The 57,360-nt window shown below is 46.5% G+C and carries 38 protein-coding genes and 4 pseudogenes; 31 read left to right on the top strand and 11 right to left on the bottom strand.

What is annotated here, in order from left to right; all coding sequences use genetic code 11:
* Positions 1–73: 73 nt before the first annotated feature.
* Positions 74–1,828, bottom strand: a complete 1,755-nt coding sequence (cobJ, locus tag QUB20_RS12025) for a precorrin-3B C(17)-methyltransferase (protein WP_333250551.1) — start codon at positions 1,826–1,828, stop codon at positions 74–76.
* Between the two features lie 218 nt (positions 1,829–2,046).
* Between cobJ and QUB20_RS12020 the strand changes: the two genes are divergently transcribed.
* Complete coding sequence (locus QUB20_RS12020) at positions 2,047–6,315, top strand: cobaltochelatase subunit CobN (protein WP_333250554.1); 4,269 nt, start codon at positions 2,047–2,049, stop codon at positions 6,313–6,315.
* A 353-nt stretch (positions 6,316–6,668) separates the two neighbouring features.
* Here the strand turns inward: QUB20_RS12020 and QUB20_RS12015 are convergent, their stop codons facing one another.
* Complete coding sequence (locus QUB20_RS12015; protein WP_333250556.1) at positions 6,669–7,283, bottom strand: COP23 domain-containing protein; 615 nt, start codon at positions 7,281–7,283, stop codon at positions 6,669–6,671.
* Positions 7,284–7,653: 370 nt separating this feature from the next.
* Here QUB20_RS12015 and QUB20_RS12010 point away from each other — a divergent pair, with 370 nt between their 5' ends.
* From QUB20_RS12010 to QUB20_RS12000, 3 genes are all read left to right on the top strand, one after another.
* Positions 7,654–9,339 (top strand): NAD-binding protein, encoded by a 1,686-nt coding sequence (locus QUB20_RS12010; protein ID WP_333250557.1) that lies wholly within the window; start codon positions 7,654–7,656, stop codon positions 9,337–9,339.
* 169 nt (positions 9,340–9,508) lie between these two features.
* Positions 9,509–11,302: an N-acetylmuramoyl-L-alanine amidase gene (locus QUB20_RS12005; RefSeq protein ID WP_333250559.1), complete on the top strand. Its 1,794-nt coding sequence runs from the start codon at positions 9,509–9,511 to the stop codon at positions 11,300–11,302.
* Positions 11,303–11,384: 82 nt separating this feature from the next.
* Positions 11,385–11,780 (top strand): SH3 domain-containing protein, encoded by a 396-nt coding sequence (locus QUB20_RS12000; RefSeq protein ID WP_333238543.1) that lies wholly within the window; start codon positions 11,385–11,387, stop codon positions 11,778–11,780.
* A gap of 116 nt (positions 11,781–11,896) precedes the next feature.
* On the opposite strand, the gene QUB20_RS11995 is transcribed toward QUB20_RS12000, so the two are convergent.
* The gene (locus tag QUB20_RS11995) at positions 11,897–12,457 is read right to left on the bottom strand and encodes a Uma2 family endonuclease (RefSeq protein WP_333234107.1); all 561 of its coding nucleotides are present in this window, start codon (positions 12,455–12,457) and stop codon (positions 11,897–11,899) included.
* A gap of 78 nt (positions 12,458–12,535) precedes the next feature.
* The gene (locus QUB20_RS11990; RefSeq protein WP_333238538.1) at positions 12,536–13,513 is read right to left on the bottom strand and encodes a hypothetical protein; all 978 of its coding nucleotides are present in this window, start codon (positions 13,511–13,513) and stop codon (positions 12,536–12,538) included.
* A gap of 170 nt (positions 13,514–13,683) precedes the next feature.
* Between QUB20_RS11990 and QUB20_RS11985 the strand changes: the two genes are divergently transcribed.
* Positions 13,684–14,880 (top strand): CapA family protein, encoded by a 1,197-nt coding sequence (locus QUB20_RS11985; RefSeq protein ID WP_333250562.1) that lies wholly within the window; start codon positions 13,684–13,686, stop codon positions 14,878–14,880.
* A gap of 913 nt (positions 14,881–15,793) precedes the next feature.
* A complete protein-coding gene (locus QUB20_RS11980) occupies positions 15,794–16,414 on the top strand; it encodes a transcriptional regulator (protein ID WP_333291375.1) in 621 nt (206 codons plus the stop codon).
* Positions 16,415–16,969: 555 nt separating this feature from the next.
* On the opposite strand, the gene QUB20_RS11975 is transcribed toward QUB20_RS11980, so the two are convergent.
* Both QUB20_RS11975 and QUB20_RS11970 read right to left on the bottom strand, forming a co-directional pair.
* Positions 16,970–18,898: a penicillin-binding protein 2 gene (locus QUB20_RS11975; protein WP_333211720.1), complete on the bottom strand. Its 1,929-nt coding sequence runs from the start codon at positions 18,896–18,898 to the stop codon at positions 16,970–16,972.
* Positions 18,899–19,193: 295 nt separating this feature from the next.
* Positions 19,194–19,772 (bottom strand): hypothetical protein, encoded by a 579-nt coding sequence (locus tag QUB20_RS11970; protein WP_333250419.1) that lies wholly within the window; start codon positions 19,770–19,772, stop codon positions 19,194–19,196.
* Positions 19,773–20,109: 337 nt separating this feature from the next.
* Between QUB20_RS11970 and QUB20_RS11965 the strand changes: the two genes are divergently transcribed.
* The 4 genes from QUB20_RS11965 (at position 20,110) to glgB (ending at position 25,655) form a co-directional block, all read left to right on the top strand.
* Positions 20,110–20,304, top strand: a complete 195-nt coding sequence (locus tag QUB20_RS11965; RefSeq protein WP_333055767.1) for a serine protease — start codon at positions 20,110–20,112, stop codon at positions 20,302–20,304.
* A gap of 388 nt (positions 20,305–20,692) precedes the next feature.
* Positions 20,693–20,989 (top strand): hypothetical protein, encoded by a 297-nt coding sequence (locus tag QUB20_RS11960; RefSeq protein ID WP_333250421.1) that lies wholly within the window; start codon positions 20,693–20,695, stop codon positions 20,987–20,989.
* A 704-nt stretch (positions 20,990–21,693) separates the two neighbouring features.
* Entirely contained in the window at positions 21,694–23,127 is a 1,434-nt protein-coding gene (locus QUB20_RS11955) for a transposase (protein ID WP_333250423.1), read from the top strand.
* A gap of 233 nt (positions 23,128–23,360) precedes the next feature.
* Positions 23,361–25,655 carry a 1,4-alpha-glucan branching enzyme gene (gene glgB, locus QUB20_RS11950; RefSeq protein WP_333250425.1) on the top strand — a complete coding sequence of 765 codons (2,295 nt, stop codon included), beginning with the start codon at positions 23,361–23,363 and terminating at the stop codon, positions 25,653–25,655.
* Between the two features lie 382 nt (positions 25,656–26,037).
* Here glgB and QUB20_RS11945 read toward each other — a convergent pair whose 3' ends face one another.
* Both QUB20_RS11945 and hpsJ-B read right to left on the bottom strand, forming a co-directional pair.
* Positions 26,038–26,955, bottom strand: coding sequence for a glycosyltransferase family 2 protein (locus QUB20_RS11945; protein WP_333211713.1), 918 nt, complete (start codon positions 26,953–26,955; stop codon positions 26,038–26,040).
* 86 nt (positions 26,956–27,041) lie between these two features.
* Positions 27,042–27,872, bottom strand: a complete 831-nt coding sequence (gene hpsJ-B, locus QUB20_RS11940) for a hormogonium polysaccharide biosynthesis protein HpsJ (RefSeq protein ID WP_333211711.1) — start codon at positions 27,870–27,872, stop codon at positions 27,042–27,044.
* A gap of 797 nt (positions 27,873–28,669) precedes the next feature.
* Between hpsJ-B and rfaE2 the strand changes: the two genes are divergently transcribed.
* The 7 genes from rfaE2 (at position 28,670) to QUB20_RS11905 (ending at position 34,545) form a co-directional block, all read left to right on the top strand.
* Entirely contained in the window at positions 28,670–29,164 is a 495-nt protein-coding gene (rfaE2, locus tag QUB20_RS11935) for a D-glycero-beta-D-manno-heptose 1-phosphate adenylyltransferase (RefSeq protein WP_333056897.1), read from the top strand.
* A gap of 141 nt (positions 29,165–29,305) precedes the next feature.
* Positions 29,306–30,175 (top strand): STAS domain-containing protein, encoded by an 870-nt coding sequence (locus QUB20_RS11930; RefSeq protein ID WP_333056896.1) that lies wholly within the window; start codon positions 29,306–29,308, stop codon positions 30,173–30,175.
* Between the two features lie 55 nt (positions 30,176–30,230).
* Entirely contained in the window at positions 30,231–30,608 is a 378-nt protein-coding gene (locus QUB20_RS11925; RefSeq protein WP_006631553.1) for an STAS domain-containing protein, read from the top strand.
* Between the two features lie 406 nt (positions 30,609–31,014).
* Positions 31,015–31,413 carry an anti-sigma regulatory factor gene (locus tag QUB20_RS11920; RefSeq protein ID WP_333210020.1) on the top strand — a complete coding sequence of 133 codons (399 nt, stop codon included), beginning with the start codon at positions 31,015–31,017 and terminating at the stop codon, positions 31,411–31,413.
* Positions 31,414–31,623: 210 nt separating this feature from the next.
* Positions 31,624–32,643 (top strand): ATP-binding SpoIIE family protein phosphatase, encoded by a 1,020-nt coding sequence (locus QUB20_RS11915; protein WP_333250428.1) that lies wholly within the window; start codon positions 31,624–31,626, stop codon positions 32,641–32,643.
* A complete protein-coding gene (locus tag QUB20_RS11910) occupies positions 32,640–34,199 on the top strand; it encodes an ATP-binding protein (protein WP_333250431.1) in 1,560 nt (519 codons plus the stop codon). Before QUB20_RS11915 ends, QUB20_RS11910 begins: the two co-directional genes overlap by 4 nt.
* Positions 34,200–34,410: 211 nt before the next feature.
* The gene (locus QUB20_RS11905; RefSeq protein WP_333291373.1) at positions 34,411–34,545 is read left to right on the top strand and encodes a hypothetical protein; all 135 of its coding nucleotides are present in this window, start codon (positions 34,411–34,413) and stop codon (positions 34,543–34,545) included.
* A gap of 353 nt (positions 34,546–34,898) precedes the next feature.
* Here QUB20_RS11905 and ctpA read toward each other — a convergent pair whose 3' ends face one another.
* The 3 genes and pseudogenes from ctpA to tnpA form a co-directional block, all read right to left on the bottom strand.
* Complete coding sequence (gene ctpA / locus QUB20_RS11900; RefSeq protein WP_333249233.1) at positions 34,899–36,137, bottom strand: carboxyl-terminal processing protease CtpA; 1,239 nt, start codon at positions 36,135–36,137, stop codon at positions 34,899–34,901.
* 105 nt (positions 36,138–36,242) lie between these two features.
* A pseudogene (locus tag QUB20_RS11895) lies at positions 36,243–36,377 on the bottom strand (transposase); the annotation flags it as partial.
* Between the two features lie 116 nt (positions 36,378–36,493).
* Positions 36,494–36,700: pseudogene (gene tnpA, locus QUB20_RS28685) on the bottom strand (IS200/IS605 family transposase); the annotation flags it as partial.
* A gap of 150 nt (positions 36,701–36,850) precedes the next feature.
* Between tnpA and QUB20_RS11890 the strand changes: the two are divergent.
* The 14 genes and pseudogenes from QUB20_RS11890 to QUB20_RS28675 all read left to right on the top strand — a co-directional run.
* Entirely contained in the window at positions 36,851–38,266 is a 1,416-nt protein-coding gene (locus QUB20_RS11890) for a transposase (RefSeq protein ID WP_333249229.1), read from the top strand.
* Between the two features lie 12 nt (positions 38,267–38,278).
* On the top strand, positions 38,279–38,491 hold the full coding sequence (locus QUB20_RS11885; protein ID WP_333051786.1) for a hypothetical protein: 213 nt from the start codon (positions 38,279–38,281) through the stop codon (positions 38,489–38,491).
* A complete protein-coding gene (locus QUB20_RS11880) occupies positions 38,463–39,359 on the top strand; it encodes an AraC family transcriptional regulator (RefSeq protein ID WP_333249226.1) in 897 nt (298 codons plus the stop codon). The genes QUB20_RS11885 and QUB20_RS11880 overlap by 29 nt, the downstream gene beginning before the upstream one ends.
* Before the next feature lie 339 nt (positions 39,360–39,698).
* The gene (locus tag QUB20_RS11875) at positions 39,699–47,000 is read left to right on the top strand and encodes a DUF4347 domain-containing protein (RefSeq protein ID WP_333249222.1); all 7,302 of its coding nucleotides are present in this window, start codon (positions 39,699–39,701) and stop codon (positions 46,998–47,000) included.
* Positions 47,001–47,349: 349 nt separating this feature from the next.
* Positions 47,350–48,411 (top strand): calcium-binding protein, encoded by a 1,062-nt coding sequence (locus tag QUB20_RS11870; protein WP_333249219.1) that lies wholly within the window; start codon positions 47,350–47,352, stop codon positions 48,409–48,411.
* A gap of 1,078 nt (positions 48,412–49,489) precedes the next feature.
* On the top strand, positions 49,490–50,158 hold the full coding sequence (petB, locus tag QUB20_RS11865) for a cytochrome b6 (RefSeq protein ID WP_172190423.1): 669 nt from the start codon (positions 49,490–49,492) through the stop codon (positions 50,156–50,158).
* 555 nt (positions 50,159–50,713) lie between these two features.
* Entirely contained in the window at positions 50,714–51,196 is a 483-nt protein-coding gene (gene petD, locus QUB20_RS11860; protein ID WP_333205287.1) for a cytochrome b6-f complex subunit IV, read from the top strand.
* Between the two features lie 674 nt (positions 51,197–51,870).
* Complete coding sequence (locus QUB20_RS11855) at positions 51,871–53,232, top strand: cytochrome 450 (protein ID WP_333249217.1); 1,362 nt, start codon at positions 51,871–51,873, stop codon at positions 53,230–53,232.
* A gap of 273 nt (positions 53,233–53,505) precedes the next feature.
* Positions 53,506–54,051 carry a hypothetical protein gene (locus tag QUB20_RS11850; protein WP_333249214.1) on the top strand — a complete coding sequence of 182 codons (546 nt, stop codon included), beginning with the start codon at positions 53,506–53,508 and terminating at the stop codon, positions 54,049–54,051.
* 115 nt (positions 54,052–54,166) lie between these two features.
* A complete protein-coding gene (gene mtnA, locus QUB20_RS11845; RefSeq protein ID WP_333244016.1) occupies positions 54,167–55,228 on the top strand; it encodes an S-methyl-5-thioribose-1-phosphate isomerase in 1,062 nt (353 codons plus the stop codon).
* 37 nt (positions 55,229–55,265) lie between these two features.
* A complete protein-coding gene (locus QUB20_RS11840; protein WP_333244014.1) occupies positions 55,266–55,754 on the top strand; it encodes a type IV pilin-like G/H family protein in 489 nt (162 codons plus the stop codon).
* A gap of 3 nt (positions 55,755–55,757) precedes the next feature.
* Positions 55,758–56,612, top strand: coding sequence for a rhodanese-like domain-containing protein (locus QUB20_RS11835; RefSeq protein WP_333249211.1), 855 nt, complete (start codon positions 55,758–55,760; stop codon positions 56,610–56,612).
* A gap of 297 nt (positions 56,613–56,909) precedes the next feature.
* Positions 56,910–57,080: pseudogene (locus QUB20_RS28680) on the top strand (transposase family protein); the annotation flags it as partial.
* Between the two features lie 79 nt (positions 57,081–57,159).
* Positions 57,160–57,288, top strand: a pseudogene (locus tag QUB20_RS28675) (ISAs1 family transposase); the annotation flags it as partial.
* Between the last annotated feature and the right edge of the window lie 72 nt (positions 57,289–57,360).

Below are 57,360 nucleotides of genomic sequence, written 5' to 3'. Positions count from 1 at the left end.
CGTCCAAAAAGGACGGGCGGGACGCCCATCCCACAATAACAATTAAAATTGTAAGTTATTTAATTCGCGATCCTTATTTTTCGTACCTGCGCGGCGTGTAAACCCAAACATCTCCATATTTGCGGGGAATAATCCGAGTCTGACTGGAACCGACAATCACTAAAGTTCTCATGTCAGCGTCTTGGGGCTGGAATTCGCCGAGGGTGCAAACCCGCACAGATTGACCGGGCCGGCCGAGGTTTCGCCCTAGTACGACGGGGGTTTTAGCATCGCGACTTTGCAACAAAATCTCGATCGCCCTTGCGAGTTGCCAAATCCGCTGTTTCGAGATGGGATTGTAAAATGCGATCGCGAAATCTGCGATCGCAGCAGCAGAAATCCGCTGTTCAATGACCTCCCAAGGCTTGAGAATATCCGAAAGCGAAATCACGCAAAAATCGTGTCCGAGGGGTGCTCCGATCGCAGCAGCGGCCGCCTGCATGGCTGAAATGCCCGGTGCCACCCGAATATCGATGCCTTGCCATTCGGGTTTGGCATCAAAGTCGATCGCCTCAAACACCGCCGCCGCCATCGCAAAAATACCCGGATCTCCCGACGAAACCACGGCGACAGATTTGCCCGATGCTGCTAAATCTAGGGCAAAACGGGCGCGATCAATCTCTTCGCGGTTGTCGGAATCGTGCCGCTTTTGTCCTTCCCGCAGGGTTCCAGCTAAGTCGAGATAGAACTTGTAACCCACCCAATCCGTGGCTTCGCGCAGAATTTCCTTAACCTCCGGGGACATCCAGGGCGCGCCTCCGGGGCCGGTACCGACGATCGCCAGTTTGCCGCGGCTAACTCCGATCGCCCTAGCATCAAAGGGTTGGGCGGCCAGGGCGATCGCGCAATTCAGGGATAAAGTGCGATCGTACTCGATTAAGTGACTGTTTGCACCGGCTGCTGTCAGGGCAATTTGTGCGGCCTGATTTTCGATGAATTCAATTGAGTCTAATTCGACAAGTTCCGATTGATTGAAAAAACGGACTGGGACTTTAAAATATTGTGAAACTGCTTCAAGTGCCCGATTTCCCATCTCATCTTTTAATGCAAAAAATCCCGCAACGGAAGCTGGGGCCAAACCTGCATTTTCCAAGACTTGCTGGACACATGAAACCGCTATTTCTGGCTCAATATTCGATAGCTTTGTGAGTGCAACTGCTGCAATTTGCGGATGGTAAACTAAACAATCTGGCGTTGGCGCAATTGCTTTTTCGGTGACGCGGATCGTCAATTTTGCGTCGGGGGCTATCGGCAAATTGCTCTCAGAAAGCCAGCTTGCAGCCCCTTCTAGGCGTACTTTTGCTCCGGCGAGCAAATTTGAAATAAAAGTCTTCGCGTCCTCTGGATTCGCTAAATAATAGCCTTGGGGAGGACTCAGCAGCGCGGTGCGAAACCGGATATCTCCGGTGGTGGTAATTGCAGGTTGTACGCCCAGGGCTGCTGCAATCTCCCTGGCCAAATCATTAACGCCGTGCAAACCGCCCAGCAGCGGTACGACGGCGCTTCCGTCTTCTGCGACGGCTAAAACTGGCGGTTCGGCGCGTTTGTCTGACAGCAGCGGGGCGAGGGTGCGGATGATTATTCCGGCGGCGCAGATGGCGATGATTGGGGTTTCTGTTGCGAATAATTCCCGCAATGTTTCGCCGAAGTTGCTAAAGTTGATGTCTGTGTTGGAAGTGCGATCGATTAAACCGTAAATCTGGGAACCGGGGAAATGTGCGGAGATTTTTTTGGCGATCGGCAGGCTGTTTTGACCTAAGATAACAATTGCGGGAGGAACTCGAACCATTTTAGATTTTAGATTTTAGATTTTAGATTTTATGAGAGTTGCGACGGAAATTAGGAATTGATAATTGATAATTGGTAATGTAGGGGCGGGTTCGCCAAGGTCTGCAATACAACACCAGAAATCTACTAAACCCGCCCCACCCCCACCGAGGATGCTATCTAATATAATATAACCTAATTAAAACAGGCTACAATCAATAAATATTTCGAGGTTTGGCTGTGAAACGCATTGTCTTAATTGCAGGGTTTGAATCTTTTAATGCTGATTTGTACCGGAAAGCTGCTGAGTTGGCTGTTTCTGGGTGTCAGGGATTGGAAGTACGGGTTTTTAGCGATCGCGCCCTCGCAGACGAACCCGAAGCTGTAGCAGCCGCCCTCTTGAATGCTGATGTGTTTTTCGGGAGTTTGCTGTTTGATTACGATGCGGTAATGTGGCTGCGGGAAAGGGTGCAAAATATTCCGATTCGCCTGGTTTTTGAGTCGGCTTTGGAATTGATGAGTCTTACTCAAATCGGCGCTTTTAAAATTGGCGACAAACCGAAAGGAATGCCGAAGCCGGTTAAGTTTATTCTGGATAAGTTCAGCAACGGGCGAGAAGAAGATAAGCTGGCTGGTTATATCAGCTTTTTGAAGATTGGGCCGAAGTTATTAAAATATGTGCCGGTGCAAAAAGTGCAAGATTTGCGAAACTGGCTGATTATTTATGGTTACTGGAATGCGGGCGGGGCGGATAATGTTGTCTCGATGTTTTGGATTATTGCCGAAAAATATTTGGGGCTGAAAGTTGCAGAAATTCCGCCGCCTGTGGAAACTCCCAATATGGGTTTATTGCATCCTGATTATAATGGTTATTTTGAATCGCCTCGGCAATATTTGGATTGGTATCTCGGTAATCAAATGAGTAGAAGCGGGCAAGATGCCCGTTCCACAAAAGAGGCTAGACATCTTGATAGAAAGGGTTATAACGGGCAAGATGCCCGTTCCACAAAATTTGAGACTAATTTGTCTGAAAATTTAGATCGGGTTTCTAACGGGCAAGATGCCCGTTCCACAAAATTTGAGACCAATTGGTCTCAAAATTCAGACAGAGGAAAATCCCCTGTTGTGGGCATCTTGCTTTACCGCAAACACGTTATCACCAAGCAGCCTTATATTCCTCAATTAATTCGCTATTTTGAAGATGCGGGAATTGTGCCTTTGCCGATTTTTATCAATGGCGTTGAAGGCCATGTGGCGGTGCGGGATTGGATGACGACTGCTGGTGAAACTGCGCGCCGAAAACAAGGCAATATTGAAACTCTTTCGCTTTCTAAAGATGCCGTGGAAGTTGATGCGATTGTTTCTACTATTGGCTTTCCTTTGGTTGGCGGGCCTGCTGGTTCGATGGAGGCGGGGCGTCAGGTGGAAGTTGCTAAACGCATTTTAACTGCTAAAAATGTACCTTATTTTGTGTCCGCACCTCTGCTGATTCAGGATATCCATTCTTGGACTCGTCAGGGGATTGGAGGTTTGCAAAGTGTGGTATTGTATGCTTTGCCGGAGTTGGATGGCGCGATCGATCCTGTTCCCCTGGGCGGTTTGGTGGGTGAGGATATTTATCTGGTGCCCGATCGCGCGAAACGCCTGACAAGTAGAATTAACAATTGGGTGAAACTACGTCAAACTCCGCCATCTGAAAGGAAAATTGCGATTATTCTCTACGGGTTTCCTCCCGGTTACGGGGCGGCGGGTACGGCGGCTTTATTAAATGTACCGAAATCGCTGCTAAATTTCCTGCACAAACTTCAAGCAGCAGGTTATACAGTTGGAGAAATTCCGGCTGACGGTGAGGAGTTAATTCGCAGGGTGAAAGAGGCGGATGAAGCTACTTGTGACGGGCAAGATGCCCGTACCACAAAAGAGACTGTTAATGTCAAAACTTTAGAAAAATGGCTGGGCTATCTGTTAACAAGTCGTATCGAAAAACAGTGGAAATCTTTAACGGGTACGGGCATTAAGACAGACGGCGATGAGTTCCAAATCGGTGGCATTCAACTGGGGAATGTTTGGATAGGTTTGCAGCCGCCGCTGGGAATTTCGGGCGATCCGATGCGCTTAATGTTCGATCGCGATTTGACGCCTCACCCTCAATACGCTGCTTTTTACAAGTGGCTGCAAAATGATTTGCAAGCTGATGCTGTGGTTCACTTCGGAATGCACGGCACTGTTGAATGGTTGCCGGGATCTCCTCTGGGAAATACTGGCTATTCTTGGTCGGATATTCTGCTGGGAAGTTTGCCCAATCTTTATATCTATGCTGCTAACAATCCCTCGGAATCGATGTTGGCAAAACGGCGCGGTTATGGTGTTTTGATTTCTCACAACGTGCCGCCCTACGGCCGCGCGGGCTTGTACAAGGAATTGATGGCTTTGCGGGATTTGATTGCGGAATATCGGGAAGATACGGCTAAGAATTATGTGCTGAAAGAGGCTATTTGTAAGAAAATTTTAGATAGCGGTTTGGAGGCTGATTGTCCGTTTGAGGATGCTCGAAAATTGGGGATTGCTTTTAGTTTTGAAAATGTGGGAATGTTCAGTGCTGATGCTTTTAACCGCTATTTGGTGAAGCTGTACGAGTATTTGCAGGTGGTTGAATCTCGATTGTTTTCTTCGGGTTTACACGTTCTCGGAGAACCACCTAATTCTGAGGAAATGACCTCTTATCTTGAGGCTTATTTTGGGGATAGGTTGTCGGAGGAACAGGTGAAAGCAATTGTTTCACAAACCAGCACAGGCAAGATGCCTGTGCCACAAACAAGCACAGGCAAGATGCCTGTGCCACAAACCAGCACAGGCATCTTGCCTGTGCCACAAACCAGCACAGGCAAGATGCCTGTGCCACAAACAAGCACAGGCAAGATGCCTGTTTCACAAACCAGCACAGGCAAGATGCCTGTTTCACAAACCAGCACAGGCAAGATGCCTGTGCCACAAATCAGCACAGGCAAGATGCCTGTGCCACAAACAAGCACAGGCAAGATGCCTGTTTCACAAACAAGCACAGGCAAGATGCCTGTTTCACAAACAAGCACAGGCAAGATGCCTGTGCCACAAACCAGCACAGGCAAGATGCCTGTGCCACAAACCAGCACAGGCAAGATGCCTGTGCCACAAGAGGGGTTTGATGGGGTTTTTGAGGAGGGTTTGTTGGTGCGGGATTTGTTGTTGCAAACGACGGATGAATTAACTAATCTTTTGCGGGGTTTGAATGGGGAATATATTCTGCCTGCACCCGGTGGGGATTTGTTGCGGGATGGGGCTGGGGTGTTGCCAACTGGCAGGAATATTCACGCTTTAGATCCTTATCGGATGCCTTCTCCTGCTGCTTATGAAAGGGGGCGCGAAATTGCTCGGAAAATTATTGAGAAGCACCTTGAGGAACATGGGAATTATCCTGAGACTGTGGCGGTGATGTTGTGGGGTTTGGATGCGATTAAAACGCGGGGCGAATCTATTGGAATTCTGCTAGAATTGGTGGGGGCTGAACCTCTAAAAGAAGGTACTGGCCGCATTGTTCGCTATGAATTAAAACCGTTAGCTGATGTCGGTCATCCCCGGATTGATGTGTTGGGAAATCTTTCTGGTATTTTCCGAGATAGCTTTGTCAATATTATTGAATTGTTGGATGATTTGTTCGTGCGGGCAGCGGATGCTGATGAACCGGAATCGGAGAATTTTATTCGCAAACACGCTTTGATTTTGCAGGCCAAAGGTGTGCAGAATTATTCGGCAAGGTTGTTTTCTAATCCGGCTGGGGATTTTGGTTCTTTGGTTAACGATAGGGTTGTTGATGGTAGTTGGGAATCGGGGGATGAGTTGGGGAAAACTTGGGAAAGTCGCAATGTTTTTAGTTACGGGAGGAAGGATAAGGGGGAAGCGAGGCCGGAGGTTTTGACTCAGTTGTTGCAAGGGTGCGATCGCATAATTCAAGAAATTGATTCTGTGGAATACGGTTTGACTGATATTCAAGAGTATTATGCGAATACTGGCGGTTTGAAGAAAGCCGCAGAAAAGCAGCGCGGCAAAAAGGTTAACACGAGTTTTGTAGAAAGTTTTTCTCAGGATACAACTCCGCGCAATTTAGAAGATTTGCTGCGCTTGGAATATCGAACTAAGTTGCTAAATCCTAAGTGGGCTAACGCGATGGCAAATCAAGGTTCTGGCGGCGCTTATGAAATTTCGCAGCGCATGACGGCGTTAATTGGTTGGGGCGGAACGGCTGATTTTACTGATAGTTGGGTTTACGATCAGGCGGCTGATACTTATGCTTTGGATGAAGAGATGGCGAAGAAGTTGCGGGAGGCCAATCCTGAAGCTTTTCGCAATATTGTCGGCAGAATGTTGGAGGCTAACGGGCGAGGTTTTTGGCTGCCGGATGCGGATAAGTTGCAGCAGTTGCGCGAGTTGTACGAGTTAACTGATGAGAAGATTGAAGGGGTGACAGTGTAGTTTTTTTAGTTAACTGGTTCCTAGGCTCTGCCTGGGAACGGATATCCAGAGGCTCTGCCTCGCCAGCTTCCAGGAAAATTGGAGGCAGAGCCTCCTGATCTGTGTTACCAGGCAGAGCCTGGTAACGAGTAGAAATTTCTCAGGTGCAAGTTTAACTGGTTCCTAGGCTCTGCCTGGGAACCGATATCCAGAGGCTCTGCCTCGCCAGCTTTAACTGGTTCCTAGGCTCTGCCTGGGAACCGATATCCAGAGGCTCTGCCTCGCCAGCTTCCAGGAAAATTGGAGGCAGAGCCTCCTGATCTGCGTTACCAGGCAGAGCCTGGTAACGAGTAGATAACGAGTAGAATTGGAGATTAAATACCTCGATCGCCCTGCGGTTTTGCTACAGGAACTGACGGTTTTTTATTGGGAGAATTAAAAGCTCGATCGACCATATCTCCAAAGGGAACAAACTGCGGTGCAGACGATGGAGCTCCGGTTCTGAACACTGCCACGGGCCCGCTGCCGTCTTGGGCAAAATTAATCAATTTCGTTAAAGCTTCACCGGGATTTTTAGCATTGCGCTTGTCTAGGGTGAACAGCAGATTTTGAGAGTTGCAGCGCCCCCGTCCGTTCACATAACAAACTACGGGCAAGTTATTAACAATTCCTGTTGTTAACTGCAAGTTGCTCAATCTGCCGCCATTCTGGGCAACAGCTTTGGTCAATCGATTGGAAACAATTTGGCAGCGCTGCCAAGGTGTATATTCGCGGCCGAACTCGGTAGATTTCCACAGAATCATTGGATCTGTCGTGACATTTCCCCGGCGCGCAATTGTGACAAAATTCCGACCGGAAGTAACGCACTGAAATGTTGTTCTAGTGCTATTCCAAGAGTTGCTGGCTGGATCTGCTTGCACTTGGCTTGGCAAGGCGACAGTACCGGCGAAAACTAAAGCGGATGCTAATAAGGGTGCAGTCAATTTCATAATAACTCCTGCCGCTAAGGCAGCTAAATTTATTTAGGAAGTCATAGTTGTAGGGACAGGGCAGTGTCCTGTCCCTACCTATTCAAATTCCGCTGGTTGACTGTCGCACCCGGATATTTTTCAAATATTAAATCAGGTTAGTTGCACCTCATGTCTGTAGGTACATGGCAGTGTGGTGTGTTTATTTCAACACTGGGAAAGGTGGCTTTAGGAACACGGCACAGCCCTTTCTTTGTTTCCAACACTTTGAGACTGTGGCACAAGTTTCCTAGATAGTGTTTTTAGCTACATTCTCCAAAGCCACGACAGTCAACAATGGTAAGTAAAACTACAAAGCACAGCTCCGAAATCGGCTGGCAAATAAATTTTTATGAAACCTCGAATCATTGTTTGCGGGTTGGGCCACACGGGACACAAGATTTTTTGTTTGTTGAGACAGCAAGGAGCGATTGTGGTTGGTATTAGCGATCGCCCAATTCGCGGCGAAACCTCTGATGTGGTTGTCGGCAATTTGCAAGCAGCTTCTACCTTGTTGGCAGCGGGCATTCAAAAGGCTCACACTTTAGTAATTGCAGGAGACGATGATGCTGTAAATTTGGCAATTTTGATGCAAGCGAGGATTCTCAATCCTCAGATTCGCATCATCAATAGATTGTTCAATACTAGCTTGGGCGACAGAATTGACCACACTTTGCCCGATCACACTTCCATGAGCGTTTCATCATTGGCTGCTCCGGTTTTTGCCTTTGCGGCTCTCGGAAATCAGGCGATCGGACAGTTGCGTTTGTTCGATCGCACTTGGCCGATTCACGAAGAATATATCGATGAAACACATCCTTGGAAAAATCGCAAACTCAGCGATTTGTGGGACGATCGATCGCGAATGTTGATTTATTATCTGCCGGCTGCTAACAAAACTGATTTAGTATCGGCGGTGCTTGCCGATCGGCAGTGTCAGCAGGGCGATCGGCTAATTGTTGCCACTCAGCCGACTATCCACAGCCCCCAAAAAACTTTAACTCAAAAACTGCTCAAAACATTAACTAAGCTGCACAGATTTCAGCAGCACAGCCAAGCAGCAGTAATTGTTGTACTGACGCTGCTGGCCATGATTGCCGTTGCTACTGCCACCTATATTTGTGTTGACGAGCATATCTCAATTGTCGATTCTCTTTATTTTTCAGTAGGGATGATTACCGGAGCCGGAGGCTATGAAAAAGTGGCCGAACAAGCTCCTGAAAGCATTAAACTATTTACAGTTGTCATGATGTTAGTTGGAGCCGGCATCATCGGCATCTGCTACGCACTGCTCAACGATTACGTATTGGGAACTCGCTTTACCGAATATTGGGATGTGGCGCGAGTTCCGCAGCGCCATCATTACATTATTTGCGGGCTCGGAGGAATAGGTATCCAAATTGCTAAAGAACTACACACTAACGGTTACGATATTGTGGCGATCGAGCAAGATCCGAACAGTCGATTTCTGAGCACGGCTCGCTCAATGAAAATTCCGCTCATTCAGGGAAGTGCCAGTTTGCCCGCAACTCTGGAAGCTGCTAATGTTAAGCAAGCGGCAGCACTTTTGGCGGTAACTAGCAGCGATATGTCTAATGTTGAAATTGCCTTGAGCGCTAAAGGATTGGCACCCAAACTATCGGTTATTGTCCGCAATCAAGACCCACATTTTGCTTTGATGGTGCAGCAAGTTTTTGAGTTTGAAGGAGTGTTGAACCCGACGGAATTGGCGGCTCCTGCTTTCGCGGCGGCGGCGATTGGAGGCCGAATTTTGGGCAACGGAATGACGGCTGACAGTCTGTGGGTTTGCTTGGCTACATTGATTACGCCAAACCATCCTTTCTGCGGCCAGCGCATTCAAGATGCTGCTAAGTCTGCTGATTTTGTGCCTCTTTATGTGGAAACTAAGTGTCAAACTCTCCACGGCTGGGATTTGCTGAATTGTTGTCTGAGTGCGGGGGATGTTTTGTATTTGACGATGCCGGCGAATCGGTTGGATCAACTGTGGAGAACCACCTCGGAATTAATTAAAACTTAATGGTTTGACGCGGAAATTTATGTTGCCGATCGCTCAATTGCAACTACAAACCTGATAAAATGGGCTCTGTCTAGTAAATAAGACTTACGACTAATCCTCAGAAATCCGGTTTCTTAGGGCAAGTTCTAGTATAAATAACCCACAGAGTGTCAATTAGTTGCGATTGAGAATGAGAAAATTTTTAGGATTAGTTGTGTTTGGGATGATCCTGGCGATCGCCTCTGTAGCTGTCGCCGCTCAACCTTTGTTTGTCGCTTATCCTCCCAGTAACCACAAAACTACAGCCGATCGCATCTTTTTTATCGGCACAGCGCCGGCAACGGGTGAGGTTTTGGTAAATGGCAACCAAATTTCGCGCACCGCAGCCGGTCATTTCGCCCCGACTTTTCCGCTGCAACTCGGCGAAAATGTCTTTACCTTGCGCCACGAAAATCAGGAAGTCAAAATTAAGGTGACGCGCCAGTCGAATCAGCCGGAAGCCCCTGTTGGATTGGCTTTTGCTAAAGATTCCCTGACGCCAAAAGTCGATGTGGCGAGTTTGCCGGGAGAATATATTTGCTTTGGGGCGATCGCACCTGCGAATGCTCAAGTTTCGGTAAAATTGGCGGGCGTTACTATTCCTTTAAAAGCGCGATCGCAAGTGCAACTACCCGACAACAAATCTGTACTTTTAGGTGAAAACTCCCCGATCAAAAAAGGCGGCAGCGAACAGTATCAAGGCTGCGGTAAAACCCCTGAGAACGCCCTCTCATCTAAGGGAGAAACAGTTGATTTAGGCGTGCCATCGTTTGAGCTAACAATGAACGGTCAAACTATCAGCCAACAAGGTACTGGCAAGATTTCTATTCTTTCTCCGGCTGACTTAGAAATAGCCGAAGTAACGGCAGATCCGGGTGTTGCCAGAACCGGGGCGAGTACAGATTTTTCTCGGATGACACCGCTGCCGAAGGGAACGCGAGCAACAATTATCGGGCGGGAAGGAGAATGGCTCAGACTCGATTACGGTGCTTGGATTAAAGCATCGGAAGTGCAAATTGTCAAGGATGCAGTGCCTCCGCGATCGATTATTCGCAGCGCGCGATCGCGTCAAGTTTCCGGCTGGACAGAGGTCTTATTTCCCTTAGAAACACCCGTCCCAGTCACCGTGCAGGAAGGAGAACGTACTTTCACTTTAACCCTGTACAATACCACCGCTCAAACTGACATTATTCGCCTCGACGATGACCCCGTAATTTCGCGTTTGGAATGGCAACAAATCGCGCCGCTGCAAGTACAATACACTTTTAATCTCAAATCTGCCCAGCAGTGGGGCTATAAGTTGAGATACGAGGGCACAACTTTAGTGCTGTCTTTAAAACACCCGCCTGCGAATACAAGCATGATACCTGTATCGCAAGCAAAACCGCTGTCGGGAATTAAGATTCTCATCGATCCGGGACACGGCGGGCCGCAGGATGGAGGTGCTGTGAGTCCAGTGGGAATTAGGGAAAAAACTGTAGCTTTAACAGTGTCGAAATTGGTGCAACAGGAATTGGTAAATCGGGGCGCGAATGTGGTAATGACGCGGGTAGAAGATGTCGATTTGGATTTGCCGCCAAGGGTGGAAATGATTCAAAAAGAAGAACCTGCGATCGCAATTTCAATTCACTACAATGCTTTGCCGGATAACGGCGACGCGATTAAGACTAAAGGAGTCGGCGCTTTCTGGTTTCACCCGCAAGCGCACAGTTTGGCAATGTTTTTGCACAATTATTTAGTTGCCAAGTTGAACCGTCCGAGTTATGGTGTATTCTGGAACAACTTAGCCATGACTCGTCCTGCCGTTACTCCATCTGTTTTAATGGAATTGGGATTTATGATCAATCCCGAAGAGTTTGAATGGATTGTGAATCCGACAGAACAGAAGAAGTTAGCCGAGGCGATCGCCCAAGGTGTTACCGAATGGTTTGCCTCTGTCAAATAACAGTTAGTAGTAAGGACTGAAGTCATTATAAAAAAAAATTATAGTCAGGACTTCAGTTCAGCCAATCCAAGGAAATGAAATAATGCTAATTTTCACTCAATCAAAAGCCTTTTTTATTGCAGCCGTCGTTGCAAGTTTTAGCTTCTCACTTTACAGCTTTCCTGTTTTCGGCAAGCAGCAAACTCTGGCTCCCGCAAAAGCAGAAGCTTTAAAAAAGCAAACTCAATGCTCGTTTATTACTGGTGAAGGTGGCGCTATTAACATTCGCAAAGGCCCAGGCAATCAGTACCCAGTTGTTGCTAAATTGAAAAGGGGAGACGGAGTTAGGGCTGTCAGCAGACAAGGTAAGTGGGTGAAAATTGCGGCCAGGTTTTCAGGTAATCCTCCTAATGAAACTTTGACAATCCTTGACGGTTGGGTGAGCAATCAATTTATTAATGGCTGTTCCGAAGACCAATTTGACAGGTGGCGACAATAGGAAATTTGGTTTTTAGTAAGGACTTCAGTCCTTAGTTGAGATGAAAACTAAAATCTTCACTACAAACCACACCGGGATATTTTTAAAAGTGGTACAAAAAAGACGATCGCCCTGATTCATTCTTGCATTCTCAACCAGCTAAAAACCTGTTCGGCGGTGATATTCAGGGGAATCATTTCGGGCACAGGAAGGACATCGCTACCTTCGCAGAATTGCGGTTGTTGGTTGGGCAAAAACGCTAAAATCGATCGATCGTCTGGATCGATTAGCCACCCCAACTGACAATTATGTTGCAGACAGTGAATGATTTTTTTAGTTACGCGATTTGAGCTTTGTTGTGGCGAGAGAATTTCTATCGCCCAATACGGCGCAATTAGCACATCATCCAATGGTTCACCGCTCTCATCAAATTGAATTTGTTCCCACAATAGTACCGCTATATCTGGAACAATCGATCGACCGCCAAACGTACACCGCAACTCTGGAAACGCATAAGCTATCTTGGGAGTTTCCGTCACCTGATTAATTTCGTTGCAGGCTTTTAATCGCAATAAGCTATGCTTTGTTTTCGGCATAGGTTTTTGGATAATATCCCCCTCAATATATTCGCTAGCAGGTTTGGTTTCTGGCAGTTTCAGAAATTCTTCAAGGGTGAGGCGCTCAGTTGCGATCGTCATAAATAAATTCCTCAATGCTACCTATCTTCAGTGTAAACCAAAAAATAGTTATCTTGCATGAAACTGGTGTAATATCGCCTAATTTTGCAGAACAATCTGCTGTTTAAACTCAAACAAATTAGGATTAGTAGGGTCATAAAAAGCCCGCAACCAATGCACGTTTGGAGAACCAAAAGTTTCAACTCTCGTAAAATTTTTCATTCTCGGTAATTGAGTTTCATCGGTAAAATATGGTAAAGGTTTATCGATGCGGAAATAGTGAGTATCGCCGTGGACGAATACAACCTGCCCTGGGAAATTGCCTGTTTCTGTTTCCAGAGTGGAGATAAAATCGTTGTAGCCACTTCTTCTTTTGTCCGTCGGATCGAGTTCAAATCCCGGATTTGCCTGTGCAACTAACACAATTCCTTTGCTGTTGCTGCGTTTGGCTAAAGCAAAACATTCTTTGATCCAGGCTAAGTTAGCCCAATTGCGATCGGCATATTCTGCATCTGCTTCGGGAGTGCGACCAAAATTGTTATTACTTCCCGGCATATTAATCCCCAAAAACACAACGCCATGATAAATCCAGCGAACATTTTCGCGGAATTTAGCAAACTGCGGGTTTTCGCTTTGACGGGTGAGAATTAAGGTGCGCTTTCCCAAACTTTGATTACCGTTGCTAAATATTTCCCGCAGTTTAGCGAGTCTTTCTACTGGATCGTAACTGCCATTTTTTGAACGGTGGCAATCCGTCCATTCATTGTCACCATAAGCTAGAATAAACGGTATCTCAAAATTGTCAAATAACTGCTTGCGGCTGACAAACGTTGCATCATCGCACACACTAGAACCGTTTTTAATGTCGCCATCGTGGACGACAAACGCTGCGGGCGATCGATTGATATCTGCAATCAAACTCGGAAATTGTGCTTCCTGTTCGGCACTGTAGGGCAAATCGCCAATCAAGGCAAATTCAAAAGGTTTATCGGCCCAACTTTCAGCATAGCTCAAAGTACCTAAACCGATAACAGATGCAAAAATGATAAATCCAATAATCAAATATTTTTTAAACATTCCTTCTCCAGTAGCCAGCAAACCATCGATATCCTAACAAAACTTGTCAACATCTCTGTTTTCTTCTTTTCCTCTGTGTTCTCTGTGCTCTCTGTGGTTCAAAAAAAAAAACTGCATAAATTGCGATTATTAATGATACCATAAACACGATAAATTACTATAGATAAATTATGAAATTTCCCCCGACGCTCTCGGTAATAGCTGCATTGTTAATGGCTAGCTGCAATATCCAAACGCCACAAACCAACACACAGCCTACAGAAAGTCGCTCGCCAATAGCAACCCCTGTTCCCCCCCAACCCAAGTCTGAGATCAAAGAAGCAAAACTAATTGCTGTCGGCGACATCATGATGCACAGTACCCAAACGCGATCGGGCTACGACGCAAAAAATAAAACATACAATTTTGACAATTTCTTCGCACCAGTTAAAAGTATCCTGTCAACAGGCGATTGGGTAATCGGAAATCTCGAAACACCTTTAGCGGGTTCCGATGCGGGCGGATATACGGGATATCCGCTATTTAACGCACCGGCTCAATTAGCGGATGCTGCTAAAAAAGCCGGATTTAATATCTTGACAACTGCGAACAATCATGCTTTAGATCGTGGAGAAAAAGGGGTAATTAGGACGATCGCCAATCTGAGCGATCGCAAAATTGCTGCCATAGGAACAGCCACATCAGCCGCCGCAGCCGATCGCACTTTTATCAGCACCAAAAACAACATTTCACTAGCCAAGCTAGCCTACACCTACGGCACAAACGGCATTCCCATACCCAAAGGCAAAGATTACTTAGTTTCCCTAATCGACGAAAAAAAGATAGTCAAAGACATAGCCAAAGCCCGCAAACAAGGAGCAGATATTATCGCAATTTCCCTGCATTTTGGCGACGAATATCAGCGACAGCCAAACCCCCAACAAAAACAATTAGTTGAAAACCTATTAAAAGCCGGTGCAGACATCATTCTCGGCAGCCATCCCCACGTCGTCCAACCTTACAAAATTTTTAATTTTCCCGGCAAAAATGGCAAAACCCGCAAAGCTGTAGCCATTTATTCAATGGGAAACTTCATTTCCGGTCAGAATAAAAAATATACAGACTTAGGCGTGATTTTGCAAGTAAATATTCGCAAAAAATTTCCCGAAAAAACCACAGAAATTACCGATGTAAAAACACATCCTACTTGGGTACACCGCTATACTCAGAACAATAAAACTAACTATCGCGTTTTGCCCTTAGAAACAACAGTCAGCCAGAAAAAAGATGCACTGCTAGCAACTTCACAGTATCCTGTTTTAGCAAAATATTTGCAGGATATGAACAATCATCTTAATTCTTTAAATAAACCTCAAGATAACAAGTAATCCCTCCCTCAAGCAGGGCAGGGCGGTTTCATTCTCGCGAAAATCCCGATTTTGACTCTTGTAGTGCCAAGAATGCCTACCCCTAGAGACGACTTCACAGGCGTTTGAGACATGGGGGCTGCCACGGGGGGCAGCCCCTACAAGAGAATGAAACAGCCCTGATATCTGCGGTGAAAAAAAGAGAATGTATTAACCGCCCCGGACAAGGGATTGACGCCCATTTACCCAGAGGTCGAGAATAGATAGATGAATAATTTCGATGCTAACAGATTTGATATTACCCGAAATTAGGACACCGCAGTGCCGTTTCCCTACAATCAACCGGGCAATGATTATATCCGATCGCGATCGCCCACAACTGTGCACGATTCTGATGGAGTTCTTCCGTATAATTCTCGCAGTGATAGCCAACTATTCCTGATGCTAAAACACGAGGATCGAAAGTAAACTTGTCCCTCTATTTGAGTACAAGTTTTCACCTTGACTCCAGCCAAGTCTAATAGATAGTCTAAGGATCGCGAATTAAATAACTTATAATTTTAATTGTTATTGTGGGATGGGCGGGACGCCCATCCCACTTTCAAGAGTGGAAGTTATTTAATTCTCATTCCTAAATAAAAATTCATCCCTCTCACTGTATTGATTGCTATATTTTACGCCATAAACTCAGGAGAGCTTTTTCTTCTCCCTCCTGCCTCAAAACTCCAATTCCTAGCTTGGCTGCTTTCATTTAGATTCTCCCTACATATCTTCGGGATCTGGTGCGATCGGGCGCAGTTTTTTTAAAGTCGCATAAATTTTCAGTAAATACCGATCTACACACTCGCCAAACCCAAAGTTAAAATATACCCAATAAAAAATAGCTCCTCCTAGCTGTTTTTTTGTCCAGCTAAATATCAGGGAGTGCATCTACGTGTCAATAAATAAAACGCTCAAAGGCAGAGCCACTACACCTGCCCCAGGTTTTACCATGATTGAGCTATTGATAATTATTTTAATCATAGGAATATTTTGTGCGATCGTCGCCCCCTCTTGGCTAATGTTTATCAACAACCACCGTTTAAAGCTATCGCTCGATCGAGCTTATTGGGCAATGGAACTTGCCCGCAGCAACGCCAAACGCGACAAAACCTCATGGCAAGCCAGCTTCAAACAAGTAGGAGAAAACGTACAAATAGCCGTTCACCCAGCCGACATTCCCCCAGCCCAAATACCAGACAGTCAATGGAAAAACCTAGAACCGCAAATTCAAATAGATCCAGATGAAACAACAGTGCTCCAAGTAAATGACAGCAACGAACAAAAAACAAACGGCACAATCCGGCGCGTCATGTTCAACCACAGAGGTTGCCCCGTATCTCGAAGCGACCACGACTGCACGCTAACGAGTATAAGAGCCAAAGGAACCCTAACACTATATCATCCCAATTTAAGAAACAGCCAACGCTGCATCATCATCTCCACTCTCCTAGGACATAAACGCACCTCCCAAAGACAATCAAAACCCAACGACAACAAAAGATATTGTTACTGACAGGGCGATGAGAGGAATTATTGTGGAGTAGGGAAACGGCATTACCGCGTCGTCAATAGCCTTGTTGTCGATGCTTATATTCGATGTCAATTCTTGACGCAATATCTCCGATCTAACTCACGCCCAGAGTACCATTCTCGCTTAACAGGCTTTTCGCCCTGTTCCGCAAAGAGTGAATTTTCTTGTGGAACAGGCAGAAAAGCCTGTTCATAAAAGGCTTATTGAGAATGGTGCAACATCTCAGATACAGCATATTCCAGGTTCATGAAGTACACACAATCTTGTAGTAAGGATCGCGAATTAAATAACTTACAATTTTAATTTTTATTGTGGAATGGGCGTCCCGCCCGTCCAAAAAGGACGGGCGGGACGCCCATCCCACTTTCAAGAGTGGGAGTTATTTAATTCTCATTCCTAAGTAAGGTGCGGATACACCCGTCAATCTGCAAGTTCTATTTAAAAGGTCGCAGATCCGCACCCTACATATTAAAATCACACAACATAAATATAGCGGCTACTTTACTTCATCAACCACCGAATATGCTGTATAATCAACTACTTCTTACTCGGCGCAATTTTCTCAATAGAAATCAGCGCCTCCATCACCGACTCCACAATCGGCGCCGCCACCGTACCCCCCGAAGAACCCTCCTTCGGCTCATCAATCACCGCCAAAACCACATACCGAGGAGCCTCCACAGGCATGATCCCCACAAAGCTAGTAATAATCGCCTTGTCAGAATAACCCCCACCAGCATTAGCTTTTTGAGCCGTGCCCGTTTTTCCAGCAATCCGATACCCAGGAATTTGTGCAGCTTTCCCCGTACCGCCATCAACCACAGTTTCCATCATTTCTAACACCTGCTTAGTAGTTTCCGGCGAAAAAACCTGCTTTGGAACCGGCCTCGGAAGCTTCCAATAAGCTTCACCTTCCCTATCAAAAAGTCCCCGCACAACGTGAGGAGTCACCAACTTGCCACCATTAGCCAAAGCGCCGTTAAGCTGCACCAACTGCATCGGAGTAATCGAAAAACCTTGCCCAAAAGCCGTAGTAGCAACTTCCACAGGAGAGTTAATAAATTGCTCTCGATTTTTAAGTTGACTGCTTACTTCAAAAGGCAAATCAGTTCCCGCAGTTTGTCCGAGTCCAAGTTTTTCTAAAGCTTGATAGTAAAGAGAAGGTTTCATGGTTCTCATCATGTGCACCATCCCCACATTACTAGAATGTTTCAAAATCTCAGTAACAGTCGAAGGGCCGCGCGCGCCTGCTCTTTGGTAATCGGAATTTTGGATAGTCCAAGGATTCATGTAAATCCGACCTTCATCGTTAAACACAGTATTAGGTTTCACCGCACCCGCTTCCAGAGCGATCGCCACATTAATCGCTTTAAAAGTCGAACCAGGCTCATAAACATCAGTTACAGCCCAATTTTTATAGCGCGACAAATCGAAATTAAAATATTGATTCGGGTCATAAGAAGGTTCCGCCACAACTGACAGCAATTCCCCGTTACTGGCATCCATCACAATCACTGTGCCCCGCTTCGCATCGTGTTGCTTCATTTTTTCCTTGAGGGCACTTCGGGCCGCCCGCTGCAAGCGACTGTCGATCGTCAATTGCAATTTCAAGTCATCAAGCTGCACAAATCCCGCCGTCAGCCGATCGGGAACCCAATTCCCATTGCTCGACCTGCTAAACTGAATCGACGGCATCGATCGTTCCAACAAATTCTGCTGGCTGTATTCCACCCCAGCTTGTCCCTTCCGTTCCCCATCCACATAACCGAGGATATCCGCCGCCAACTCCTGCTGTGGGTAAAAACGCTGCTGCTGACGCAGCAACTCCAAGCCATCCACCAGACTCTCTTTAATTTGCATCCCAGCGACGCGATCGGCAACCTCTTGAGGTAGAGACTCCGCAATTGTAATACCGCTTTCAGCAAGATTAAACCTACGTATCAATTCAGTTTCCGACGTAGTGCCCGGAGTCAGTTCGATCGCCAGCATCGGAGCCAACTTAGCAGCAATTTCCGCCTTCGAGTGGTTAAATAACTTCGGGTGAGCGTAGAGCGTGTACACCTGTCTGTCGATCGCCAAAACATTTCCTGCGCGGTCAATTATCGGGCGTCTCGGTACAAACGGCTTCGTTTTGAGAGTTTGCTGCTGAAGAGCTTGTTTACGCAGCGCCGGAGCTCGCGTCACCTGCAAATAAAACAAATTCACAGCCAGCCCCAGCCCCCCCAGCATCAACACCGCCCACACCGCCCACAAACGGAACTTGCTGCGCTTTAAACGCTCCACCGGTCGCCCCCAAGATGCAGCCGTCTGTTGTGGCGATCTGCCGAAACTGCCGGAATCTCTAGGTTTTGCTGATTTTTTCCACCCAGTACGCGCGGCGAAGCTATCCCGTAGGGAATCGCCCGCCTGTTTTGTGCGTTTGAAATTCGGCGATCTGTAGCGGTCAAAACGGGGGTCGTAGCTCATGGCATTAAAAATTCAATAGCAAGTTAGAGCGTTGTATAATTGATAATTTATAACTTAAATCTTAAAATATAAAATTCACGACTTGGGAATGAGCAGTCCCTATCAGGGTTTGGATCGCACCTAAAGTTGCATTCTGTTTTTTCAAGTGGTCTTAATTATTTTTAATCTGTAACTTCCGGTGGGAAGCTGAAAATCGATCGCGACTTGGAAAAAAGTCAAAAAGGAAATTAGAGCCTCAAATTCTCATGCCCTCGGACACTCAGGCCCGGAGGGCGCTCTCCGCTTTGACACAGGTTTAATAGCCCAGCGGTGTTTCCACACCGGCTCGATTCTGGAGAGCGGGCTCAGAATTTGGTGCCGCAACGGGCGATCGAGTTTCAGGGGCCGGCTGCAAGAAAATCGTGTCCCCAGGATTCTGCGGAGCCAAACCGGTTTCGGGATTTTGGGCTTCTTTAGCAAGTTGGTGTTTCAAGACTTCACTAGAAGCACTCAATTGTTGTTCCCGGAGGCGCAGAGTTTCCAGTTTTTGATACTCCTGACTCCAGCGCTGCTCGCCGTAAACTGTCAAGCCGTAGAGACTCAGAGCACCGCCCAAAAGCATAACTGCTACCACTGAGGAGGCGCGCTGTGCCTGCAGGAGCGAGCGCAACCACACTGGCTGCTGCTGGCGATTGGGCAAGACTTTCAGCACCGATGCGGACGATCGAGCAATCGCCTGTTCGTCGTTTGCTGGCGAGTAGTTGGGCAATACCGGCCCTGTCTTCGCCCGCCTAGCTTTGGCAATAGAAGTAACTTTGCTTTTGGCTGGGCCAGCAGCGGGCTTGCGGGTCGATCGGGAGCGGGGAGAATCCGGGGATCTGATAGCAGCGGTCATAAAGTTCACCAATACGTAAAGTGGGGTAGCTTCAGCTTGATTGAGGTTAAGAGTTTTTTGTCTCCCAGAGCGCCAGTAGTGGCTATCTGCGTTCGATCGGTTATCCTTACCAAGGATACCTCACAAGCCAACCAACCCATCCTACCACTGGTCTCTTTGACTTCAGGATTTGGCAAAAAAAAGAAATCTTTGCTGGTTAGCGATAATCTATGTGAAATTTATTAATAAATGCAGTATTGTAATCAACGAGCGAATCGTTGAGCTATTCGTGCCAGCATTGTTTCTCAAGTACACTATTCCCTTCCTTGCGATGGGTTTTCAATGTTAAGGAGTTTTTATGAACAAGGGATTAATTCGTTTGACTTTGGTCGTGGGCTTGGCAGCAGCCCTCGGCGCCTGCGGAGGAGATACCACCACCCCCAGCTCCCCTAGCCCCTCTCCGGGCGCTGGCACTACTAATCCTCCTGTTTCTTCTCCCTCTCCAAAGGCTACTCCAACTACTAGCCCTGCCCCTGCTCCTAAAAAGCCCTAACTAGGGCTATCTCGGAGTTGGTGCCCAACGAGCCTAGCCTCCAGGTGAAAAATCGTTCGCTCCTCGCATTTTTTCATCTCATAGGTCTAGGTCTCAAGTTGGGTGTTAGTGATTCTCTGCTGCTTTTACTAAAGTTCAGTACGTCCCGTTACCGCAGCAAAGTCCGCTGATTCGCTGCGTTACAGGAGCATTCCCTTTCAAGTAGAAAATTTGACCAATAATTTCTTGATGGTACCGGCCACGTGATTTATCCGTGGAATCAATCCAAAATCCTTGCAGCCTCAAGCCCCCGGATTTATCCGTGGTGTCAATTCTTTAATCTAAAATCTAAAATCTAAAATCGAATGACTCCCGGCCTGCACCTTTTGAAACTCAAGCCTGTGACAGGATGTTTGAGGACATTGCCAGTGCTGCTGCTTCAACTGAATATCAACCGGAGGCAAGCGAGACTCGACGCAAATTTTGCACTCTATGGAGTCTCGCTTGCCATCCCCGCCGCTGTGGCCCGCAGACGAGAGGAAAGCAAGCAGAGACTTGGATGCTCGAAGACTGTCTCGATGAAAGCATCGACATTGCTACTCGATTTGTTGACTGCGAGTTTCGCGCCGATGCGGGCAAGCAAATCGACCCGTCTGTTTTGATCCCGTTTAGTGATTCAATTGGCGCGTCGCCAGTTCGGTATTAACCCTGCCTCGGCAAAACTCGCTCCCGTTGCGCCTGAGTGCTGCTTTAAACCTATTGCACCGTCGATCGTAGCATGGTGCTAGTTTGGTAGGCGATGCCTTGAGCATGGCAGATATTGCTTGCTGCTGTCGCCATACTGAGTCCTTTAGCTTTGATTCCTCAATACCGAGTTAAGCATCCTTCGCTGTTTGAGCGTATTGCCCAAATTCACGGGATTTGTGGGCCAACCCAGCCTCCGAGATGTGAAAGTCTACCGATCGGGCGATGCTCCCTGCCTGAAAATTCCAGGTAAACTATTAACTGCTCCCCAACACTTACAGGGTTGACCCTCCGGGAGTCGCCAATCGACAAGAGTTTAAAAAAACTCTCTATCACATATAAAAAAATAAGTCAAGGATATTTGGGAAAAAATATAAATTTTTCAATTTGTTTGAACTACCAGCCGGGAAGTCCCTCGGTATATTTAGAGGGGACACATCTGAGCGCTGCGCGAAGTACCCCGTTGGGAATTACGCCCGCGTGATGGAAAGAAGCGTCGGGTGGAGGGACGGAAACCGACAATTAGACTTAGCCACTATGAATTAATCTTCGGAAGTATCTTGATTTTCGATGTACTTCCTAAGTGTTGAAATGGTAATCTTTGGTGTGGCATTTTGGACATACACAAACTATACTATGCAAAGGTCGAAAAAAGAAAGTTAAAAAATGCAACTCACTTACAAATACCGCCTCAAACCCACAAAAGCCCAACTAACAACGATGGTGGCTCACCTAGAGCTCTGTCGTCGGCAGTACAACTACCGACTTGGCGATAGATTTAGGTGGTGGTCAGCCACGAGAACACCTATCAACGCCTGCCCCTTGATTGTTTCGATAGTCGCGATTGAGGAAATTTATCAAAATATTCCTTTGACGAGAGTGCAAACTAGGGATGGTAGAAAAAAGGATGAGTCAGGCAATCCTTTGACCAGGAAAGGTGACGTTTTCTCGAACATTGAAGGCGGATATGTACAGTGGCAAACCATACAACTGGCTGACCTGAAAAACACAAAAAAGTTATTCCCTGATTATAAAGTGTTAGATTCGCAGGTCTTGCAAGATGTCGTCAACAGGGTGGAAACTTCCTTTTCAAATTTCACCACGCCGGACACAAATGGCAATCGTAGAGGCAAGCCCAGATTCAAAGGGCTTCATTACTACAAATCTTTCACTTATCCTCAACTAGACAATCTTGATATTGTCAAGGACGAGCAAAATAGGATTTGTATTGACCTCGCAAAAATAGGTCAAGTACCTATGGTTTTCCACCGTCCAATACCAACAAGGTTCACAGTTAAGACGGGAACAGTTATCAGAGAAGCTGATGGGTGGTATATCTCCCTGACGCTAGAAGATAAAACAGTTCCCGTAACGGTTGCAGAAATTCAACCGACGGTCGAAAATACTGTTGGCATCGATCTGGGAATCACTAATTACGTCTATCTTTCCAATGGCGAGAGAGTTGAGAATCCTAGGTTTTTGAGGAAGTCGGCCCAGAAATTGGCAAAACTTCAAGCGAAGTTAGCTAATAGAGTCAAGGGTTCTAAGCCTGGGAAGATTATCAAGGACAAGATTTCCAAACTCCATCAGTTTGTAGCTAGATCCCGATTAGATTTTCAGTTTAAAACTGCACATGAGCTATTCGGTAAATGTGAGGTTTTAGTTGTTGAAGACTTGAGTGTCAAAAATTTAACTAGACGTGCCCAGCCCAAGACAGATGTTGAAAATGGTAATTTGGTTTATTTGCCGAACGGTCAGTCAGCTAAAAGTGGCTTGAATAAATCCATGCTTGATGCTGCTCATGGGCAATTCGCCAGCGTCCTAAAATATGTCGCCTGGAAATTGGGTAAAAGCATTTTGTTTGTCTCTCCAAGAGGAACTTCTCAACATTGCTGGAATTGCCTCAACAAAGTACCGAAAGAATTGTCGGAGCGCTGGCATTCTTGTCAATGCGGAGAATCTTTGGATCGAGATAAAAACTCAGCTAAGCTTATAAAGAGAATTGGTCTAAGTTACGAAAGTGGCGGGGGAACTCCGTCACTCAAAAAAGCCTTTGAAAAAAAGGAAAAAGAAGCCTGCGGTCTAACTGTACTCAGTTGACCGTCAGGTTCGTTCACTATTTCTATACTTAGATGTTAGCAGTAAAACCCCAGCTCGGCCGTCGGCAAGGCAACAGCCTGCAGTGTGTGCAAGGACGCGCGCTGGATCTGCAGCAGTCAAGATCGTGCTAATCAGTGGTAGGATCAGCAATCAAAAATGTATCGAAATGTAAAGTGCAGCGCCGCTCTAGGTTTTGAAAGCCATTTAGTTAAAAGATTGAGGTAAGTAGTTTTATGCCCGCGACCGTCCCCTTTGAACAGATTGACCGCATTGTTTGGAATCAGCACCACGATCCATTTGAAGTGCTAGGCCCTCACGCGATCGAAGAAAATGGCAAAAAAGTCTGGGTCGTCCGAGCTTATCTGCCGAATGCGGATGCGGTATCCGTAGTTTTGCCGGAGGCCAGGGCCCAATACCCGATGAAATCAGAGCATCACCCTCACTTTTTTGAATGTACGATCGACACCCCAGAACTAGCAAACTATCAATTGCGGGTCAAAGAAGGGGAACACGAGCGCTTCATCTACGATCCCTACGCCTTTCGATCGCCCAAACTCACAGAATTCGACCAGCACCTATTCTCAGAAGGCAATCACCACCGGATTTACGAAAAACTGGGGGCGCACCTCACCGAAGTAGGCGGCATCACAGGAGTATATTTTGCCGTTTGGGCTCCGAATGCTCGCAATGTCTCTGTTTTAGGAGATTTCAACTATTGGGACGGCCGCAAACATCAAATGCGGAAATCGCAAAACGGCATCTGGGAATTATTTATTCCGGGACTATCCGTGGGAACTTCCTACAAATACGAAGTGAAAAACCAAGACGGACATCCCTACGAAAAGTCCGATCCTTATGGTTTCCAGCAAGAAGTGCGCCCGAAAACAGCATCAATTGTCACCGACTTAGACACCTACACTTGGCACGACAGCGCTTGGATCGAAAAGCGGCGGCACACAGACCCACTGACGCAGCCGATTTCGGTTTACGAATGCCACATCGGTTCTTGGCTGCACGCCGCTACTGACGAACCCGCCCTGCTACCAAATGGGGAAGTAGAACCCCCCGTGCAGGTTTCGGAACTCAATCCCGGGGCGCGCTTTCTGACTTACCGGGAATTAGCCGATCGGCTGATACCATACGTCAAAGATTTGGGATTCACCCACATCGAAATGCTGCCCATCGCCGAACATCCTTTCGACGGTTCTTGGGGCTATCAAGTCACCGGTTATTTCGCCCCAACTTCCCGCTACGGCACACCTGAAGATTTCATGTATTTTGTTGACCAGTGCCACGCCAACGGCATTGGCGTACTGGTGGACTGGGTACCAGGACATTTCCCCAAAGACGGCCACGGCTTGGCTTTCTTTGATGGAACTCACTTGTACGAACACGCCGACTCCCGCAAGGGCGAACACAAAGAGTGGGGAACCCTAGTATTTAACTACGGCCGCAACGAAGTGCGGAATTTCCTAGTATCAAACGCTCTGTTCTGGTTTGACAAGTACCACATCGACGGGATTCGCGTAGATGCCGTAGCCTCGATGCTTTATTTGGATTACTGTCGCGAACCGGGAGAATGGCTGACCAACCAGTACGGGGGACGGGAAAATATCGAGGCTGCAGATTTTCTGCGTCAGGCGAATCACGTCATTTTTAGCTATTTCCCAGGTGCGCTGTCGATCGCCGAAGAATCTACCTCTTGGCCGATGGTATCTTGGCCGACCTATGTAGGCGGTTTGGGTTTCAACCTGAAGTGGAACATGGGTTGGATGCACGATATGCTCGACTATTACCACATGGACCCGTGGTTCCGCCAGTTCCACCAGAACAACATAACTTTCAGTATGTGGTACAACCACAGCGAGAATTTCATGCTGGCTTTGTCCCACGATGAAGTAGTGCACGGCAAAGCCCACATCATCGGGAAAATGCCAGGAGACGAATGGCAAAAGTTTGCAAACGTGCGGTGTTTGTTTACTTTTATGTTTACTCATCCCGGAAAGAAAACGATTTTTATGGGGATGGAGTTCGGCCAGTGGCACGAGTGGAACGTTTGGGGGGATTTGCAGTGGCAGTTGCTGCAATTCGAGCCTCATCAAAAGTTGAAGCTGTTTTTTAAAGATTTGAACAATTTGTACCGCAGCGAAACGGCACTTTACAGTCAAGATTTTGCTGAGGATGGGTTTGAGTGGATTGATTGCAGCGACAATCGACACAGTGTCGTGGCATTTGTGCGCCGAGAGAAGGATGGCGACGAGTTTGTGGTGACGGTGTGCAATTTTACGCCCCAGCCCCACTCTCACTATCGCGTAGGAGTGCCGGAACCTGGTTTCTATACGGAGTTGTTTAACAGCGACGCGCGGGAATACGGCGGTAGCAATATGGGGAATTTGGGGGGCAAGTGGACTGAGGAGTGGTGGTTCCACAACAGTGCTTATTCGATCGACTTGTGTTTGCCACCTTTGGGGGTGTTGATCTTAAAGCTCGATCGGGCAAAAACAACAGCAAAATCTCAACAGTTTTAAGTTGTGAGTGGTGATAGTTTTGAGTTAAGAATCAAAGCTTTATTAAACCTAAAGCTTTGAGGGTATTTAGAAACCCGGTTTTTTGGACAAACCGGGTTTTTTCTGTTTTGTTGTTGCGAAAAAAGGAAGTTCTGCAACGGATTCGCTTTCTTCGGATTTAAGGAGTTTAATATTAATTCCGGTTGCATCGGAATGATTTAACCGCAGAGTACGCAGAGATCACAGAGGAAGAGAAGAGAGAGATGAATAATTTCGATGCACAGGGAAAGGATATAATAACTCTTCTAAATACTTAGGCTACCCATCGAGTCCGATCGGCGGGGAACGGCGAGGGTATAAGTTCCAAATACTACCGCTAGGCGAGCGTACCTCTTACCAATTTTTAATTTCGAGTATCGGAAGCGCCAAGATTATAAGAAACTTTTGACTGCTCAACTGTTACTACTTCTGAAAGAGATTGTTCTGTCGCTACCTCTAAAGCTGGCAGTGGTAGATGCTTCATTTCCCAAACTTTCAGCAAAATTAGATATTCATAAAAAGCTTGCAGCGTGCACCAAGCCAATCCCGCTTGGCCGTCAAGAAATCCGCCGAGTAAAATATACATATAGAAAAAGCGCACCACAGGCCGCAAAGGCAAGCGCAAAGAAAAATCTTTCAAAGCGCGGCGCCTTTCCACCTCCGACGCGCCAAACAATAAACCCCACCAATTTACTTGACCCGCTTCTAATTGGCGGAGAGTTTCAGCCGCCTCGTCAGTCGAGTAGCGGTTGTGCTTTTCAATCCAGCGGGAAAGACCTTTGCTGCAAGTATAGTGAGGGTAAGTTTCCTTCAAAAAGTGAGTAGGCCCGTTGCAGACTTCCCGTTCAGTGTGACCGTAGTCCGTAAACCACACTCGGTCTTTGCGAAAGAGACGCATTTGATAACGGGGATATTGAGTGCTGCGGCGAATCCAGCGCTCCATAAATATTACTTTTTCAGCTACGTAATAGCCGATATATTCTTGAGTTTCGATCGCCTTTAAGCATTCAGCAAACAGTGCAGGCGTCATCCGCTCGTCAGCTTCGAGGATGTAAACCCATTCGTATTTGCACGGGACTTCTTGGAGCATCCAAGTCCGCTGGCGTCCGTGAGTTTCAAAGCGGTGCTGTACTGTTTGCACGGCATAGTTCTGAACAATCTCAAGGGTGCGATCGGTGCTGAAAGAATCAACTACAATGATATCGTCACAAAGCAGTGCCGATTCAATGCAAGCGGCGATATCAATCTCTTCGTTGTAAGTCAGAATATAAATTGAGAACATTCCCAGCTTTCAGTAAGGGCAAACTATTGGGTAAACAAACTATTTCTCAGGGATGTCTCGACCAGCGCGATCCCTGCCAGCGCTGGTCAATTTTTGCGGCGGCCGAACCGCAGAATTCCCATGCTTCTCAATCCCGTCCAACCAACAGTAATGTAGCCGATCGCTAACAACAAACTGTTGATTCCCGTCTGCAAACTCGAATTTCTCGATCGAGTTCTTAACTCTTTCTCTTTTTGTTGCTTGCGGGTGCGAATCTCGTTGCGAGCTTGAGTGGGAAGTGATTGAGCTTGCTGTTCCAGGAACTTGTCGAGGGCTTTCGGGTCATTTTTCGACTGCTCAAGCACAGCTTTCAATTCCTTGGGAACCTCTGGACTCTTGAGTGCTTCTTGCAGCTTCCCGTCGTCTTCCAGCAGCGCTCCTATCTGGCTGCGACGCTGGCTTTTGAGCTGTTCTACCTGAGCTTTAAATTGAGGGCTTTTAAGTTGTGCCTCAAGTTGACCTTCCGCTTGTCCCGCTTCTTGATCGACTTGAGCCAGAGCATCCTTGAGTTCCAAACGAGTATTGTTGAGGTGAACGGGAACCAGAGATAGGTAAACTAGACCTAACAAGCTGGAAATCAACAGCGCCCAGAATCGCAAGTCCAGCCAAACGTTGCGTCGCTCAATAGAGACTCCACTGCTGCTGTCCACCCAAAAGCCAGTCATCAGGAGGGCGATACCGATCAAAGGAATAATGCCCTTGTCAACTATCTGAGTTGCAGCAGTCAACTGCCAGCCTCGATTGAGAAGGTCTGAAGTTTCTCCCGGCAGCGACAGAACAATGCAGTCAAGCAAAGCAGACAGAATTAAGATAATCCCGACTACTTTGAGAGTTCGAGCAGCTACTGAAGAAAATTGACGGCTATTACTTGCTTTCATAATTCGTGTTAGATAATTCTACACCGTTAGATTCAAGGGGGTAGTTGAGTGGATTTTGTTGAACGAGTTTAGCTATTTTCCACCAAAATAGCTGCTTCGGGTACCGAACTCGACTTTCCTCTGGGTTTTCACAGGCTGCGGTTGCGACCCAAAGGTCGAGTTTCTGCACAGCTATATACAGTTGGACACAGGAGGCTGTGCGCTTCTGGGTTGGCTGTAAAGCTTGGTCAAGATTGCGCCCAGAAACGGCAGCAAGCAACTGCTGGCTTCTTCTATAGTCTGACGAATCCAGCGTAAAGATGAGCTCTGCACGCTTGGGTTCGGTGCTTTTAACTAGCTTTCGCTCGCGCGGCGGTGTCAGAAATTATAGACACAGGAGGAGCGCGTTTCGTTGGGTTTCACCCCCTAGGGCTCTCACTCCCCGATCGCCTGCCCGATGCGGTGGAACTCTCATCCCTTGTCTTATAGTAATTGATATAAGAGAGGGCGGGAATAAATAATTGTTTACCAACCTTTTTTACCTCCAATTACCAACAGCAGGATATGGCAGTTACCTATAAAATATTAGCTGTTTTTTACCTAGAAATTATATTTTGAAAATCTGCTTGAGCCTCGGTGATCTTTAGTTATCTTTTCTGGCTAAAAAGTTACCAGTTGCTAATTAATGTTTGCTCAAAGGCAACTATTAATTAGTGGAAAAATTGAAGGATATATTTTTAAATAACGAAAGTGCAAGGAATCACATTTTTTGGTAGGATAATTTTGATCGCTGTTCAAATTGGGTGGTAAGGACTGCAATGATTTCTGATGTTTATACGTTGAGAGAACTTGAAAGATCGATCGCATCCGATCCCGACAAGTGGCGTCCGCTCGTGTTTACTAACGGGTGCTTCGATATCCTGCACTGCGGTCACGTCCGCTATTTGCAGGCGGCAAAAAATTTGGGGCGATCGCTGGTGGTGGGATTGAATAGCGACGCCAGCGTGCAAGCTATCAAACCGCAGCAGCCGGGATTGCCACCCCGCCCGATCGTACCGGAAAATCAGCGAGCCGAAGTGTTAGCCGCTCTCAAACCAGTAGACGCCGTAGTAATTTTTTCCGAGATTACAGCAACTAAACTGATAAATATCCTGAAGCCTGATATATACGTTAAAGGAGGCGACTATCAAGTCGAAACTCTGCCGGAAGCACCGGCGGTTATCGCCGGAGGTGGCAAGATTTCCTTGATCGAAATAGAAGTTCCGAGTTCTACCAGTGCGATCGTCAAACGCATTTTACAATTAGGTACTTAACCCTCGATCGCAAACAGCAAACAGTGAGCTAAACTCAGAAGTTGCCCCATCAAAAAATGCTAAAGTACGCGCGTGCGAAGCTATCCCGTAGGGAATCGCTCGTACAATTTCATTCCAATTGCTAAGCAGGAGATAATTTTAATGGAACTCACAAGCAATAACACGATCGCGGAAATCCTACAAAGACACAAAGCAGAGTTACTAGCAGACTGGCTCAAAGAACTGCAAAATACCGGGCTGCGGCGGGACGACTTGATGAGAGCCAAAGAATTGCGCTCGGAGTGTCAAGAGTTCCTGCAATTACTCCACATTGCAGTCGGGCACGGTAATTTTAGCGACATCCAGACACCCGAATGGGAAAATATGCGGGTGTTGCTAGCAGAAGTTTCGCGATCTCGTGTTCAGAGAGGCTTTACTCCCTCAGAGATAGCGAGTTTCATTTTATGCTTCAAAAAGCCATTGTTCGATCGGCTTTGTCATGAACTGACACAAAACCGCGACGCACTTGTCGAACAACTTTGGCTTTCCACCAGTTTATTAGACCAGCTTGGCCTGTGGGTGACAGAAATTTTTCTCAAAGCTCGCGAAGAAGTCATCGAACGCCAGCAGCAAGAAATGCTCGAATTGTCAACACCCGTAGTCAAACTTTGGCAAGGCATTCTCGCTTTACCCATGATCGGGACTCTCGACAGCGCCCGCACTCAAATAGTCATGGAAACTCTATTGCAAGAAATCATGGAAACTGGCTCAGAATTTGCGATTTTAGACATTACAGGCGTGCCGACTGTTGACACTTTAGTTGCTCAACATTTATTAAAAACTGTCGCTGCCGCCCGTTTAATGGGTACTGAGTGCATCATCAGTGGCATTCGCCCGCAAATAGCTCAAACCATAGTGCACTTGGGAGTTGACTTGCAGGATATTCTCACAAAAGCTACTTTAGCAGATGCTTTTAAAGTGGCGTTGCAGCGCCAAGGTTTAACTATAAAAAATCTTAAAGAGGAAAGATAAACATATTGCAGTCTGAGATGAAAATTTTAGTAAAGCTTAACACATAGGTGAATTTGTGGAACGAATACCAATCCTTCAAATGGGAGAATTTTTGCTAGTAACAATTCAAGTAGATATGCACGATCGCTTAGCAATGACGCTGCAAGATGACCTGACAAACCGCATTGTCAAAACAGGCGTAAAAGGTGTGTTGATAGAAATTTCTTCTCTAGAAATTGTTGATTCTTTTATCGGTCGCATTATCAACAATATCGCTAGTATGTCACGAATTTTAGATGCGGAAACAGTTGTGGTCGGGATGCAGCCAGCCGTTGCTATTACGCTCGTTGAGTTGGGGCTTTCCCTGACAGGAGTTCGCACAGCTTTAAGCGTTGAAAAGGGCATGATTTTGTTAAGAAAATCCTTGGGTTGGTCTGTAGACGAGCAAGCGTAAGCAGTCGCTTAATTGTCCCATAACTGAGGCACAGGCAGTCAAGAAACCTTGTTTGTTTGTAGATACCTTGTTGACAAACTGAAGATTTCTTAGGAGAGGGCTTACGCACTCAAGGGAGTTAAATCAAGGGTTTGAGATTCCTGCACTATGTTCTCTTTTGAGAGAAAATCGTAGTAAGTGCGTAAGGAATGAGAATTAAATAAGTTGCATTTTTTGTAGGTTGGGTTGAGGAACGAACCCTACGCTTCGCTCCGCCCAACGCCACGCTTGATTGTTGGGTTTCGTTCCTCAACCCAACCTACGAAGTTATTTAATCCACGATCCTAAGTCCTATTAGCTGAAACTAAGTTGATGAGTGTAAGTCCTATATTTTGGGGAGAAGTTCTATTTTGGTACAGTAGCCGCCATGTCAAAACGTGAGACACTAGAAATCCGATCGTCATCCGATATAGTCCACGTCCGACAGCAAGTGCGAACTTGGGCTGTAGCAATGGGGTTCGGTTTACTAGACCAAACGAAAATCGTTACCGCAGCCAGCGAACTCGCCCGCAATACTGTAGAGTACGGCAAAGGGGGAACTGTAACTCTCGAAACGCTGCAATTAGGAACCCGCAAAGGGCTGAGGCTGATTTTTGAAGACAAGGGCCCGGGAATTCCAGACATCGAATTGGCAATGACTGACGGTTATACTTCTAATCAGGGTTTGGGTTTGGGGCTCAGTGGTTCCAAGCGGTTGATGCACGAATTTGAGATTGTTTCTAAAGTGGGTAAGGGGACTAAAATTGCGATCGTCCGCTGGCGGTGAGGAAGTAATACGATTTGAGAGTTGAGATTTTAGATTAAAGAATTGGGAATGAGTAAGGACGATCGGGGTTTGGAGCTTGCGTATAGTTGTATTATTTTTTAAATTGGTATAAAGAGTAACCAGCAAAGCCAAGAAGTGATTCTTGGAATCCCACACCATACCCGGAGAGGGTTGGCGTATGGAGGATTTCATTATGAGAACTGATAAAAAATGATAGATGCCTTAGCCTTGACCGTAACAGAAGAAAGTCAAGTCGGAGAAGCGCGGCGAATCGCAGTCGCCCTGGCGGCCGAAGTCGAATTTAACGATACCGATCGCGGTAAAGTGGCAATTGTTACCACCGAAGCAGCAAAAAACCTGGTCAAGCACGCCCGCGAAGGAGAAATTTTGCTGCGAACATTAAAAACAACGGCAGGATATAGCATTGAAATATTAGCGCTTGATCGGGGGCAGGGCATGGCAAATGTCGCGCTGTGTCTGCGGGACGGTTTTTCTACAGCGGGAAGCCCTGGAACTGGACTGGGGGCAATTCAACGCCTCTCTACTTTTTTTGATATTCATTCTGTACCAAAACTGGGGACAGCCTTATTAGCGCGACTGGAACCGACCCAAAATAGCCGGGAAGCATCTCAAAATAGCAATTACTTGGAATTTGGGGTCGTCCACTTGCCAAAAGTAGGAGAGCAAATTTGCGGCGATTCGTGGGCTGCGGAAAATCACTGTGAGAAAAACCTGATTTTAGTTGCAGACGGGCTCGGCTACGGGGATTTGGCCCAGGAAGCGTCTCAGGAAGCTGTGCGGGTATTTGAGGAAAACGCCCAACTCGGGCCGAAAGCAATTTTAGAGAAGGCGCACGCTGCTTTAAAAAATACCAGAGGAGCGGCTGCGGCGATCGCCCAAATCGATCGTACTCAACAAACAATTTGTTTTGCCGGAATTGGCAACATCAGCGGTGTAGTTGTCACAGATAACCAAAGCCGCAGCATGGTTTCCTACAACGGCACAGTTGGACATATGATGCGAAAAGTAGCAGAATTTGTCTATCCTTGGTCGCAGCAGTCCCTACTCATCATGCACTCCGACGGTTTGGCGGCGCAGTGGAATTTAAACCGCTACCCGGGCTTAGCCTCCAGACATCCTGCTTTAATCGCAGCCGTGCTCTACCGGGACTTCAAACGCACTCGCGATGACATGACAGTTATAGTAGCCAAGATGAGAGAAGCAGCGTGAGTTACCCAATCCTGACGACGGAAGTCCGTTTTGAACAAGACATCGTACAAGTACGCCAAAGAGCTCGCCAAATTGCTAAAGGGCTGGGATTCGATTCCCAAGTACAAACCCGCATCGCCACAGCAGTTTCCGAAATTGCCCGCAATGCTTTCAAATATGCAGGCGGTGGCAAAGTAGAATTCATTGTGGAAGGGGAATCGCCCCAAATTTTTCGGACTCGGATTTCTGACACGGGGCCGGGAATTGCTGATTTACCGGCTGTGTTAAGCCCCAATTTTCGATCGCAAACTGGCGCGGGACTCGGTTTAGCAGCGGCGAAACGGTTGATGGACGAAGTGAAAATCGACTCTCGGCCCGATCGCGGAACGGCTGTACAATTAATTAAACAGTTTTCCAAAAATATGCCGGCGCTGAGTGCGATCGAACTAAATCAATTAGTTGACAAACTAGCGCGCCAAATTCCCGAAGATCCCTATGCCGAAATTCAGCAGCAAAATCAAGAATTACTACGCACTTTAGACGAACTCCGCCAGCGTCAAGAAGAACTCGTACAATTAAATCAACAACTAGAAGATACCAATCGCGGAGTCCTGGCACTTTACGCTGAATTGAACGATAAAGCCGAATCTCTCCGGCGCGCCAGCGAACTCAAAACCAGCTTTCTCTCCAATATGAGCCACGAGTTTCGCACTCCCCTAACGGCAATTATGAGCCTTTCCGAAATATTGTTAAATCGCCTCGACGGAGAACTTTCCGCCGAACAGGACAAGCAAGTAAATTACATTTATCAATCCGCAGAATCTCTCGCAGAACTTGTCAACGACTCGTTAGATTTAGCCAAAGTGGAAGCCGGAAAACTAACTGTTCGCGTGGCTGATTTTGAAGTCGAAGATTTGTTCAGCGCCCTGCGAGGAATGATGCGCCCACTGCTTCCCCAAAACTCTGCCGTTTCTATAATTTTTGAAGATCCTCTCGAACTTCCAATCCTCACCACCGACGAGGGAAAAGTTTCTCAGATTTTGCGAAATCTGATTTCTAATGCCCTCAAATTTACCGAAGCAGGTGAAGTTCGAGTTGCGGCGGAAATGGGAGAGGAGGGGACAGTTACTTTTTCAGTAGCAGATACGGGCATCGGCATTCCCCCAGCCGATCAAAGGCAGATTTTTGAAGAATTTGTCCAACTCGAAAACCCCTTGCAGAAGCGCGTCAAAGGCACCGGATTGGGATTGTCTCTGTGCAAAAAACTGGCGGAATTTCTAGGGGGAAGCATTGAAATCACAAGTTCACCCGGAGTGGGTTCGACTTTTTTTGTCACACTGCCGATTCTGTATCCTGGAGAGGAAGAAAACCCTTTGGAAATGTCCGCTGCTAAGGGAGATGAAATATCGCTAGCAAGCGCAAATTCTCGTAGCTTGCGGGGTTCCGGGCGATCGCCAGCGGCGGATTCAGCAGCCAAAGTTTTGATTGAGGAGGATGAAGATAGTTTTTCGGTATTTGCTGAAAAACTTGCTGGGAGAAATTCATTGTACTGCGATATAGGTCGCCGACGGCGCTGAAGGTTGGGTTCGGCTGCTCTTTGAGCAACCGCAAGCAATTTTTATCGACATTATGATACTCACTGAAAGCATCCAGGATACAAGCCCCCGGATTCATCCGTGGAAAAATAAAAAACCTGTATCCGATGAAACTTGCCGAACGTATTTATCTCGCGCAAGTCAATGCTTCAATTCTAAAATCTAAAATCTAAAATCTAAAATCTAAAATCGATTGACTGAATTTGACGTTTTGGAAGGGTTGAAATGCGATCGAACTACTTGTCAAATACCTGCTATCGTGATGAATTCCAAACATTTTGGGTTACATCACTTTTTTGCTGTGCGGGATGCTAGGATTTCACGATAAAAAATATTATTCCGATGCGAAGGGAAACGATATCAGGAATTGTAGCTTTTGAGCACTGAAGTCCGATGCTGCAAACCTAATTATATTTTTTCACCGAATTTTATATGGTTCGTAAGGATCGCGAATTAAATAACTTACAATTTTAATTGTTATTGTGGGATGGGCGTCCCGCCCGTCCAAAACGGACGGGCGGGACGCCCATCCCACTTTCAAGAGTGGAAGTTATTTAATTCTCATTCCTAAGTAAAAAATTTTTTAGATCATTCTTGTCTGTCGTGGCGAAGCAAACGCAGAGACAGACTTAGACCTGTGTATTGACCCCCAGCAGCAAGCTCAAAACTGCAAACTCCGGCTTATACTGACTTTGCCAGCACGGTTTTTTCTTTCAGTAGTTGCAGTGCAGCTTGATATTGCAAGTCTGCTGCGGTGCCAATCTGATCGCGCGCGATGGGTTCCAAAGGTACTACGCGATCGGGCGAAATCCCCAGCTTGTTAATATCTTTATGGTTAGGCGTCTCGTACTTAGCAACAGTCACAGCCAACCCGGAACCGTCAGACAAATCAAACAGCGACTGAATCAGCCCTTTGCCAAAAGTCTTTTCTCCTACCAGTTGAGCTCTGCCGTTATCTTGCAGCGCACCCGCCAAAATTTCGCTAGCACTGGCAGTTCCCTTGTTCACCAAAACAATCAGCGGATCGTTAGTTAGGGCTTCTCCAGACGCTTCAAAACTGCCGAGAATGCCTTGTCTGTTCACCGTGTAGACGATCGTCCCGGAATCGAGCCACAGGCGGGCAATTTCAATCCCTGCTTGCAACAGTCCGCCCGGGTTGTTCCGCAGATCGAGAATGTAGGCGGCGGCTCCTTGTTTTTCCAAGCGGTCGATCGCGTGAGCGACTTCCTCAGTGGCGTTAGCGCTGAATTGACTCAAGCGAATGTAGCCCACCGGCAAATTCTCTGACCCCGACTGCAACTCGGCGTAAACCGGATTCAGAGCAATGCGATCGCGCACTAGCTCAATGTCCTCAGCAGCGTCCCTTCCCTCGCGCCCCAAGGTCAAGGTAACGGGAGTGCCGATGCGGCCGCGCATTCGAGTTGCAGCCTCGTCTAGGCTCAATTCTGAGGTGGGAGTGCCATCAATTTTCAGAATGCGATCGAGGGGTTGGATACCAGCTTTATCCGCCGGTGAGCCGGCCAAAGGAGCCACCACTGTCAGGGTATTTGTCTGGGGGTCGATCGCAATTTGCAGCCCCACACCGGTCAATTCTCCCGAAGTGTTGACCTGCAAGCTGCGGTACTGTTCGGGTTTCAGCAGTCGAGTGAACGGGTCATCGAGATTCGCCAGCATCCCCTGAATCGCCGTGTAAGTCTGCTGTCTGTCGTTAAGCGGTTGCTTGACAGCTTTTTGGCGAATCGACCACCAGTTTTGAGAGTTAAAGCTGTCGTCCACATAAGAGCGATTGACAATTCGCCAAGCTTCGCTCAATAGCTGCTGTTCTGGAGTCAGCGCCGCCGCAGGCTGCGCCCACCCACCTAGAACTAGGACGACTTGGAGGAAAAGTACAATAGCAATCTGGGAAACTCGTCTGTGCATGATTTTTCTGTAAAATACCAGTAAGTATTACATTTTATAAAACATACCCTGAAAACCCTGTGACTTTAGTCCAGGGATGAAAGGGTTTTGCAGGATTTATCCTGCCTAATCTCTTTGTGCCTCAATGTAGGGTTTAACGGTTTCCGTGCCAATATTCCCAGCAGTCGAAACAAAATAGGTAGGTGTCCACAAAGTAGGCAATTTAAGGAGTTCAGGAAACTCCTTTCTCAAATGATGTGACAATCAAGCATCCAGGATACCCGCCACGTGATTCATCCGTCCAGAAATAAAAAACCTGTATCAGATGAAACTTGCCGAACGTATTTATCCGTGGGGTCGCCTCTAAAATCTAAAATCTAAAATCTAAAATCGATTGACGCTCTTCCCTTAATCTTCCTGATAATTGTAGCCCGGTCATCTATTGGCTTAGCATTGATAAACAGATGAACGTGATCCGGCCTAATCTTCATCGTGATGATGCACCATCGGTTTTCATTGCAGACATCGCAAATAATCTGTTGCAGTCGCTCAGCAATTGAACCAGTCAACACTTTTTTCGTTTTTTGGGAATGAAAACCAAGTGATAGTTTAGTAGAGAGACGGCGTTGCTCTCATGTCTGTACTCATCAGGAGAAAATTTAGCCATATTCATTGACTTTTGTTTACGCCTACTGTAGATTAAACGCAAGACAAAGACAAGAGGTGAACTGCAATTGTTGACCAACTTTGCTTACAAGCTGCGTCCCAATCAAAGCCAAGCCTCAAAAATGTCAGCTTGGGTAGATATGCTTAGAAGCCACTACAACTGGTGTCTGAATGACAGAATTGTCCAATATAATCAACAATTCATCCAAGGTAGTTACTGCAACATTACAACTCGTGGCGAAGCTTCACCGCTAACTTGTTTTGTCAGCAAGAACGGTGCAACTGGGAATCCTTGGAAAGATTCTAGATTTGATAAGGATGGCCACACTAAAAATCCCCGTCGAAGTGCGACGGACATTCAGATTACAGCGCTACCACAACTGAAAAATGCTAGACCTTGGTACAGTGGAGTAGACTCAACAGTTCTACAGCAGAATGTTAAACGCCTAGACACTGCTTACAAGAATTTCTTTGAAGGTAGGGGCTTTCCTAAATTCAAAAACCGAAGTAATTTTACATCTTTTACCTGCGTAATGGGTGTAAAAATACAAGGAAATAAAATCTATCTTCCTAAATTAGGTTGGATGCGATTTTATAACTCGCGTCCAATTCCCAAGGGGTTTAGCATTAAGGCTTGCACCGTTAGAAAGCGTCAAGATGGTTGGCATATTTCTCTCAGGATAGAAGATAAATCCGTTCCTGAATACAGGGCTAGACCTCTCGAACAAGTGACCAAGATAATAGGATGCGATTTAGGAATTACTAAATTGGTTCATTTGTCTGACGGGTATCAGATTGAAAACCCTAAATTTTCCACCGCTAAAAAAACTAAGCGGACTCTGAAAATCAGACAGAGACGGGTTAGCCGCAAAGCTAAGGGAAGTAAAAACCGCCACAAGGCAATTAAAAAAGTAGGGCGTTTTCATCAAATAATTAGTAACAAACGTCAAGCACACCAATGGAAAGTTGCGAATAAAATTGTGTCTCGCAATATTGACGCAATCGCTTTAGAAGATTTGAATATTACTGGAATGATGCGTCGATGTAAAGTAAAAACTGATGAAAAAACAGGGAGGTTTCTTAAAAATGGACAATCAAGAAAGAAAGGATTGAACCGTGCTATCTCTGATGCGGGTTGGGGTAATTTGATTCTGAAGATCGAGTATTTAGCTGCAAAGCAAGGCAAGGTCGTAATTAAAGTTAGCCCCAAATACTCCAGCACTGAATGCAGAAGTTGTGGACACATTGACAAATCCAATAGAGAGGGTGAAAAATTCATCTGTGTTGAATGTGGGTATCACGAACACGCTGATATTGGTGCAGCAAAAACCATCAGAGATCGAGCCTTGGAAATAGTACGTGGGGACTCCGCGAAACTTGGTGTTTGTCACCTAAACGCCCAAAAAATATCATCACGCTCAAAGAGCAAACGTGGTGAGTTTGGGAACCTTGGCAACAAGGATATTAGGGCCGAAATGCCTTAAGAATCACCGTGGATGCAAGCGCGGGGAGTGTCAAGTATTTTAGGTTTGTACGCTGGGAACGCTGTTGCAGATTTAACTCAGATTTGTTTCCCGACGGTCAGTCCCGAAGGCACTCGGATGTTTAGAAGAATCCTCGCCGTAGAACGGCGAGGAGTTGTCAACTACAAAATAGCAACTCGTCCAGTCGGTGCCAGCTATGTCCCCACAGAAACCATTAATTCTTGATTTTGCCAAGACAGACGCGATGAAAGTGATTCTCCCGCGCCCCGCAATCCTGTCGAGTCACGGCGCAAAGTGGCAAGGAATTCATGTCGAATATCACTGTCAGCCACCAAACGAATGTCCCGAACACTGTCTCGAACAGCACACGGTTGGCTTGATGCTCAATTCAGCAACACTAAAAGGAACAGTGAACGGGAAAAACTGCGGTAGCGAATCGTGGCAAAGTGGGCAGATGTTCATCGCGGCTGCTGGTACTTATTTCGAGGCAGTTGCAGCCGGAGACTATGAATTTATTGCGATCGCTCTTGAACCTATCGACTTCGACAATACAGTTGGCGAATCGATCAATTTAAATCCCATTGAAATTATACCGCAATGGCAAACCCGCGATCCGTTGATTAGCGGAATTGCCTGGGCTCTCAAAACCGAACTGGAATCAGGCGGATTAAACGGTACTCTTTATGTCGATGCACTGAAAAACGCACTTTCAATGCACATACTGCACCGCTATGGCGCGAAAAAACCTAACCGGCGAGATGTGGGAGGCGGTCTTGACCCCGGCCAATTGCAGCTAGTTATTCACTACATTAATGAATTCATAAACCGAGATTTGCACTTAAGTGAACTTGCTAATTTAGTGAACATTAGTTCTTATCATTTCAGCCGTATGTTTAAACAATCGACTGGATTCACCCCCCATCAGTACGTGACGCAGTGCCGAATTGAAAAAGCAAAACAGTTGTTAAAAAAACCGGATTTATCAATAAAATATATTTCCCACCAAGTCGGATTTCACGACCAAAGTCATTTTAGCAAGACATTCTGCAAAATTGTCGGTGTGACTCCTAAGAAATATCGCGATCGGCTTTAACAAAACTCAAGCCTCAGTCACATTAAAAGCAGTTTGTAGTTGCCAAGTATTTTTGCTTAGGGCTTGCGGGGATTCAGAAACCGGGTTGTTTTCCCGATCAGGAAACCTGTGTATTTTGGTAACAAACCCGGTTTCTTTGGTATTGAGGCGTAAGTCCTGTTGTATAAAAATCCTAGCCCGTCGGCGCTGTTACAATTCTTCATCAAATAGGGATAAATTCCGCAAGAAAATTATATTTTTCGCAAGTTTTCCGCAAGAATTTACAATACAGCAGAGGTGGTGCTTTTGTAGACTTGCTGGCATCAGATAAACCAGAAGTATCAGCTAGGTAAATTAATCATGTCTACTTTCAGTACCGGTACCAACTTTCCGGCCGGCACAAGTCCCCAATCCTTCACTGCCGAAAACTGTAATAACGATAACATTCCAGACTTAAACATCCCAGACTTAGGGATCGCCCCAGCGGCTGTTTCCCTAAAGTCAATGACTCAGCTTTCCTCAAAAGCGATCGCATTTATCGATGCTGCCGTCCCCGACTGTCAAATATTAATCGACGGCATTATCCCTGAAACCGAAGTAATTAAATTAGAAACTAACCGCAACGGCATCGAACAAATTGCCGAAGCTTTGCAGGGAAGAAAATTTTCAGTAATTCACATTATTGCCCACGGAAAGCCCGGTTGTTTGCAACTGGGGAACGTGGAATTGAGTTGGCAAAATTTGAGATATAGCGCCGACAATTTTATCAAAACAGTTAAGAAATGGGCGGGCGGGCTGACACAGAATGCCGAAATTTTGCTCTACGGGTGCAATGTTGCCAAAGGAAATATAGGTAAAGAATTTGTAAAAAACCTGAGTAAAATAACAGGAGCAAATGTTGCTGCTTCTAATAATTTAACAGGTTGTGCGGCAAAAGGTGGCGATTGGAAATTAACAGTGACAGCGGGGACAATTAAAGCTGGCATTGTATTTGTGCCAGAAGCGATCGCAGCTTACGGCCACGTTCTCAATACGTTTAGTTCTCCTAATAATTTTAATGCGGGAACCAGTCCATCCTTTGTTGCGACTGGCAATTTCAATAACGATGGCATCTTAGATTTAGCTGTTGCTAACCCCACCACGAATAGGGTTTCTATTTTACTGGGAAACGGTCAAGGAGGATTTAACGCTGGAACTGATTTGACTTCGGTATTGCGGCCTACCGCGATCGCAGTTGGCAATTTTAACGGCGATAACTTTTCCGACTTAGCGATAACTTCCGCCCAAGGTGTCGAATTTAGCAGCATTTATATCTTTTTAGGATCGGGTAACGGCAACTTTAACAACCCGGAATTTTTGACTGCCATCGAAAATCCTAGCGCGATCGCTGTCGGCAATTTTAATGCTGATGATTTACTCGATATTGCCATTACTCAATCCAGCGGCAATGCTTTTGTACCTGAAGGCAATGTTGGCATTTATTTGGGAACGGGACAAGGCGGTTTTTCCACTCCTGTTACTGTGAATGTTGGGCAAAGTCCCAGCGCGATCGCTGCGGGAGATTTTAACGGCGACAATTTTCTCGATCTTGCCGTCGCCAACCAAAATTCTAATAATATTACCATATTATCGGCAAATGGTCAAGGTAGTTTTGGCAATCCGACTAATATTAATGTCGGTCAAAGTCCGAGTGCGATCGCAGTTGGAGATTTGAACGGCGACAATTTTCTCGATCTCGCCGTAGCCAACAGCGGTTCTAACAGCATCTCAATTTTATTTGGAACAGGAAATGGCAGTTTTGCAATTCCGACCAATATTAATGTTGGTTTAAACCCAAGTGCGATTAAGATTGGCGATTTTAATGGCGACAACAGACGAGATTTAGCGGTTAGCAACAGCGGTTCTAATAACGTTTCAATTTTGGCGGGAAATGGAACTGGCGGTTTTAGCAGTGCGACCAACTTTAGCGTTGGAACAAATCCGAGTTCTCTGGCGATCGCAAATTTCAATGCCGACGACAGACTCGATCTCGCAGTTGCTAACAGAGGTTCTAATAATGTTTCAATTCTCTTAAATTCACAGAACACAATCAATTTTGGTGCAGCTACTTTCAGCAGGAATGAAGGGGATGCAGATACAGTCGTTAATATCCCCGTTACTGTCAGCGGCGGCACTCCTTTTGCTGATGTCATTGTACCAATTGTCATCGACCCCAGCAGCAGCGCTACCCAAAATTCAGACTACACCATTTCCCCTACCTCAATTACATTCCCCGCAGGCGGAACAAGTACAGAACAAAATATTGCAGTCACTATTAAACCTGACAATATCGCTGAGAATGCAGAAACAGTCATTCTCAACTTTGGTACGATCGCAGGTGGCATTGCAGGTACGACAAATCAAGCGACCCTAACTATTCCCAGTAACGGCACTATTTCTTATGCTGTTGCCGCCGCTGTAGCTGCGGTAGCTGAAGGCAATACGGGAACTGTATCCGTTACTTTTACCGTTACTCGCAGTGGCGGTATAGGTGCAGCCAGTAGCGTCAATTATGCGATCGCCGGAACTGCTACAAACGGCAGCGATTACAACAATATCGGCGGCACTTCCGGGGCAACTAACGTTAATGGTACGGTTAATTTTGCTGCGGGCGAGACATCGAAAACGATTACTTTGGACGTTTTGGGCGACAGTGCGATCGAACCGGATGAAACTATTACTGTCACCTTATCAAATCCGATCGCACCAGGCCCGACTCCAACAATTACAACTGCTACTGCTACAACTACTATTACTAATGACGACACTGCTGGAATTTTAGTTAATCCCAATAGCGGATTAACGACAACAGAAGCAGGAGGAACAGCAACATTTACTGTCCAACTCAACTCTCAACCAACTGCTAACGTGACTGTTGGCTTAAGCAGTTCCAATGTTACCGAGGGAATAGTTTCTACACCCTCGCTGACATTCACTCCCGCCAATTGGAGTGCGCCGCAAACTGTAACTATTACTGGCGTTGACGACAATATTGCTGACGGCAATCAAACTTACAATATTTTCACTGCTTTGGCTGTTAGTACAGACAGCAGTTACAGCAATTTCAATCCTGTAGATGTCAGCGTTACGAATAGCGACAACGAAACTCCCGGCATTACCGTTAATCCCACAGCCGGATTAACTACAACAGAAGCGGGAGGTACGGCTAATTTCAGTGTTGTCCTCAACACTCAACCTACGGCACCTGTTACTATCGCTTTAAGTAGTTCCAATCCTGCAGAAGGAACAGTTTCTACTAATAGCTTAAGTTTCACTCCTAATAACTGGAATCAGGCGCAGACGGTAACGGTGACAGGTGTGGGCGACAATATCGCTGACGGCGATATTGCTTACACTATTGTCACTGAGGCTGCTAGTACAGACAGCAATTACAACAATTTCAATCTCTCCGATGTCAGCGTTACTAACATCGACAGCGATACAGTCGGTGTTACCGTTAATCCCGCCAGTACCACAGCAGCAGAAGGCGGTGCAACGGGAAGTTATACACTTCAGCTAAATTCGCAGCCAACAGCGCCCGTAACAGTCAGCTTTGACGGGGGGAATCAAATAAGTGCGATCGCCCCTATTAGCTTCGACGCTACTAATTGGAATATTGCCCAAACTATAACTGTGATTGCGACGGATGACACAGTTGTAGAAGGTACTCACACTGGCACAATCAATCACGCCGTAACAAGTACCGACGTTAAATATAGCGGAATTGCGATCGGGCCTGTCACTGTCGCCATTACCGATAATGACACGCCAACACCAACGCCCACACCAACATCGCCAACACCAACACCAACACCGTCAACTACGCCCACACCAACATCGCCAACACCAACGCCCACACCAACACCAACACCTTCAATTACACCGACACCAACACCGTCAATTACACCGACGCCAACACCAACACCGACGCCAACCTCGCCAACACCAACACCGACGCCAACCTCGCCAACACCAACACCGACGCCAACACCAACGCCAACAATTACACCGACGCCAACACCAACGCCAACAATTACACCGACGCCAACACCGACGCCAACACCACCAATTACACCAACACCAACACCGACGCCAACACCACCAATTACACCAACACCAACATCGCCAATTACACCGACACCAACACCAACGCCTACAGTTTTTCCGCCGACACCAACACCAACGCTTACAGTTTTGCCGCCGACACCAACACCAGTGCAAATCATCATGCCGCCGGCGATACCTGCTGATAATTTAGTCAGAAAAATCACTGTAGGTTCCAGTACCGGAAGCTATAAGGATGCTATCAGTAGCAGCAAGATTGATGATTACTACAAATTCAGTTTAGGTGCTAGGAATGACTTCAACTTGTCGCTGGGCGGACTGAATGCAGATGCTAAAGTTGAGTTGCTCGACAGTGGCGGAAATACGATCGCCACTTCCAACAATTTGGGCACCGCATCCGAGTCAATTAACCGCACTTTAGAACACGGTACTTATTACGTCCGAGTCTCCTTAGCCAACGGTGGAGAAACTCCTTACAATCTCGATCTCTCTGCTAAACCCCGTCTTCCAGGCATCACCACTACAGGTTCAGATGCCCCAGTCTACAAAGCTGGAGAGTTGATCTCAGTTATAGACGGAACATTCGCCCCCGCCACTGACATATCTGGCCCGCTGATTAACATCGATGATTTCCGCGCAGCACCGCGTTTTGCCGGAATAGACGGCAATGGTTTTGCAACAGTAATTTTGGATACTGGTATCGATTTAGACGACCCATTCTTTGGTCCTGATGGTGACTCTAACGGGGTTGCCGATCGCATTACCTACGATTACGATTTCGCCGACAGCGATGCAGATGCTAGCGACCTTGATGGACACGGTTCAAACGTCTCTAGTATTGCCACTTCCCAAGATACAGTCCACACAGGAATGGCACCGCGCGCCAACATCATTCACCTCAAAGTTTTTGAGGATAGTGGCAGGGGAAATTTCGGGTATTTAGAGCAAGCTTTGCAGTGGGTGGTAGCAAACGCATCAACATACAATATTGCCAGTGTAAATATGTCGCTTGGTGACAACCAAAATTACAACACCTCCCAAACGAGGGGCATTAGCGATGAACTAGCAGCGCTAGCAGCACGGAATGTAATTGTTGTTTCCGCATCAGGTAACGCTTTCGGGCCATTGGGTTTCAACAGCGTTCAGGGTGTTGCCTACCCTGCAGCCGATGCTAACTCACTCTCAATTGGTGCGGTGTACGATGCGAACCTGGGTTATCAGACACACGGCGGTGGCGCGATCGCCTATACCACCGATGCCGATCGCATTACACCATATTCTCAGCGCCACTCCACTTTAACAACCGTTTTTGCTCCCGGTACTTTGATTACCGGTGCTGGCCCAGGCGCCCCTTTGACTAGCTATTCCGGTACGAGTCAAGCTGCACCTCATGTTGCTGGAATAGCAGTGTTAGCGCAACAGTTAGCCCAGCGAGATTTGGGCCGCCGGCTGACACCAACTGAGTTTGTGAATTTCTTGCTGTCAAGCGGCGTCACGATTAATGACGGCGACGACGAAGACGATAACGTGATCAATACCGGCTTAAACTTCAAGCGCGTTGATATGCTGGCTTTGGCTCAAGGTATTGTCGGCAACAACCCGCCAGTTGTCAATCGTTCTCTGTTTTCTCAAAGTGCAGCGCTAGGTTTTTCTCAAAGCGGTAATGCTTTTAATTTAGCGGCCAATACCTATACTGACCCCGATCCGGGCGACAGCATTAATTATTCGATCGCCCTGGCAAATTCTAGCGCTTTAAGTTCATCTGCATTTACCTGGAGAACCGATCGCAATGGCGGTTCCTACCGCCAACCAATTGCCGGTTCAACTTTCCCGGAAATTCCTTTACCTTCCTGGCTAACTTTTAATTCGGCAACTCGCACGATTAATTTAGGCCCGACTCGCCCAAGAACGTTCAATTATTGGCTGAAATTAACGGGAACTGATGAATCTGGCGCGAGTGTTAGCGAGGTAATTCGGTTCAAGAGTGGTGGCCTCGGCGGTTTTGTGATTGACGGTTACATCGCTGGTGCTACGGTCTTTTTCGATGCCAACAAAAACGGTGTCCTCGATGCTAGCGAACCTTCTGCCACTACTGGCGATAACGGCGAATTCGATCTCGATCTCGACTCCACCATTTTCGACAAAAATCAAAATGGCGAACTCGATCCAGAGGAAGGCAATATTGTTGCTTTCGGCGGCATTGATACAGCAACTGGTTTGCCTTTGGAAACCCCTGTCACGGCCCCGCCTTACGCTACTGTTGTCACCTTGTTAACCAGTTTAGTAGCGGATTTAATTGACAAAGGAATTGACAGCGATCGCGCCGAATCTCTCGTCAAATCTTCTCTTTCTATTCCCGCTAATGTTGACATAACGGGTTTAGATCCGATCGCAGCTACCGAAAACGCGATCGCGGGTGGGGTAGAAACTTTGACTGCAATGGTCAAGGTACAAAACGTCATTACCCAAACTGCTGCTTTAATAGACGGTGGGTCGATTCTGGACAATACCGACAGCGTAAAAGCAGTTGTAAGTGCGATCGTTCAACAAATTCAATCGGGGACAACTTTCAATCTCAGCGATCCCAACCAGTTAGCAACAATTGTCGATCGCGCCGCCACCGCAGCCCAACAATTTGACTCGGATTTAAACACTCAGCAATTGTTGCAAATTGCCCCGGATGCAGCTAAGGTAATGGCTGCAGCAAATCAGCGCGTTGACCAAGTTGTATCCAGCACAGCAACAGCTTCAGTTAACCGAGAAGTTGCCCGCGTGCAAAAAGTAGCCCTAGGTGAAACCTCTAAAGACTTAAAAGCAGTCGGTACAGGTACGAAATCGATCGCCCAAGTTGTTGCCGAAAATACTGGTACTGCCTTAGATACCAAAATTCAACAAACGACATTGCCCGATACACCTGCCGTTGCGGTGATTCAAGGAGAAATAGATGCGATCGCAGCTAACTCCAATCTCATCGGCACTGACGGCGACGACAGCCTCTCCGGCGACAGTGGCAGCGATACAATGGCCGGCAAACGCGGCAATGATACTCTCAGCGGTTTGGGTGGCAATGACTGGATACACGGCAATCAAGGCAATGATTCCCTCGACGGTGGCGACGGCGATGACACTGTTTACGGTGGCAAAGAAAACGATTATTTGTTCGGCAGTAATGGGGAAGATATCCTATTTGGAAATCGCGGTCAAGATACCTTGAGTGGAGGTGAAGGCAATGACAGTCTTTACGGCGGTCAAGCTAACGATATTCTGCTGGGCGGTAACGGATCCGACTTTCTCAGCGGTGAAAACGGCGATGACAGTTTGATAGGAGGAAATGGGAGCGATCGCTTCTTAATTTCAGCCAATTCTGGCAGCGATATAATTTTCGATTTTGAACCAGGCATCGACTTCCTCGCACTTGCCGACAATTTAACCTTTTCGCAACTTTCTATTGTCCCTAGCAACAGTGCAACTTTAATCAGCTTGACAGAAACTGGCGAAATTTTAGCTGCTCTCACTGGCGTGACACCTAACCAAATTAGCATCGCCGATTTCACTTAAAACATTAGGTACACAGGCAAATACTGTGTCCCTAAAATTCCTTTTCTAGTAAGCTTTTCTCCAGTTAAATTGTGTGTCAAAAACCACTCAAATTATTGTGGGATGGGCTTCTAGCCCGTCCCGAATATGCAATTTAAACGCGCAACAGCTTAAGACTTCAGTTTTTTCTTACAGATTTGGGTCAATCAAGATTTGCATTCCTTACTACAAAAGGTCAATCAGAACTAAAGTCTTTACAAAATCCAAAATTCAAAATTTGAAATTGCGGGGAGGGTAAAAATCTAAAATCTAAAATCTAAAATCTAAAATTGATTGACTGTTGTGAAATAGTTTTCAGGAGGACAAAATTATGGTAGTTATATGCGGTGACAATTTCGATAATTTGCTATCCGGTGGAATTGGCGATGATTCGCTGTGCGGGCTGGGAGGCAATGATACTCTATTTGGTTTGAATGGTAATGACACTTTAGATGGCGGAGAAGGAAATGATTGTCTCGCAGGTGGAGTCGGTAGCGATCGCCTTTTGGGCTACTCTGGTAACGACAGTCTCAGCGGTGGCGAAGGCAATGACAAAATTGAAGGAGGTGCCGGGAATGATCTTCTTGAGGGTGGCGAAGGCGCGGATTTAATCAGAGGAGAAGACGATAATGATAGTATCTTGGGAGGGTCTGGCAATGACTGTCTTATCGGCGGTCAAGGCAATGATACGGTGCTCGGAGGAGATGGAGACGATCTCTTGTTTGGTAGCTTCAACAACGACTTGTTAATGGGTGGCAAAGATAACGATCTCCTGTTGGGAGACAGTGGGAACGACACTTTAAGAGGTGACTTAGATAATGACTACCTTAACGGCAATTCAGGAGACGATTTGCTTGAGGGAAATGAAGGCAGCGACACCCTGATTGGCGGGCCGGGCAATGACACATTAGTGGGTTACGGCTTTTCCTCAACAGTAGCACAAATTGATTATTTGATCGGGCAAGATGGAGCCGACTTATTTGTTCTCGGTTCGTCAAATGCCAGCCCTTACCTATTCTATAGCGGTGACAATGCCCATGCCGTTATTGAGGATTTTAACCGGGGCGAAGGCGACAAAATTCAAGTCGTTGGGTTCGTACAAGATCGTAATATTCCTCGCTTCTTCTTTTATCGATTTGAATCTTATGATGACGGTATGACACGGGGAACTCGGATATTTGTCGGATCGGATTTAATCGCCGACGTTAAAAATGTTACTGATGTGAATCTCTCAGATTGCGCGAGCGTTTCGACTGGGTTTACACCGCCATCGCGAGACTTTCCATCCTTGCCATCTCTGCCGGGAATTCGCTTTCCGATACCGCCGCGTCCCACTCCTTTCTCGCCCATACTGCCAGTTTTTGTGGAACGTTTGCTTCCTTTTCAATTGTGATAAAACTTACGGATGGGGGCAATCACCGATTTTTTTACGGAAGTAGGCAGGTTGCAGCCAGCAGATTTTGTTAGTAAAGACTGAAGTCCTGACTACAAAACAAGATTCGGTTGGACGATCGAACCTGTTCGGGTTACTCGATCGACCATGAGGGCGTTTGGGGCCAAAAGGTAAAGTTTTACGATCGAGATGAAATTTGGGATCTCCCGGCAAACCTGTTTCCGGCTCGGACTGCTTTCTGTAGCTCAGCCTTCCCCGCATAGTAGCTTGGGCGGATGTTGAGATTCCGAAAAAAGCCTTTTAAGTGTCCAAAAAGCGATCGCCCGCGTGAAAATTGCACGGCAATTATGTTACATTTTTTATCACAGTCTGGAATTCGATCGGGCAACGCCAGCGAGTAGGGACAAGCCACCGCTTAGTTTCCCAGGGCTTGCAGGCGATCGCACAAGAGAGTTCCTTTCGTTAGCTCCAAATTTAACTAATTTGGCGTAAATCCCACGCTGTAATTGTACTCAATTGGGCGTCGGGATATAAGCCAAGCAAGGTCTATGAAAAAGAGCGACAATTTACTGTTTCTCTAGCAAAGAAACGTGTAAGATATAAGTGGTTGCGACCCACCCACTCGACTGCAAACAACAGGCTACAGTAGCAGTAATATGCTTGGCCTTGGACAACTGCGAGAGAAAGGGGGAAAGAACAGACCGCTGGTTGACAAGGTACGCCCTGTTGTGAAATATAATCCATGTTTGTTGTACGAAATAGTTTTTTGCCTTGGGAAACAGGGTTTCTGCGTGGGTTCCCTAGGAAGGGATAAAGGGTGTAAAAGCCCAGAGATGCTGTGTCAGACTCGGATCGTCTTCAGTGACGAATACCCAGTAATGGGATACCCAACAGAGCAACGGCAAACGAGACACGAAGCCCGAACTATAACGGTATTCCGTTTAGTTTGGGTATTTCACAAAATAGCCTCAGGCATTTGCTAGTAAAAGCAAGCTGCTCGGCGCGGGGCGACAAAAAACCTTGTGGCTGCTGCCCTGAACCTCAACCACAGCAATATTCTTTTAGGAATTCTGGCTCCATGTTTTCTAAACAAATCACCGACTCAAAAACCTACCAGTGGTTTGAGGAACGCCTGGAAATTCAGGCGCTCGCCGATGACATCACTACAAAGTATGTACCCCCCCACGTCAATATTTTCTACTGCTTGGGCGGAATTACTTTAGTTTGCTTTCTGATCCAGTTTGCTACTGGCTTCGCCATGACTTTCTATTACCGTCCCACGGTAGCAGAAGCTTTTTCTTCAGTGCAATACCTGATGAATGAAGTCAACTTCGGCTGGCTGATCCGCTCCATCCACCGCTGGTCTGCCAGCATGATGGTACTGATGATGATTTTGCACACCTTCCGGGTTTACCTGACCGGCGGCTTCAAAAAGCCCCGCGAGTTAACCTGGGTGACAGGAGTAATCTTGGCAGTCATCACTGTTTCTTTCGGCGTGACCGGCTATTCGCTGCCTTGGGATCAAATCGGTTACTGGGCGGTTAAAATCGTTTCGGGCGTCCCCGAAGCCATCCCGTTTGTCGGCTCTTTGATGGTTGAACTGCTGCGTGGCGGTGTCAGCGTCGGTCAAGGCACTTTGACTCGCTACTATAGCTTGCACACGTTTGTGTTGCCTTGGCTGATTGTAGTCTTCATGCTGGCTCACTTCTTGATGATTCGCAAGCAAGGTATCTCTGGCCCGTTGTAAATTTTGAGTTGTGGGGGCGGTATTCTTTTGCCCCCCCCACTGAATTGTGAGTTGAAAATTCCGAATTCATCACTCATCAAAAAATTGGGCACGAAACCCCGTCCTTCTAGGACGGCTTTGTATTAGCATCTAGATGGTCACTGACCCACTGTCCGTCGATGGATTCAGACAGCTCGGGCGGGCGAAGTCCAGTTTGACTGGCGGCGCAGACAAATCGGTAGACCGGGAAAAGAGGATAGGGCAATGGCAAACATCCCTAGAATCAAAACAATACATAAGAATTCCTTTTGGGGTTTTCGACACATAAGAACCGCAGGGCTTGCGGGGATAGTCTGTGGAGCGAACGTAAGACCAATACTCCTTGAGGGTGGAGGCAGTTGCAAAGAAGCAGAAACCTAAATTGTGAGGTTTAGGAATCACCGCACCTGATAGTCGGTGAGGATGTCAAGATATTTATTTACGGCCAATACTTCCTGCGATCGCCCCGCTGATTGAGACTAACGAATACAGCGGAATGGCAGGCCCGGGTAAAACTAAAAGGAGAACACTCTCACTATGTCTATTATCAAAAAACCAGATTTGAGCGATCCCGCGCTCCGCGCTAAGCTCGCTAAGGGCATGGGTCACAACTATTACGGCGAACCAGCTTGGCCTAATGACTTGCTCTACGTTTTCCCTATAGTCATCATGGGAACGATTTCTCTGTGCGTGGGTTTGGCTGTACTAGACCCGGCTTTGGTTGGCGAACCTGCTAATCCTTTTGCTACTCCGCTGGAAATTCTGCCGGAATGGTATTTGTGGCCTGTGTTCCAACTCCTGCGCGTTTTGCCTAACAAATTGTTGGGTATTGCTTGCATGGCTGGTGTTCCCGTTGGCTTGATTTTGATTCCGTTCATCGAGAGCGTTAACAAGTTTCAAAATCCGTTCCGCCGCCCTGTTGCTACTACTGTTTTCCTCTTGGGAACTGCGTTCACTCTGTGGTTGGGTATTGGTGCTATTTTCCCGATCGACAAATCTTTCACACTGGGTCTTTTCTAAGATTTAAGTTTGCTTGATTTTGACGCCTGCGGGTTTCCTGTAAAGTGCTTTTGTACTGCTGGGAAACTTTAGCGGGCGTCAATTGATTTTAGATTTTAGATTTTAGATTTTAGATTTGGGATTTTAGATTAAAGAATTGAAGAATTGGGGATTGGGAATTTCAATTGATTGAATAATTGAAGAATTGCAGGATTGGGGATTTGGGATTCGGGGTTTTTAGCTCTATTATTTAATAATACTCAGTAATTAATTATCGGATTTTATTCAATTAAATTCAGAAGCATACAGAAGCGTAAAATATTATATCTAAATATATAAGCACAAACAAAACCATAGTATTTTGTAGAGGCGAGTTCCTGTAAATATCTACGGTTAGGTGCGACTCTCAGAGATTGGGGCTAATACTTGAGAAGCTTGAGAGGCAGAAAGTAGATATACTTACCAGAAATTGTTAAAAATTCCACTCAATCTCCGGGACAAGGCTAGATTTGGGCGCAGACATATTCAGTACAACTATATCTATATTGCCACTGCGTTCGCAAATAAACATGGCTAGAGCTATACGTACTGATTTTGGTAATTTTGGGGGGTATTGAATCCCGCTCAATTGCCGCTCAATACCCTCTTGCTGCTAACTGCAAAGCGCGTTATGGCGAGTGATTCTCGGAGGAATTATGATGAACCTAAATTTAGATACTATTTTCTCATCGCTGATGAACCCGGCACTGAATGAGTTTCAGGCTTGGGCTTTGCAAAACCCGGAAGAAAGTCTCAGCAAAACGATGTTACCGCCGATCGCCCTGATTGAGGGTTTGATTGCCAACGAACCCACCTATTTGCCACTAAAACGGCTGGCTTTCGGAGCCAACTTTTGCTGCGCGGGGCAAGTCGTGATGGGAGAGTTTGCAACGCTGGAAAAAGCACTCACATCGCCCCAGGCGCGCGGATGGCGGCTGGGTACTTCTGTACTTGATGCCGATCGCGCGCCCAACCAAGATGTCGGCGGCAGAAACCTTTTCCTGCTGTCTTTGTCCGATCGCGAAACAGACGGTAGCAGCAACCACGCGGCATTCAGAAGCTGTATGCAGAAATATCTCTTCAACAGTGCGACAACGGATCGCCAAGGAGACGAAATCGCCCGACGGTTACTCGATCGGCTAGCTGCAGATTATACCGAGATGCCGCACGGTACGGGGGGAGCGTTTTTTACCGATGTCAAGCGCGGTTGGATGGGATTTTTAGTCCGATACCTGCACTACGTCATCTTTGGGATTAATCCAGATGATTCAGAGTCGATCGAACTTCTCACCGAATTGCATTACACCCGCCAAAGCCCGCTGCACTACTTCGCCGTCATCGGTAGCCTATTGGAAAGCCTGAACCTGTTTGGACATGGAGATTTATCGGATCTAATCGAGCGTGCAGCGACTATCTATGAAAATTCGCCAGCCTTAGCCAACTTCGAGGAGAGCTCGGAAAACAACGGCATGACTAAGCGGGAATTGGCAAAGCTGATGACATCAATTATGGGCATAGCGGGACTGCAAGGCCCCCTGCACCTAGGCTACACAGCAATGGGATACCGCCCTCTCCCCGCCTATAAAGGACAGCAGACGGCCGAAATTAACCCGACTGATTTTTGGGATCAGCTCGATTTGGACGATCGCCAGTCGATCGAGCTTTTCCTCCTCGAATGCGCCCGCCTCTGGGCTCCCGTCAGCGCCACCCACCGAGTCGCGACAGAGCCCTTCACCGCAACGGTAGCGGGCAAAGAGCGCACCTTCCCCGCCGGAACCAAGGTACTGATACCGCTCAGTTTGGGGCTGCTAGACGAGGGTTTCTGGGGCTCTACGGTATACGAATTCAACGCTAAGCGGGAGAATCTGTGCCCTTTTCATATGGGTTTTCATTCCGTGGGCGATCGGAGTGCGGGACGGATTTGCCCAGCTAAAGACATAGCACTCAAGATGCTGGTGGATGTCGTGAGTACGGTAGGCAAAGTGCGACGAGCTTCTGAGCCGAATTTGCGGCGGTAATTAATCCAAAAGCTCGCATCAGATAGCGGTTGAGACTGAGATATTGCACCATTGTCAAGAACAGGCTGTCCGGCCTGTTCCACAAAGAATTAATTGCTTGTGGGGAGTAGGGGTTGGGCAGGAGAACCCGCACATAAAAGCCTTATTGGCAATGATGCAAGATGTGAGTTGAAACCGCACGCCACACAAACGAAGTCCGATCGATCGACTAAGAAATCAAGGGGGTATCTAATAGGAAACCAAAACACAACTATTTTGAGGATAAATAATACCATGTTAATCGAACAAAAGCAACTAAAAGACATTGCGAATTGGATGAAAGTAGAACATCCAGCCGAGTTACCTGAAGTCCTGCAAGGTATCTTTTTTATGGACGGAAATGTTTTACCAGACGATTGTCTGACGATGTACAGTTCAGACTGGAATGCTGACAAAGGGACGTTATTGCTGCGCGTTTTTGATCCTGTTATCTGGACATTTCATTCATCAATGGCGGGACGGATGTTACTTTATTTAGTTAAATTTTCTCGCTTCAGCTACTTGTTCCGATTCTCGGATGCAAGTTTGCAGCACGGACACATTACGCCGATAGTGTTTGGATGGTGTGTACCGCCGTGGCTGGTAGATTTTTTGATCGATCGAGATCCAAACACTCCGAATGGAGATATCTGGCATCGCACAAACTCGTTTTTCGGCAGACCTGCTGAGAGCGGATATATACTTCGCAGGGTTGTAGACAAAGATGGCAATTACACCTCAGCGTTTCCAGATATGCTGTCTAAAGTGGAGAGTGATTGTTTAATCATTACCCAAGAGTGAAAATATTTAGGGAAACTACAAAACCCGCTTAATTAGGCGGGTTTTGTCGATCGAAGTGGCGGAAATAGTCGCCTTCATGGCATCATGAAACTTGTCCCTCACATCATTGAAATAGATGACCCCTCAAAACTCCCCTGTTTCCCCTGTCACCTGGATGGAAGACCGAGTTCTGCTAATTGACCAAAACCGATTGCCGAAAGAATACGGTGTAGTCGAAATTAGCCGCTGCGAAGATATGGCTGAGGCGATTAAAACTATGATAGTCCGAGGAGCTCCGGCGATCGGGGTAGCCGCAGCCTACGGGATGTATTTGGGGGCGCGAGAAATCGAAACGGGCGATCGTACCGAGTTTTTTACTAAACTAGAACAAGTTGGCGAGTTATTGCGATCGACTCGTCCCACTGCGGTTAATTTGTTTTGGGCAATATCGCGAATGCTCAAAACTGCCGAGAGAACTAGCGGTTCCGTCGAACAAGTGCAAAAAACTTTGTTAGAAATGGCTAAAACCATTCAAGCAGAAGATTTGCAAACTTGTAAAGATATCGGCGACAAAGGTTTAGAAGTTCTGCCCGCTACACCAGAAAAATTGAACTTACTAACTCACTGCAATGCCGGTGCATTAGCAACAGCAGGCTACGGTACTGCTTTAGGTGTATTTCGTTCTGCTTGGCGAGAAGGAAGACTTGGAAGAGTTTTTGCAGACGAAACTCGGCCCCGTCTCCAAGGTGCAAAACTGACCACTTGGGAATGCGTGCAAGAAGGAATTCCTGTTACATTAATAGCCGACAATATGGCCGCTCACTGCATGAAACTCGGCATGATTCACGCAGTAGTTGTCGGTGCAGATAGAATCGCTGCTAACGGCGACGCCGCCAATAAAATTGGTACTTACAGTTTAGCAATTGTTGCCAAAGCTCACAACGTCCCGTTTTTTGTTGCCGCGCCTCTATCTACCATAGATTTTGAACTTTCCGACGGCAGCCAAATCCCCATTGAAGAACGCGATCCAGTTGAAATGTATCAAGTTGGAACTACGCGAATTTGTCCTGTGGGAGTTGAATTTTACAATCCCGCTTTTGACGTAACTCCGGCGGAGTTAATATCGGGAATAATCACAGAACACGGTACGGTTGCTCCTGGGGCGTTGAAACAGTTTCAGGCAAAACAATTAGTTTAATTATATGTTTCTCAACTGCTCATTCCACCGGGTATCTGTGAAATTAAGCAGGATTTATAGCAGCCGCAACTGGCAGCTCAAAGTTGCGATCGCAGCTCTAACTCTGCCAGTTGTTTTCAGTCCCGTCTCCGAAGCTCAAGTGTCACAAACGCTTAAAGCTAAGGAATTACAAGCGAAAAACTTTGTGGGTTCGATGAATAAAGCCCAGCAAGTTTACTATGCAGAAAAAGCAGGATTTACAAGTTCTGTTTCCAATCTATTGGTTTATCTCGGTCTCCAAGTTAAACCTAACTCAGCCAATTACAGCTACTCGATCGGTATGGTGAAAAAAGGTGCTGTATTTAACTACGGAGTATCGAAGCAAGCTAATCTCAAAAGTTTTGTGGGGGGAGTGTTTTTGGTGGCAAACAAAACCCAAACAATCTTGTGTATAAATGCTGCTCCTGGCAAGACTAAACCAGCTAATCCAACTAATACTAAAGGGGTTTTAGCCTGCGGTGCTAATACAGCAAAAGTTACTCAATAAATTATGTCTAATTTACTGGGTAATTTAGCAAATAACTGGATAGTAAATGCAGCTTTAGCTAAGCAACTGCTGGAAAAAAAAGCTACTTTACTAGATGCTCGCGCACCCATTTTAAAGTGGTTTTGCCGTCTCCCACCAGCTATTCCCGTAACTTGGCAGGAATTTTCGCGATCGGACTTTCCCCACAAGGGAAAAATTATCGAAAATAACACAGTTTTAACTCAAAAACTGCAAGCAATTGGTATTTGTCAAGACAAACCTGTCATAGTCGTTGCCGATTCCATGAAAGGGTGGGGCGAAGACGGGCGAATTGTTTGGATGTTGCGGAGTTTGGGACACGAAAAAGCAGTTTTTGTCGATGGAGGATATCGAGCTTTAATCAAAGCTGGAATTAATCGAGTAAAAGCAGCAAACAATCCACCAAAAACAGGAGATTTTGTAATATCTCGCCTCTCGAATTGGGAAATTCAGCGGGATGAATTGAAAGCTATTTTAGGAGATGATAATTTAGTCATTATTGACGCCAGAGAGCCGCGAGAATATGCAGGTAAAACGCCTTACGGAGAAAAGCGGGGCGGCCACATTCCCGGTGCGGTTCACCTCTATTACAAACAGTTAATGGATCAACAGGGAAAACTGCTGGATCGTGGGGAAATTGTCGCTATTTTGCAGCAAAAAGGAGTTTCGCAATCAACTCAAATTGTGAGTTATTGCTCCGGGGGAATTCGCTCCGCATGGTTGACTTGTGTCTTGACAAATGTGGGGTTTAATGCTAAGAATTATGCAGGTTCAATGTGGGAATGGTCGGCTTCGCCTGCAGATAGCTATCCCCTGAAAAAAATTAAAACTAGCAATTAGAAATTAGTCGTAGGGTATGTCAGTCGTATGGCCCTAGGGTGCGTCAGAAGAGAGTCTCTCAATTATCGATAAAAGCAGGGTAAGCTCATCTAATTTGGTATAAATTGTACTTGACAAAAAGCCGCCAATAGGCTCTATATCTGTGCACCGAACTCAAACCTATAATCAAGTTTGAATCTTAACAAAGTCAATCAAGTTGAAACGGAGTCAAAGACAATGACAAAGGGTTTTGCACCTATATTGAAACTCGCTGTAAAATCTCAAGCCAAAAGAGCAGAAAAACGACATTTAACACCTCTGGGCGACATCCAAGCCAATTTATTGAATTATGTAGCAGAAATCCCGGACCCCAGAGTTCAAAAAACCCAAAAACACTCATTAAAAGATATTTTAGTAATCTCTATTTTAGCAGTCATTGGCGGTGCCGAAGGTTGGGAAGACATGGAAAATTATGGCATCGCTAAACAGTAATGGTTAGAGGAATTTCTCGAATTACCCAATGGTAAGCTGTGGAGTATTTAAACCACTAACGAGGCCAGTAGGGTGCGTCAACCGTAATCAAGGCGTAAAAGCTTTGCATTTGGTCACGGCTTGGGCAAGTGAACAGCGTTTAGTTTTAGGGCAAGTTAAAGTTGAGGATCATTCCAACGAGATTACGGCAATTCCGGCACTCTTAGGAATGAGAATTAAATAACTTCCACAAGTTTGTGGGATGGGCGTCCCGCCCGTCCAAAAAGGACGGGCGGGA

It is taken from the genome of Microcoleus sp. B4-C2 (assembly GCF_036705265.1).
In the GTDB taxonomy this organism is placed as follows: domain Bacteria; phylum Cyanobacteriota; class Cyanobacteriia; order Cyanobacteriales; family Microcoleaceae; genus Microcoleus.
The sequence above is the reverse complement of the archived record's forward strand: the minus strand, read 5'-3'. Positions and strand labels throughout refer to the sequence as shown.

Coding starts and splice junctions, on each gene's coding strand:
- cobJ (WP_333250551.1), bottom strand. CDS start 1,828: ATGGTTCGAGTTCCTCCCGCAATTGTTATCTTAGGTCAAAACAGCCTG.
- QUB20_RS12015 (WP_333250556.1), bottom strand. CDS start 7,283: ATGAAATTGACTGCACCCTTATTAGCATCCGCTTTAGTTTTCGCCGGT.
- QUB20_RS12010 (WP_333250557.1), top strand. CDS start 7,654: ATGAAACCTCGAATCATTGTTTGCGGGTTGGGCCACACGGGACACAAG.
- QUB20_RS12005 (WP_333250559.1), top strand. CDS start 9,509: ATGAGAAAATTTTTAGGATTAGTTGTGTTTGGGATGATCCTGGCGATC.
- QUB20_RS12000 (WP_333238543.1), top strand. CDS start 11,385: ATGCTAATTTTCACTCAATCAAAAGCCTTTTTTATTGCAGCCGTCGTT.
- QUB20_RS11995 (WP_333234107.1), bottom strand. CDS start 12,457: ATGACGATCGCAACTGAGCGCCTCACCCTTGAAGAATTTCTGAAACTG.
- QUB20_RS11990 (WP_333238538.1), bottom strand. CDS start 13,513: ATGTTTAAAAAATATTTGATTATTGGATTTATCATTTTTGCATCTGTT.
- QUB20_RS11985 (WP_333250562.1), top strand. CDS start 13,684: ATGAAATTTCCCCCGACGCTCTCGGTAATAGCTGCATTGTTAATGGCT.
- QUB20_RS11975 (WP_333211720.1), bottom strand. CDS start 18,898: ATGAGCTACGACCCCCGTTTTGACCGCTACAGATCGCCGAATTTCAAA.
- QUB20_RS11970 (WP_333250419.1), bottom strand. CDS start 19,772: ATGACCGCTGCTATCAGATCCCCGGATTCTCCCCGCTCCCGATCGACC.
- QUB20_RS11965 (WP_333055767.1), top strand. CDS start 20,110: ATGAACAAGGGATTAATTCGTTTGACTTTGGTCGTGGGCTTGGCAGCA.
- QUB20_RS11960 (WP_333250421.1), top strand. CDS start 20,693: ATGTTTGAGGACATTGCCAGTGCTGCTGCTTCAACTGAATATCAACCG.
- QUB20_RS11955 (WP_333250423.1), top strand. CDS start 21,694: ATGCAACTCACTTACAAATACCGCCTCAAACCCACAAAAGCCCAACTA.
- glgB (WP_333250425.1), top strand. CDS start 23,361: ATGCCCGCGACCGTCCCCTTTGAACAGATTGACCGCATTGTTTGGAAT.
- QUB20_RS11945 (WP_333211713.1), bottom strand. CDS start 26,955: ATGTTCTCAATTTATATTCTGACTTACAACGAAGAGATTGATATCGCC.
- hpsJ-B (WP_333211711.1), bottom strand. CDS start 27,872: ATGAAAGCAAGTAATAGCCGTCAATTTTCTTCAGTAGCTGCTCGAACT.
- rfaE2 (WP_333056897.1), top strand. CDS start 28,670: ATGATTTCTGATGTTTATACGTTGAGAGAACTTGAAAGATCGATCGCA.
- QUB20_RS11930 (WP_333056896.1), top strand. CDS start 29,306: ATGGAACTCACAAGCAATAACACGATCGCGGAAATCCTACAAAGACAC.
- QUB20_RS11920 (WP_333210020.1), top strand. CDS start 31,015: ATGTCAAAACGTGAGACACTAGAAATCCGATCGTCATCCGATATAGTC.
- QUB20_RS11915 (WP_333250428.1), top strand. CDS start 31,624: ATGATAGATGCCTTAGCCTTGACCGTAACAGAAGAAAGTCAAGTCGGA.
- ctpA (WP_333249233.1), bottom strand. CDS start 36,137: ATGCACAGACGAGTTTCCCAGATTGCTATTGTACTTTTCCTCCAAGTC.
- QUB20_RS11885 (WP_333051786.1), top strand. CDS start 38,279: ATGCAAGCGCGGGGAGTGTCAAGTATTTTAGGTTTGTACGCTGGGAAC.
- QUB20_RS11880 (WP_333249226.1), top strand. CDS start 38,463: ATGTCCCCACAGAAACCATTAATTCTTGATTTTGCCAAGACAGACGCG.
- QUB20_RS11875 (WP_333249222.1), top strand. CDS start 39,699: ATGTCTACTTTCAGTACCGGTACCAACTTTCCGGCCGGCACAAGTCCC.
- QUB20_RS11870 (WP_333249219.1), top strand. CDS start 47,350: ATGGTAGTTATATGCGGTGACAATTTCGATAATTTGCTATCCGGTGGA.
- petB (WP_172190423.1), top strand. CDS start 49,490: ATGTTTTCTAAACAAATCACCGACTCAAAAACCTACCAGTGGTTTGAG.
- petD (WP_333205287.1), top strand. CDS start 50,714: ATGTCTATTATCAAAAAACCAGATTTGAGCGATCCCGCGCTCCGCGCT.
- QUB20_RS11855 (WP_333249217.1), top strand. CDS start 51,871: ATGATGAACCTAAATTTAGATACTATTTTCTCATCGCTGATGAACCCG.
- QUB20_RS11850 (WP_333249214.1), top strand. CDS start 53,506: ATGTTAATCGAACAAAAGCAACTAAAAGACATTGCGAATTGGATGAAA.
- mtnA (WP_333244016.1), top strand. CDS start 54,167: ATGACCCCTCAAAACTCCCCTGTTTCCCCTGTCACCTGGATGGAAGAC.
- QUB20_RS11835 (WP_333249211.1), top strand. CDS start 55,758: ATGTCTAATTTACTGGGTAATTTAGCAAATAACTGGATAGTAAATGCA.